General features: G+C 67.2%; 45 protein-coding genes, 2 tRNA genes and 1 pseudogene. 20 read left to right on the top strand and 28 right to left on the bottom strand.

Annotated elements, in window-relative coordinates:
- Window positions 1-81: 81 nt before the first annotated feature.
- The gene (locus E1832_RS03125) at window positions 82-669 is read right to left on the bottom strand and encodes a riboflavin synthase (RefSeq protein WP_133358277.1); all 588 of its coding nucleotides are present in this window, start codon (window positions 667-669) and stop codon (window positions 82-84) included.
- Window positions 670-825: 156 nt separating this feature from the next.
- Here E1832_RS03125 and E1832_RS03120 point away from each other — a divergent pair, with 156 nt between their 5' ends.
- From E1832_RS03120 to E1832_RS03110, 3 genes are all read left to right on the top strand, one after another.
- Window positions 826-2,118, top strand: coding sequence for a capsule biosynthesis protein (locus tag E1832_RS03120; protein WP_133358276.1), 1,293 nt, complete (start codon window positions 826-828; stop codon window positions 2,116-2,118).
- 95 nt (window positions 2,119-2,213) lie between these two features.
- A complete protein-coding gene (locus E1832_RS03115) occupies window positions 2,214-3,347 on the top strand; it encodes a polysaccharide biosynthesis/export family protein (protein ID WP_133358275.1) in 1,134 nt (377 codons plus the stop codon).
- Between the two features lie 4 nt (window positions 3,348-3,351).
- Entirely contained in the window at window positions 3,352-5,364 is a 2,013-nt protein-coding gene (locus E1832_RS03110) for a capsular polysaccharide biosynthesis protein (protein ID WP_133358274.1), read from the top strand.
- Window positions 5,365-5,383: 19 nt separating this feature from the next.
- Here E1832_RS03110 and ribD read toward each other — a convergent pair whose 3' ends face one another.
- On the bottom strand, window positions 5,384-6,466 hold the full coding sequence (gene ribD / locus E1832_RS03105; protein ID WP_133358282.1) for a bifunctional diaminohydroxyphosphoribosylaminopyrimidine deaminase/5-amino-6-(5-phosphoribosylamino)uracil reductase RibD: 1,083 nt from the start codon (window positions 6,464-6,466) through the stop codon (window positions 5,384-5,386).
- 20 nt (window positions 6,467-6,486) lie between these two features.
- Window positions 6,487-6,954 carry a transcriptional regulator NrdR gene (gene nrdR / locus E1832_RS03100; RefSeq protein WP_133358273.1) on the bottom strand — a complete coding sequence of 156 codons (468 nt, stop codon included), beginning with the start codon at window positions 6,952-6,954 and terminating at the stop codon, window positions 6,487-6,489.
- Between the two features lie 224 nt (window positions 6,955-7,178).
- Between nrdR and E1832_RS03095 the strand changes: the two genes are divergently transcribed.
- Window positions 7,179-8,594 carry a TrkH family potassium uptake protein gene (locus E1832_RS03095; protein ID WP_133358272.1) on the top strand — a complete coding sequence of 472 codons (1,416 nt, stop codon included), beginning with the start codon at window positions 7,179-7,181 and terminating at the stop codon, window positions 8,592-8,594.
- A 246-nt stretch (window positions 8,595-8,840) separates the two neighbouring features.
- Here the strand turns inward: E1832_RS03095 and E1832_RS23080 are convergent, their stop codons facing one another.
- Window positions 8,841-8,963, bottom strand: coding sequence for a hypothetical protein (locus E1832_RS23080; protein WP_280960197.1), 123 nt, complete (start codon window positions 8,961-8,963; stop codon window positions 8,841-8,843).
- A gap of 14 nt (window positions 8,964-8,977) precedes the next feature.
- On the opposite strand from E1832_RS23080, the gene E1832_RS03090 reads away from it, so the two are divergent.
- Window positions 8,978-9,163 carry a hypothetical protein gene (locus E1832_RS03090; protein WP_133358271.1) on the top strand — a complete coding sequence of 62 codons (186 nt, stop codon included), beginning with the start codon at window positions 8,978-8,980 and terminating at the stop codon, window positions 9,161-9,163.
- Between the two features lie 27 nt (window positions 9,164-9,190).
- Here the strand turns inward: E1832_RS03090 and E1832_RS03085 are convergent, their stop codons facing one another.
- The 11 genes from E1832_RS03085 to E1832_RS03035 all read right to left on the bottom strand — a co-directional run bounded on the left by E1832_RS03085 (window position 9,191) and on the right by E1832_RS03035 (window position 22,018).
- Window positions 9,191-9,610 (bottom strand): secondary thiamine-phosphate synthase enzyme YjbQ, encoded by a 420-nt coding sequence (locus E1832_RS03085; protein ID WP_133358270.1) that lies wholly within the window; start codon window positions 9,608-9,610, stop codon window positions 9,191-9,193.
- Between the two features lie 86 nt (window positions 9,611-9,696).
- Window positions 9,697-10,119 (bottom strand): hypothetical protein, encoded by a 423-nt coding sequence (locus E1832_RS03080; RefSeq protein WP_133358281.1) that lies wholly within the window; start codon window positions 10,117-10,119, stop codon window positions 9,697-9,699.
- Window positions 10,120-10,124: 5 nt separating this feature from the next.
- Window positions 10,125-10,541, bottom strand: a complete 417-nt coding sequence (locus E1832_RS03075; RefSeq protein WP_165978779.1) for a hypothetical protein — start codon at window positions 10,539-10,541, stop codon at window positions 10,125-10,127.
- Window positions 10,542-10,712: 171 nt separating this feature from the next.
- Complete coding sequence (rpoD, locus tag E1832_RS03070) at window positions 10,713-12,692, bottom strand: RNA polymerase sigma factor RpoD (RefSeq protein ID WP_133358268.1); 1,980 nt, start codon at window positions 12,690-12,692, stop codon at window positions 10,713-10,715.
- A gap of 170 nt (window positions 12,693-12,862) precedes the next feature.
- On the bottom strand, window positions 12,863-14,836 hold the full coding sequence (gene dnaG / locus E1832_RS03065) for a DNA primase (protein WP_133358267.1): 1,974 nt from the start codon (window positions 14,834-14,836) through the stop codon (window positions 12,863-12,865).
- A 140-nt stretch (window positions 14,837-14,976) separates the two neighbouring features.
- Window positions 14,977-15,276, bottom strand: a complete 300-nt coding sequence (locus E1832_RS03060; protein ID WP_425358960.1) for a hypothetical protein — start codon at window positions 15,274-15,276, stop codon at window positions 14,977-14,979.
- Between the two features lie 51 nt (window positions 15,277-15,327).
- Complete coding sequence (locus tag E1832_RS03055) at window positions 15,328-15,873, bottom strand: sarcosine oxidase subunit gamma (protein ID WP_133358266.1); 546 nt, start codon at window positions 15,871-15,873, stop codon at window positions 15,328-15,330.
- On the bottom strand, window positions 15,866-18,796 hold the full coding sequence (locus E1832_RS03050; RefSeq protein ID WP_133358265.1) for a sarcosine oxidase subunit alpha family protein: 2,931 nt from the start codon (window positions 18,794-18,796) through the stop codon (window positions 15,866-15,868). The genes E1832_RS03055 and E1832_RS03050 overlap by 8 nt, the downstream gene beginning before the upstream one ends.
- A complete protein-coding gene (locus E1832_RS03045; RefSeq protein WP_133358264.1) occupies window positions 18,793-19,056 on the bottom strand; it encodes a sarcosine oxidase subunit delta in 264 nt (87 codons plus the stop codon). The genes E1832_RS03050 and E1832_RS03045 overlap by 4 nt, the downstream gene beginning before the upstream one ends.
- Window positions 19,057-19,116: 60 nt before the next feature.
- Window positions 19,117-20,370, bottom strand: coding sequence for a sarcosine oxidase subunit beta family protein (locus E1832_RS03040; RefSeq protein ID WP_133358263.1), 1,254 nt, complete (start codon window positions 20,368-20,370; stop codon window positions 19,117-19,119).
- Between the two features lie 220 nt (window positions 20,371-20,590).
- Window positions 20,591-22,018 (bottom strand): Glu/Leu/Phe/Val family dehydrogenase, encoded by a 1,428-nt coding sequence (locus E1832_RS03035; protein ID WP_133358262.1) that lies wholly within the window; start codon window positions 22,016-22,018, stop codon window positions 20,591-20,593.
- Between the two features lie 347 nt (window positions 22,019-22,365).
- On the opposite strand from E1832_RS03035, the gene E1832_RS03030 reads away from it, so the two are divergent.
- The 3 genes from E1832_RS03030 to E1832_RS03020 are packed head-to-tail and all read left to right on the top strand — an operon-like array spanning window position 22,366 to window position 25,219.
- Window positions 22,366-24,114 carry a pilus assembly protein gene (locus E1832_RS03030; RefSeq protein ID WP_133358261.1) on the top strand — a complete coding sequence of 583 codons (1,749 nt, stop codon included), beginning with the start codon at window positions 22,366-22,368 and terminating at the stop codon, window positions 24,112-24,114.
- The gene (locus tag E1832_RS03025) at window positions 24,111-24,662 is read left to right on the top strand and encodes a TadE/TadG family type IV pilus assembly protein (RefSeq protein WP_133358260.1); all 552 of its coding nucleotides are present in this window, start codon (window positions 24,111-24,113) and stop codon (window positions 24,660-24,662) included. Before E1832_RS03030 ends, E1832_RS03025 begins: the two co-directional genes overlap by 4 nt.
- A 5-nt stretch (window positions 24,663-24,667) precedes the next feature.
- Window positions 24,668-25,219: a TadE/TadG family type IV pilus assembly protein gene (locus tag E1832_RS03020; RefSeq protein ID WP_133358259.1), complete on the top strand. Its 552-nt coding sequence runs from the start codon at window positions 24,668-24,670 to the stop codon at window positions 25,217-25,219.
- On the opposite strand, the gene E1832_RS03015 is transcribed toward E1832_RS03020, so the two are convergent.
- Complete coding sequence (locus E1832_RS03015; protein ID WP_133358258.1) at window positions 25,216-25,686, bottom strand: hypothetical protein; 471 nt, start codon at window positions 25,684-25,686, stop codon at window positions 25,216-25,218. The genes E1832_RS03020 and E1832_RS03015 overlap by 4 nt on opposite strands.
- A gap of 195 nt (window positions 25,687-25,881) precedes the next feature.
- Here E1832_RS03015 and E1832_RS03010 point away from each other — a divergent pair, with 195 nt between their 5' ends.
- Together E1832_RS03010 and E1832_RS03005 are read left to right on the top strand one after the other, a co-directional pair.
- Entirely contained in the window at window positions 25,882-26,793 is a 912-nt protein-coding gene (locus tag E1832_RS03010; protein WP_133358257.1) for a pirin family protein, read from the top strand.
- 184 nt (window positions 26,794-26,977) lie between these two features.
- The gene (locus E1832_RS03005; protein ID WP_133358256.1) at window positions 26,978-27,958 is read left to right on the top strand and encodes a hypothetical protein; all 981 of its coding nucleotides are present in this window, start codon (window positions 26,978-26,980) and stop codon (window positions 27,956-27,958) included.
- A gap of 14 nt (window positions 27,959-27,972) precedes the next feature.
- Here E1832_RS03005 and E1832_RS03000 read toward each other — a convergent pair whose 3' ends face one another.
- Complete coding sequence (locus E1832_RS03000) at window positions 27,973-28,560, bottom strand: TetR/AcrR family transcriptional regulator (RefSeq protein WP_133358255.1); 588 nt, start codon at window positions 28,558-28,560, stop codon at window positions 27,973-27,975.
- 100 nt (window positions 28,561-28,660) lie between these two features.
- Here E1832_RS03000 and E1832_RS02995 point away from each other — a divergent pair, with 100 nt between their 5' ends.
- The 6 genes from E1832_RS02995 to E1832_RS02970 all read left to right on the top strand — a co-directional run bounded on the left by E1832_RS02995 (window position 28,661) and on the right by E1832_RS02970 (window position 33,689).
- The gene (locus E1832_RS02995) at window positions 28,661-28,948 is read left to right on the top strand and encodes a hypothetical protein (protein ID WP_133358254.1); all 288 of its coding nucleotides are present in this window, start codon (window positions 28,661-28,663) and stop codon (window positions 28,946-28,948) included.
- Window positions 28,949-29,032: 84 nt separating this feature from the next.
- Window positions 29,033-30,319, top strand: coding sequence for a homoserine dehydrogenase (locus E1832_RS02990; RefSeq protein ID WP_133358253.1), 1,287 nt, complete (start codon window positions 29,033-29,035; stop codon window positions 30,317-30,319).
- An 85-nt stretch (window positions 30,320-30,404) separates the two neighbouring features.
- Window positions 30,405-31,376, top strand: a complete 972-nt coding sequence (gene glpX / locus E1832_RS02985; protein ID WP_133358279.1) for a class II fructose-bisphosphatase — start codon at window positions 30,405-30,407, stop codon at window positions 31,374-31,376.
- Between the two features lie 125 nt (window positions 31,377-31,501).
- On the top strand, window positions 31,502-33,244 hold the full coding sequence (gene recJ / locus E1832_RS02980) for a single-stranded-DNA-specific exonuclease RecJ (RefSeq protein WP_133358252.1): 1,743 nt from the start codon (window positions 31,502-31,504) through the stop codon (window positions 33,242-33,244).
- Window positions 33,245-33,356: 112 nt separating this feature from the next.
- Window positions 33,357-33,431, top strand: a tRNA-Glu gene (locus E1832_RS02975).
- Window positions 33,432-33,614: 183 nt separating this feature from the next.
- Window positions 33,615-33,689, top strand: a tRNA-Glu gene (locus tag E1832_RS02970).
- 142 nt (window positions 33,690-33,831) lie between these two features.
- Here the strand turns inward: E1832_RS02970 and E1832_RS02965 are convergent.
- The 11 genes from E1832_RS02965 to E1832_RS02915 all read right to left on the bottom strand — a co-directional run bounded on the left by E1832_RS02965 (window position 33,832) and on the right by E1832_RS02915 (window position 45,804).
- The gene (locus E1832_RS02965; RefSeq protein ID WP_133358251.1) at window positions 33,832-34,917 is read right to left on the bottom strand and encodes a DUF1513 domain-containing protein; all 1,086 of its coding nucleotides are present in this window, start codon (window positions 34,915-34,917) and stop codon (window positions 33,832-33,834) included.
- A gap of 14 nt (window positions 34,918-34,931) precedes the next feature.
- Window positions 34,932-35,948: an imelysin family protein gene (locus tag E1832_RS02960; RefSeq protein ID WP_133358250.1), complete on the bottom strand. Its 1,017-nt coding sequence runs from the start codon at window positions 35,946-35,948 to the stop codon at window positions 34,932-34,934.
- Between the two features lie 3 nt (window positions 35,949-35,951).
- The gene (locus E1832_RS02955) at window positions 35,952-37,511 is read right to left on the bottom strand and encodes a di-heme oxidoreductase family protein (RefSeq protein ID WP_425358961.1); all 1,560 of its coding nucleotides are present in this window, start codon (window positions 37,509-37,511) and stop codon (window positions 35,952-35,954) included.
- 118 nt (window positions 37,512-37,629) lie between these two features.
- Complete coding sequence (locus E1832_RS02950; protein ID WP_133358249.1) at window positions 37,630-38,634, bottom strand: porin; 1,005 nt, start codon at window positions 38,632-38,634, stop codon at window positions 37,630-37,632.
- Between the two features lie 66 nt (window positions 38,635-38,700).
- Window positions 38,701-39,963, bottom strand: coding sequence for an imelysin family protein (locus tag E1832_RS02945; protein ID WP_133358248.1), 1,263 nt, complete (start codon window positions 39,961-39,963; stop codon window positions 38,701-38,703).
- Between the two features lies 1 nt (window position 39,964).
- Complete coding sequence (locus E1832_RS02940; RefSeq protein WP_133358247.1) at window positions 39,965-40,168, bottom strand: hypothetical protein; 204 nt, start codon at window positions 40,166-40,168, stop codon at window positions 39,965-39,967.
- A gap of 367 nt (window positions 40,169-40,535) precedes the next feature.
- A complete protein-coding gene (locus tag E1832_RS02935) occupies window positions 40,536-42,080 on the bottom strand; it encodes an acetolactate synthase large subunit (RefSeq protein ID WP_133358246.1) in 1,545 nt (514 codons plus the stop codon).
- Window positions 42,081-42,186: 106 nt separating this feature from the next.
- Window positions 42,187-43,131 carry a Gfo/Idh/MocA family oxidoreductase gene (locus E1832_RS02930; protein WP_133358245.1) on the bottom strand — a complete coding sequence of 315 codons (945 nt, stop codon included), beginning with the start codon at window positions 43,129-43,131 and terminating at the stop codon, window positions 42,187-42,189.
- A gap of 35 nt (window positions 43,132-43,166) precedes the next feature.
- Window positions 43,167-44,018, bottom strand: a complete 852-nt coding sequence (locus E1832_RS02925) for a class III extradiol dioxygenase subunit beta (RefSeq protein WP_133358244.1) — start codon at window positions 44,016-44,018, stop codon at window positions 43,167-43,169.
- On the bottom strand, window positions 44,018-44,419 hold the full coding sequence (gene ligA, locus E1832_RS02920; RefSeq protein WP_133358243.1) for a protocatechuate 4,5-dioxygenase subunit alpha: 402 nt from the start codon (window positions 44,417-44,419) through the stop codon (window positions 44,018-44,020). The genes E1832_RS02925 and ligA overlap by 1 nt, the downstream gene beginning before the upstream one ends.
- Before the next feature lie 173 nt (window positions 44,420-44,592).
- On the bottom strand, window positions 44,593-45,804 hold the full coding sequence (locus tag E1832_RS02915; RefSeq protein ID WP_133358242.1) for a LysR family transcriptional regulator: 1,212 nt from the start codon (window positions 45,802-45,804) through the stop codon (window positions 44,593-44,595).
- Window positions 45,805-45,957: 153 nt separating this feature from the next.
- On the opposite strand from E1832_RS02915, the gene E1832_RS02910 reads away from it, so the two are divergent.
- The 4 genes and pseudogenes from E1832_RS02910 to E1832_RS02895 form a co-directional block, all read left to right on the top strand.
- Window positions 45,958-46,836: an amidohydrolase family protein gene (locus E1832_RS02910; protein WP_133358241.1), complete on the top strand. Its 879-nt coding sequence runs from the start codon at window positions 45,958-45,960 to the stop codon at window positions 46,834-46,836.
- A gap of 14 nt (window positions 46,837-46,850) precedes the next feature.
- Window positions 46,851-47,210: a protocatechuate 4,5-dioxygenase subunit alpha gene (locus tag E1832_RS02905; protein ID WP_133358240.1), complete on the top strand. Its 360-nt coding sequence runs from the start codon at window positions 46,851-46,853 to the stop codon at window positions 47,208-47,210.
- A 2-nt stretch (window positions 47,211-47,212) separates the two neighbouring features.
- Window positions 47,213-48,061, top strand: coding sequence for a class III extradiol dioxygenase family protein (locus E1832_RS02900; RefSeq protein WP_133358239.1), 849 nt, complete (start codon window positions 47,213-47,215; stop codon window positions 48,059-48,061).
- A 299-nt stretch (window positions 48,062-48,360) separates the two neighbouring features.
- Window positions 48,361-48,540 (top strand): annotated as a pseudogene (locus E1832_RS02895) (cobalamin biosynthesis protein CbiX); the annotation flags it as partial.

Genomic DNA, 48,540 nt, shown 5'->3' with positions numbered 1-48,540 from the left:
CGAATACATCTGTAAAATCTGGACATCAGACCCAGATCGTTTCATCCTAAATCCGATCCACCAAATGCCGGGACTGAACACCTAGCCCGCCTCGCTCAGCCGCGCCACGTAGCGCGCCAGCGTATCGATTTCGAGGTTGATCCGGTCGCCCACCTGCACAGCGCCCCAGGTTGTCACCGCCTGGGTGTGCGGGATCACGTTGATGCCAAAGGTGTCGCCGGCGACCTCGTTCACCGTCAGCGAGGTGCCATTCAGCGCCACCGACCCCTTGGGCGCGATGAACCGCGCCAGCTCATGCGGCGCCCGGAAGGAGATGCGGGTGCTGTCGCCCTCGTCGGTCAGGCCGGTCACCTCGGCGACCCCGTCCACATGGCCCGAGACGATATGACCGCCCAGTTCGTCGCCGACCTTCAGCGCGCGTTCCAGATTGACCTTCCGTCCCTCGGTCCAATCGCCCAGGTTGGTCTTCGACAGCGTCTCGGCGCTGATCTCCACATCGTACCAGTCCGGACCCAGATCGATCACCGTCAGGCACACCCCGTCGCTGGCGATCGAGGCGCCGATGTCGATGCTCGAGGTGTCGTAGCGCGTCGCGATCCGCGCCCGCAGATCGCCGCGCCGCTCCAGCTCGGATACGGTGCCGACATCGGTGATGATCCCAGTGAACATGGCGCGCCTCCTGCCTTGCTTCGTCCCGACGGAGGTAAACGCCCCGCCCGTCCCCGGCAAGCCCCCGCTTGCGGCGCCGCCCCGCCCGGGTCATAGTTTGGCCAGATTAAAAAGGTATACGCCGCGCATGTTGCATCAAAACGAGCAGTCGCGCAAATGACACGACCGTCCCAGACACGGCGGGTGTTTCTGTTTCTACAGGGGCCGCACGGACCGTTCTACGATGGGCTGGCCCGTATGCTGCGCGCCACCGGCGCCACGGTCTGGCGGGTGGGGTTCAATGCCGGCGACCGCGCCTTCTGGCGCCACCGGGCCAGCTATATCCCCTATCGCGGCGCACTCTCGGACTGGCCCGACCAGATCGACGGCCTGCTGGACGCGCACCAGATCACCGACATCGTGCTCTACGGCGACACCCGGCCCGTCCACGCCGCTGCGGTGCGCGCGGCGCAGGCCCGCGGCCTCACCGTGCATGTGTTCGAAGAGGGCTATATGCGCCCCTATTGGGTCACCTACGAGCGCGGAGGCTCCAACGGCAATTCGCGCCTGATGGAGATGACCATCGCCGAGATGCAGTCGGCGCTGGCGCTGTCGGATATGGAGGCACCGCTGCCCCCCGCCCATTGGGGCGACATGCGCCAGCACGTGTTCTACGGCGCACTCTATCACTGGTTCGTGATGTTCCGGAACGGTGGCTACCGCAATTTCCGCCCCCACCGCGACCTGCCCGTCACCAGAGAGTTTCAGCTCTATCTCCAGCGGCTGCTGCTGATGCCGGTTCACGCCCTCGACCGCTACCTGGCCACAAGGCGCATCCGCAACGGCGGCTTTCCGTACCACCTGGCGCTGCTGCAACTGGAACATGACAGCTCGTTTCAGATGCACTCGCCCTTCTCGACCATGACCGAGTTCCTGGAGCAGGTGATCGGCGGCTTTGCCAAAGGCGCGCCGCGCCACCATCATCTGGTGATCAAGGCGCACCCGCTCGAGGACGGGCGCGTGCCGGCGCGCGACGCGACCCGGCGCCTGGCCCGGGATTTCGGCATCGCCGACCGGGTCCACTACGTCCGCGGCGGCAAGCTGGCGCAGCTGCTCAACGACGCGCGCAGCGCGGTCACGGTGAATTCCACCGCCGGCCAGCAGGTGCTGTGGCGCGGCATCCCGATCAAGGTGTTCGGCCGCGCCGTCTATGCCAAGCCGGAATTCGTCTCGAGCCAGCCGCTGCGCGATTTCTTCGCCGGTGCCACTCGACCAGACAACCGCGCCTACAAGGATTACCGCCGCTTCCTGCTGGAAACCAGCCAGGTTCCCGGCGGTTTCTATTCCCGCCGCGGCCGCCGCCAGTTGCTGCGCCACGTGGTCGACATGATGCTCTCGCCCGAGGATCCCTATGACGCACTGAAATCGGGCACAGCGGCACCACGGCAACACCTTCGCGCCGTGACCTGAGCCAGCCGCGCCGCGGGACTGGATTTTTGTGTCGGATTCCGATAACTTGGCTGAAAAACCTGAGGCAGAACAAAACAGGTCGAGGAGACCGAGCAGTGAAACCCGTGACTTTCCGGTGGGCAAAGCCCGTCGCGCTGCTGGCCGCGCTTGCGCTGCTGGCGTCCTGTGCGTTGCCGCGCGTCGGCCCCAATAAACGCGAAATCTTTGCCGGATCGGTCCAGCGCGAAGGCGACGCCTTTGTCGTCTCTGTCAACGATCGTGTCACCCGCGCCACTGCCGTGGTGCCCGCACTGGGCTTTTCCGGCGCATTCCAGACCGCCGGGCGGCTGACATCCGACACCATCCGCCCCGGCGACATCCTGGGTCTGACCATCTGGGAAAACGTCGATGACGGGCTGCTGGCCAGCCAGGGCACCAACGCCACCATTCTGGACGAGGTTCAGGTTGACAGCGGCGGGTTCATCTTTGTTCCCTATGCCGGGCGGCTCCGCGCGGCCGGCAGCACCCCCGATCAGCTCCGCGAGATCATCACCGAACGGCTGCAGGACCAGACCCCGGACCCGCAGGTGCAGGTCCGCCGCGTCGCCGGCGACGGCTCGACGGTGTCGCTGGTGGGGGCGGTCGGCGCCCCCGGCGTCTATCCGATCGAACGGCCCACCCGCACACTCGCCACCATGCTGGCCCGCGCCGGCGGCGTGACGGTCCGCCCGGAGGTGGCCCAGATCGTGCTCAACCGCGGCACGGAGCAGGGCAAGATCTGGTTCCAGGATCTTTACGACAATCCCAGCCTCGACATCGCCCTGCGCGGCGGCGACCGCATCCTGGTCGAGGAAGACACCCGCGCCTTTACCGCGCTCGGGGCCACCAGCTCGCAGGCGCGCGTGCAGTTCCAGACCCAGGAGCTGTCCGCGCTCGAGGCGATCGCACAGGTCGGCGGTCTGATCTCGACCTCATCGGACCCCACCGGCGTTTTCGTGTTCCGCAACGAACCGGCCGAGATCGCCGGCCAGGTACTCGGCCGCGACGACCTGACCGGCGCGCAACGCATGGTCTATGTACTGAACCTGACCGAGCCGAACGGCATGTTCGTGGCCCGTGATTTCGTGATCCGCGACGACGACACCCTCTATGTGACCGAAGCGCCCTATGCCCAGTGGACCAAGACCATCTCGCTGATCTCGGGCTCGATCACCCCGGTCTCCAGCATCTCGTCGCTGGCCGGCGGCTGAGATCATGACCGGCCAGTGCGGCACGGCAAAGGCCGGGGGCAATCGCCCCCGGCTTTTCGTTTACAACGGCGGGTTCCTGACGCAGCGCCGGGTGCGGCGCATTCTGGCGCTGTCCGGCCACCGCCTCCGCCTCGGCCTTCCCGGCCCCGGGGATGCGGTCGCCGTCTGGGGCGCCGGCCCCACCGCGCACCGCGGCCGCGCCATCGCCGCCAGACGCGGCGCGCCGCTGCTCCGGGTCGAGGACGCCTTTCTGCGCTCGCTGCATCCCGGTCGCGCGGGCGAGCCCCCGATCGGCCTGACCCTCGACTGGTCGGGCGTGCATTTCGACCCCGCCACGCCCTCGGACCTCGAACAGCTCCTCGCCACCCACCCGCTCGACGACAGCGCGCTGCTGAACCGCGCCCGCGACGCCATCGTGCGGATGCGCGAGGCGGCGCTCAGCAAATACAGCGGCTACGACCCCGACGCCCCGCTGCCCGCGCCGCCCTATGTGCTGGTGGTGGACCAGACCCGCGGCGACGCCTCGGTGACGGCCTCCGGCGCCGATGCCGCCCGCTTCCGCGAGATGCTGGTCTTTGCCCAGCTCGAGCATCCCGGCATGCCGGTGGTGATCAAGACCCACCCGGAAACCCAGGCGGGCTATCGTCCCGGCCATTTCGGCCCGCAGGATGCCAACGACCGGGTGCGGCTTCTGACCGATCCGGCCAACCCCTGGGCGCTGCTCGATGGGGCGGTCGGCGTCTATACCGTCTCCTCGCAGATGGGCTTCGAGGCGATCCTCGCCGGCCACAAGCCCCGGATTTTCGGTAAACCCTTTTATGCTGGCTGGGGCCTGACCCAGGACGAGGATCCGGTGCCGCGCCGCCAACGCTCGCTCACCCGCGCCCAGCTCTTTGCCGCGGCGATGATGCTCTACCCCACCTGGTACGACCCCTGCCGCGACCGGCTGTGCGAGCTTGAGACCGTTCTCGGCACGCTCGAGGCGCTGACCCGCGCCTGGCGCGAGGACCGCCGCGGCTGGACCGCCTCAGGCATGCGACTGTGGAAACGCCGGCCGCTGCAGGCGATGTTCGGGCGCGAGAAACGGATGATCTTCTCGGACGATCCGGCGCAGGCCGAGGCGACCGGCCGCCGCCGCATGGTCTGGGCCTCCCGCGCCACCGACGAGGACAAGGACGCCGTGCGCGTCGAGGACGGCTTTCTGCGATCGCGCGGGCTCGGCGCGGACCTTGTGCCGCCGCTGTCGCTGGTGGCCGACGATCTGGGCATCTACTACGACCCGCGTCGTCCCTCGCGGCTGGAGCATCTGATCGCCGCCCGCGCCACCCTGCGCGCCGATCAGCACGCCCGCGCCGAGCGGCTGATCGCGGCGCTGACCGGGGCGGGGCTGAGCAAGTACAATCTGAGCGGCAAAACCTACGATCTGCCGCCCGGCCGCCGCATCCTCGTCCCCGGCCAGGTCGAGGACGACGCCTCGATCCGCACCGGCGCCGGCACCGTGAACACCAACCTTGCCCTGCTGCGCGCCGCGCGGGCCGCCAACCCGGACGCGGTCATCGTCTACAAACCCCACCCGGACGTCGAGGCAGGTCTGCGCCAGGGCGCGGCGGACCCGGAGGGGTTGGCAGATGTCACCGTCCCCCACGCCGACCCCGCCGCCCTGCTGGCGCAGGTGGACGAGCTTTGGACCATGACATCGCTGATGGGGTTCGAGGCACTGCTGCGCGGGGTGCAGGTCACCACCCTCGGCGCGCCGTTTTATGCCGGCTGGGGCCTGACCCGCGACCTGGGCGAGATCCCCGCCCGCCGCAACGCACGGACGACGCTGGAAGGCCTGGTGCACGCCGCCCTCATCGACTACCCGCGCTACCGCGATCCGGTCACAGGCCTGCCCTGCCCGGTCGAGGTGATCGTCGAGCGGCTCGTGAAGGATGAAATCCCCCGCCCCGCGCTGGCCAACCGGACGCTGTCGAAACTGCAGGGGCTTTTTGCCACCTACGCCCATCTGTGGCGCTAGCCTTGGCGGATCGGCCGGCTCACTCCTCGCGCAGCGCGCGGGTCCAGCGGGTCATCACGTCGGGGCCAAGCGCGCGGGTCTCCAGCAGATCGAACCGCGGCGCCCCGGCCAGACGGCCCAGCCCCAGCGCGCCGATCGCCGGCAGCCCCTCGGCTCCGATCGCCAGCCCGGCGGTAAACCCCACCAGCTCGTCCACCAGATCCTCGGCCAGCAGCGAGGCGGCCAGCGCGCTGCCCCCCTCGCAGAACACCCGGGTCAGTCCTGCCGCGCCAAGCTGGCGCAACACGTCATGCGGATCCAGTTGCACCCCCCTGACCGCGCAGGGCAACAGCCGCGCGCCCAAGCCTTCCCAGGCGCGGATGCGCTCTGCATCCGCACCGGTGCCGTGACAAAGCCAGACCGGCACATCGCCGGCGCCGCGCGCCAGCTGCCCCAAGAGCGGCAGGTCCAGATGGCGCGAGACCACCACCCGCACCGGCTGATGCGTCACCCCCAGATCCCGCACGGTGAGCGAGGGGTCGTCGGCCCGCGCCGTGCCCGCCCCCACCATCACCGCGTCATGGCGCGCGCGCAGCCCGTGCACCGCGCGGCGCGCCTGCGGCCCGGTGATCCACTTGCTCTCGCCGGTGGCGGTGGCGATGCGGCCGTCAAAGCTGCCGGCCAGTTTCAGCGTGACCAGTGGCCGGCCCTGTTCGGTCCTGAGAAAGAAGCCGGCGTGATCGCGCGCCGCCTGATCGGCCAGCACGCCGGTGGTCACCTCGATCCCGTGCATCCGCAACCGCTCGAACCCCTGGCCCGAAACGCGCGGGTCGCTGTCCTGCAGCGGCGCCACCACCCGGGCGATGCCGGCGGCGATCAGCGCGTCGGCGCAGGGCGGCGTCTGGCCGTGATGCGAACAGGGCTCCAGCGTGACATAGGCGGTGGCGCCGCGCGCCAGTTCGCCCGCCTGCTCCAGGGCGATGGGTTCCGCATGCGGCCGCCCGCCCGGTCCGGTCCAGCCGCGACCGACGATGCGGTCATCGCGGACGATCACACAGCCGACCGCCGGATTGGGCCAGCAGCGCCCCTGCCCGCGCCGGCCCAGCGACAGGGCCAGCGCCATGAAGCGCCGGTCGCCCTGGCTCACCCTTCGGGGGCGGCGTCGGGCCGCAGTTCGTGCACAAAACTTTCGAAATCGTCCGCAGCCTGGAAGTTCTTGTAAACGCTGGCAAACCGGACATAGGCGACGGTGTCGATCCGGGCCAGCGCCTCCATCACGATCTCGCCGATCTTCTTCGAGGGGATGTCGGTATCGCCCATGCTCTCCAGCCGCCGCACGATACCCGAGATCATTTGGTCGATGCGCTCGGGGTCGATGGGACGTTTCTGCATCGAGATGCGGATCGAGCGTTCCAGCTTGTCGCGGTCGAAATCCTCCCGCTTGCCGCTCGACTTGATCACCACAAGATCGCGCAGCTGCACCCGCTCATAGGTGGTGAAACGCCCGCCGCAGGCCGGACAGAACCGCCGCCGCCGGATCGCCACGTGATCCTCGGCCGGGCGCGAATCCTTGACCTGCGTGTCTATGTTTCCGCAAAACGGGCAGCGCATCAGCCGTCCCCCTCATTCGTTGATCTGCCTCTTTGTGGGCACTGTGGCACACTTATCCACAACTATAGGCCACCCGCTAGGGTTTGGGTAGAGGGGAAATAGGACCGCAATAGATGGGATGGGCCAAGGCACCTTGCCTTTTACGCCCGACGGTGACCTAGTGCCGGACATCAGTGCCATCAGTTCCGGATCCCGGCGCAGTCGCAAGACGCCCCAACATCGCCATGACCTTCGTCGCCTTCATCAATGGCATCGTCATGATGGCCATGTCGGCCCTCATGGCCCTGACTGCGGTGCTGTTTCCCGGCACCGCGCTGGAATTCACCGAAGGCTTTGTACTGACCGGATTTCTCGGCACCGTGGTGACCATCGCCTCGGCGCATCCGCGGCTCGACCTGCGGCCCCGGCATATCTTTCCTCTGACCGCCTCGGTCTGGCTGCTCGCCGCGCTCTGCGGCGCGCTGCCGCTGTACCTGTGGCAGATGACCGGGCCGGACGCCTTTTTCGAAGCAATGTCGGGGATCACCACCACCGGCTCCACGGTGATGTCGGGGCTCGACCGGACACCGAAAGGCATCCTGTTCTGGCGTGCGCTGCTTCAGGCGCTCGGCGGCATCGGCTTTGTCGTCACCGGGGTGGCGCTGCTGCCGGTGCTGAAGGTGGGCGGGATGCAGCTGTTTCGCACCGAAAGCTCGGAACTGGGCGAGAAGGAGCTGGCCAATGCCGCGCGCTTCGCGCTGGCCACCCTGGTGGTCTACGGGGCGCTGATGGGGGGCTGTTTCCTGGCCTATATCGTGGGGGGCATGTCGGTCTTCGACGCGATCGTGCATGCGATGACGACCCTGTCGACGGGGGGATACTCCAACTATGACGCCTCCTTTGGCCATTTCGACAGCGCATTTTTGCAATATGCGGCCACCCTCTTCATGCTGCTCGGCGGTCTGCCGTTCGCCTGGTATATCCGCGCGATCCTGAAACGCCGCTATTCCAGCGAGCAGATCGGACGCTATCTGCAGTTCCTCGCCGGCGTCATCGCGCTGCTGACGCTCTGGCTGGTCGTCACCTCGCATCTGCCGGTTGAAGTGGCCTTCCGCCAGGTCGCCTTCAACGTGGTCTCGGTTGTGACCACGACCGGGTTCGCCACGGTCGATTACACCGCCTGGGGGTCTTTCGCGGTGGCGGTGTTCTTTGCCATCACCGCCGTCGGGGGCTGTACCGGGTCAACCTCTGGCGGCGCCAAGATGATGCGCTGGGTGGTGTTCTTTCGCACCGCCCGGCAAGAGATCCGGCGGATCCGGCTGCCCCATGTGGTGGGCGTCGCCCGCTATGACGGACGGCCGATCGGGGCGGATGTGGTCGCCGGTGTGACCACCTTTTTCACGCTCTATTTCGGCACCGTTTTCGCCCTGGCCATCGCGCTCAACCTGATCGGGCTGGATTTCCTCACCGCGCTCAGCGGCGCGCTGACGGCGGTGGCCAATGTCGGCCCCGGTGTGGGTGGGATCATCGGGCCGGCGGGCAATTTCGCCCCGCTCGGCGATGGCGCCAAGATGCTGATTTCCGGCGGCATGTACCTGGGACGGCTGGAACTGATGACGGTTCTGGTGATGCTCACCCCGGCCTATTGGCGGGCGTTCTAGGGCATCGTTCATCCGGTCTGAACCAAAACGACAGCTCACCCAACAGAACAAGCCGCGCAAGGGGGCTTGGCTCGCAGGGTCACTTGAGTTCAGGAGATCCAGCCCCGGCCCGCCCTGCCACGGCACCCCAGGAGACGCCGGCCCAAAGCCCAGCAAACTCTTGCTTCAACGCAAATCCGAGAGAAATTTACAGCCGATGCCGCCTCCCGATCCGGGGTGGGGCAGCGTATTTTTTTCGGTTTCCATTCAGGCGGTTCCAGCATGGCGATCTTGCGCGAATTCGTCGATTATCGACAGACTTGGCTCCACATCGGCGGCAGCGAGGACGACGTTTCCGTCGGCTGCGGCGACAGTTTCGAATTCTTCCACCTCGCCCCGGCACCGTGGCGGTCACCGATTTCGCAATCGCCACCGGCTGGATCATGTTGGACGCGGCGGGCTTCAAATCCCTGTCCTTCGCCGACAGCACGGCGGGCGCCGTCGTGACCATGACGGGATCCGACCTGAAGATCGTGCTCGAAGGGCTCTCCACCGCCGATCTGATCGCCTCGGACGTCGTCTTTTTGTGACGCCCTCCAGCGTCCGCGCCCGGCGCCTCAGCCCAGATGCGCCGCGACCCGCCGCTGATGCGGGGCATCGCGGTGTTCGAACAGATAGATCCCCTGCCAGGTGCCCAGCACCGGCCGCCCCCGCGCCACCGGGATCGTCAGGCTGACCGGCAATAGCGCGGCCTTGATATGCGCCGGCATGTCGTCCGGCCCCTCGTAGGTATGGCGCAGATAGGCCATCGACGGATCCGTACTGGGCGGCACCAGCCGGGCAAAGAACGCCTCCAGATCGCCGCGCACCTGCGGATCGGCGTTCTCCTGGATCACCAGCGAGCAGGAGGTATGGCGCACGAACAGCGTCAGCAGCCCCTCGGCCACGCCGGTGCCGCCGACCCAGCGCACAACCTCTGCGGTGACCTCATAAAGGCCGGGGCCGGTGGTGTTCATATGAAATTCGGTCTGCGCCATGACGCCACTAAGGCGCGGCGGGGCGCGCTTTGCAAGGGGGCCGCCCTGTCAGCCTGGTTTGTCGGCGTGACCTGTCGGCCCGCGCCTCAGGGCCAAAGCCGCCAGGGCAATTCGTCGAACCGGTTGCCATAGCAATATTGCCGCGCCATCGCCGTGCTCAGATTGTCGCCCGCGCGCCGCACCGTCAGCGAATACCCTGTCGTGGTATCCGCCCCCGGCGGCGGCGACAGCGCAAAGTGAACCGCCTTGCGCCCCGGCCTCACCGCCGAGGGTCCGACCGGCCGCCAGATATAGATCCGCTGCGCCGCCGGCACCCCCAGAACCGCAGTGGCATAGTCGCCGATGCCGCACCAGTAATCCTGAGCACCCGAACCGACCCGTCCGACCACCTCGTAAACCCCGCCGCCCAGCGCCTGCACCTCGTGACCGTTCACCGCGCGCCAGGCCTGCGCCGCGCCCGGCAGGGCGATCAGCAGCGCCGCCAGCCCCATATGCACCGCCCGGATCATCGGGATCAGGGCCGCACCGGCGGCGGCGCGCAATGCGTCGCGGCCTGCTGCACCGACATGCGATCTCCCGGCCGCAGCCGGTTGAGCACAAAGAACAGCTCGCGCGGTTGCGGCGGCACCGCCTGCGCGTCCAGCGTGAACTGCACCGCCGTGCGGCGGCCCGTGGTCACGCTGGGTCCGCGCCCGCGCAGCACATGGATCTTCGCCGACCAGGGCGCGTTCAGAACCCGCCGGGCATAGTCGGAGGCGCCGCACCAGTACACGTCGGCCGAACCGGCCGTGCGCGCGATCACCTCGAAGGCGACATCGCTGATCGGATAGGCCCGGGTATCGCGCCGCCCGCTGAATGCCTCTGCAGGGATCGGCAAGGCAAGACAGAGGGCGGTCAGCGCCGCCAGTACAGGGGAAATCGGTTTCATCATGTCACAAGGTCTAATGGAAAACACCGGCAGTGTACCGCGAAACGCGGTCGCACGGTAGGGAGGTCGGGTAACGCCTGTGCGAGGGAATGCCGCTGGCCCCGCCCGCTCGGCGGATGCTCGCCCAGCCGAAGCGTTCCGAAAGAAAAAGGCGCCCCGCGGGGCGCCCTCTCGTTACTGATCCAGGAACGACCGCAGCTTCCGCGATCGCGAGGGGTGCTTCAGCTTGCGCAGCGCCTTGGCCTCGATCTGCCGGATCCGTTCGCGGGTCACGCTGAACTGCTGGCCCACTTCCTCCAGCGTGTGGTCGGTGTTCATGCCGATGCCGAAGCGCATCCGCAGAACCCGTTCCTCGCGCGGGGTGAGGCTGGCCAGAACCCGGGTCGTGGTCTCCTTCAGGTTTTCCTGAATGGCGGAATCCAGCGGCAGGACGGCGTTCTTGTCCTCGATGAAATCGCCAAGCTGGCTGTCCTCCTCGTCGCCGATGGGGGTTTCGAGGCTGATCGGTTCCTTGGCGATTTTCATCACCTTGCGAACCTTCTCCAGCGGCATCTGCAGCTTTTCGGCCAGTTCCTCCGGCGTCGGCTCGCGGCCGATCTCATGCAGCATCTGCCGCCCGGTGCGCACCAGCTTGTTGATCGTCTCGATCATATGCACCGGGATACGGATGGTGCGGGCCTGATCCGCGATGGAGCGGGTGATCGCCTGACGGATCCACCAGGTCGCATAGGTGCTGAACTTGTAGCCGCGGCGATACTCGAACTTGTCCACGGCCTTCATCAGGCCGATGTTACCTTCCTGAATGAGATCAAGGAATTGCAGACCGCGGTTGGTGTATTTCTTGGCGATCGAGATCACCAGCCGCAGGTTCGCCTCGACCATTTCCTTCTTGGCCTGACGCGCCTCTTTCTCGCCCTTCTGGACCTGCTGGACGATGCGGCGGAACTCGCTGATGTCGAGGCCGACGTACTGGCCCACCTGGGCCATTTCAGCGCGCAGCTCGCCGACCTTGTCGCTCGAGCGCTCGATGAACATCTTCCAGCCGCGCCCGGCCTTTTGCGCCATGTCCTCCAGCCAGGTCGGGTCCAGCTCGCGGCTGCGATAGGCATCGATGAACTCGCGGCGGTTGATCCGGGCCTGGTCGGCCAGTTTCACCATCGAGCCGTCGATTGCCATCACCCGGCGGTTGATGCCGTAAAGCTGATCGATCAGCGCCTCGATCCGGTTGTTGTGCAAATGCAGCCCGTTGACCAGATGCACGATCTCCGAGCGCAGCTTCTGATAGATGGCCTCATCGGATTTCGAGAAATCACCGGTGTCGCCCAACGTCGCGGCGATACGGCTGTCCTGCATTTCGGACAGCTGAGCATAATCGAGCGAGATCCGCTCCAGCGTGCTCAGCACCTGATCCTTGAGCGCGGCCTCCATCGCGGCCAGCGACATGTTGGCCTGATCCTCTTCCTCGTCATCGTCGTCCTTGGCGATGGGGTTGCCGTCCGCATCCAGCTCCGGACCGCTGTCGGTCTCTGGCTTGCTCGACGCCACCGAGGAGGTGTCGACGATCGGCTCGGCCTCTTCGTCGCCCATCTGATTGCCAAAGGTGGCCTCCAGATCGATCACGTCGCGCAGCAGGATGTCCTCGGACAGCAATTCGTCATGCCAGATGGTGATCGCCTGAAAGGTCAGCGGGCTTTCGCAAAGCCCGGCGATCATCGTGTTGCGGCCGGCCTCGATCCGCTTGGCGATGGCGATCTCGCCCTCGCGGGACAGCAATTCGACGCTGCCCATCTCGCGCAGGTACATGCGCACCGGATCATCGGTGCGGTCCAGCTTTTCGGCCTGCTGGCTGGCCAGCGTGACCTCGCGGGCGCTATCGGTGGTGATGACCTCGGTCGAACCCTTTTGCTCTTCCTCTTCGGCCTCTTCATCCTCGATGATGTTGATGCCCATCTCGGAGAGCATGGACATCACATCTTCGATCTGCTCCGAACTCACCTGATCGGGGGGCAGAACCTGATTGAGCTGATCATAGGTGATGTAGCCTTTCTCGCGGGCCTCGGCGATCATCTTCTTGACCTGGGACTGGCTCATGTCCAGCGTGATTTCCGCGTCCTGGTCCTCGGGTTTCTGGTCCTCGGTGTCCTTGGCTGCCATTCAATGCTCCTGCAGGGGCTTGGGGTGATTCGGTCTGGAACGAATCACTCGAACGATCCGGCGATTCGGTCACCCGTTCACCTGATTGTCCACCTCTATACGTTACAAAAGGCCGCCTCAACGGCCCGAATTCTCAATCTTACTGCGGTTTCGGCGCTGTTAGGCGCGAATCAACCACGCGACCGTCCCCCTCTGGTAAAGTCGATCTTGTCGAACACCTTGTCGCGGTATTCGACATCCGACTTGTCCAGCGCCAGCCCGTTCTCGGCCAGCACCGACTCACTCCCCCCTTCCATCTCGATCCGATAGGATCGCGATCGCGCCTCGGCCGCTTGTCCCAGGCGCCAGGTCATCGCCTCGTCCGCCATCCCGGTCAGCTCCTCCACCGCCTCGGCGACCTCGGCATATAGCCCGCGCCGCGCCTCGAGTTTTGCGAGCTCCTCGGCCAGGGTCATCCGGGCCAGATCGGTTTCGCCGGGTTTGCGCACACAGGGACTGATTGCCACATGGCGCAACCGATAGAGGTTTTCAAGGGCCTCCGGCCCGGCCACGGCAGCGATCGCCGCCTTCAGCTCGCCGGGCGCGGCATCGGCATGGCGCAGGATCACATCGCGCAGCAGGGCGTGATCGCGGTCGGCGCAGGCCATCGCCTCGATCCGGTGCTCGAATTCGCCGATCAGCTCCGGCGCGGCGATCGCCGTGGCCAGGATCACCGCCTCGCGCATATGGGTCTCGGCTTCCTCCCCCGCCGCCACCAGCAGCGAGGATTTGGCGCTGGCCGACGGCGGCAACGGCACCGCCTTGCCGCCCCGCCACGGCTGTGCACGCCATGTTCCGCCGCCCTGGGGCGGCTGTTTCTTCGGGCGGAACAACTCCCAGCGCAGATCCTTGATCGCCTGCCCGTAGTGACTGCGGATCGAGGGGTCGCGGATCGCCTTGATCCGCTCGCGCAGCGTCTTGTCCAGCGCCGCCTTGCGCTCGGGGCTGTCGAAATCCCTGCCTTCAGTTTCGCGCTGCCACAGCAGCCGCACCATCGGCTGCGCCTGATCCAGAACCGCCTGCACCGCCCCGGCCCCCTCTGCGCGCAGCAGATCGTCCGGATCCTGCCCCTCGGGCATCAGCGCAAAGCGCAGCGACTTGCCCGCCTCCAGCAGCGGCAGCGCCAGATCGATCAGCCGCATCGCCGCGCCCAGCCCCGCCTTGTCGCCGTCGAGCGCGATCACCGGCTCGTCCGAGATGCGCCACAGCAGTTGCAGCTGCGTCTCGGTGATGGCGGTGCCCAGCGGCGCCACCGCCGCCTCGAACCCGGCCTCGGCCAGGGCGATCACATCCATATAGCCCTCGGCCACCACCAGCGGCTGGCCCTTGCCCGCCGCCGTCCGCGCCGGCCCGTGGTTGAACAGCGACCGCCCCTTGTCGAACAGCTCGGTCTCCGGGCTGTTGAGATACTTGGCGTTGTCGGTCGGGTCCAGCGCCCGGCCGCCAAAGGCGATCGCCCGTCCACGCGCATCGCGGATCGGGAACATGATCCGGTTGCGGAAGGTGTCATAGGGCTTGCCGCCCTTGTTGGACGGTTTCGCCAGCCCGGCGGCCGCGATCAGCTCGTCCTCCACCCCTTTGTCGCGCAGATGATCCCACAGATTCTGCCAGCCCGGCGGCGCGAGGCCGATCTCCCACCGTTCCAGCGCCGCGGCAGTCAGCCCCCGGCGCGTCAGGTAATCGCGCGCCTCGGCCCCGGCCGCGGTCCTGAGTTGCAGGCGAAAGAATTGCACCGCCTGTTCCATCACCTCGACCAGCTGGCCGCGCCGGTCGGCCTTTTGCTGCGCCCGGGGATCCTGTTTCGGTATCTCCATCCCGGCCTCGCGGGCCAGGATCTCCACCGCCTCGATGAACGAGACATTCTCGGTCTCTTTCACAAAACCGATGGCGTCGCCCTTGGCCTGGCAGCCGAAGCAGTAATAGAATCCCTTGCGATCATCGACGTGAAAGCTGGCGGTCTTTTCATGATGAAACGGGCAAGGCGCCCACATGTCGCCCTTGGCCTGGTTCGATTTACGCGAATCCCAGATCACCTTGCGGCCGACCACCTGCGTAAGCGAGGTGCGGCTGCGCAATTCGTCCAGGAATCCGGGGGGCAGTGACATGGGCGCGATTATCCTCGCATTGGAGAAGCCTGTCCAGAGCGGGCGGCGACACGGACGCCGCCCGGTACATATAGCAGGCGATCAGCGGCGCCTGTGCCCGAGCCTGCCGCGCCAAGGTGCGGGCCGGCGCGACGCGCTGTTCACTGCTTGAGGCAGAGCTCGTTCCAGGCCGCCGAGAGATCCTCGTTTCGGATCACCTTCATCTTCTGCTCATAAACCCAGGGCGCGATCAGCGGGATCGCGTTGTTGTAGTTGTCCGGCCACTCCGGACCGGTCGCCGCGATCGCTTCGGGAACATCGCGTTCCTTGACCCGATCCAGCCGCGCCTGCTGGATCGCCGCCACCACCTGCGCCTGATAGGCACAGCTTTGCTCCTTGCTGTCGGCGGCAAGCGCGGGCGAGGCCAGAAGGGCGGCGACAAGGGTCAGGCGGATCAACATCGGGCAGCTCCTGAATCGGGTCTTTGAATCGGGTCTTTGTCGCCCGCCACCCTAGCCGCGCGCCGCGACCGCTTCCATGGCCGTTTTCAAATCGTGAACCAGTGTCGCAGCCATCGAGCGGAACACCAGGATCAAAAAGGCCCGCTCGCCCACCCGGGTGACCGATCCGGCCATATGCGCCACCTGGCTGCGCACCGTGTGGCCGCGTTTGAAGACAGACCCGCGCAGATCCACCGGCACCAGCCGCGCCAGAACCGCCTCGGCCGCCTCTCCCTCCAGCCGCACGGCGGTCCAGGCATCGCTCTGATCGCTCAGCGCGGCATGGTCTGCCAGCCCCGGATCGGGCGCCGGCCCCAGCAACAGCGCCTGCTCGCGCCCGGCCCAGATCGCCCGCGCGCCGGCCTTGCCGGTGGCGCGGTTCGGGGACGGAAACGCCATGCCATGGGCCGCCTTCAACCGCTCCGACAGCGCCGCGCCCTGCGCCCGATAGGGCAGCAGCGCGGTGATCACGCCCAGATCCTCTTCCCGCGCAGCGACCGATCCGATCTCAAGCGGCAACACCCCGTCACATGGGGATTTCGCAACCAGTTCAGCCACGCACGCGCCCTCCCTTGGGATCGAAGAACACCGGATCGACCACCTCGCACAGCGTCTCGACCCCGCGCAGATGATCGACCATCTTCACCACCTCACCGCGCCGTTCAGGTCCGCGCCGCAGGAACCCCAGCGCCACCATATGCCCCAGCGTCGGCGAATAGGCGGCCGAGGTGACATAACCCTGATCGTTCTCGCGCACCGGCGCCGCGTCCTTCTCGAACAGATGCCCGCCGGCGGTGATCAGCTTTACCGCCCCCACCGGCTTCAGCCCGACCAGCCGCTCCCGCTCGGGGTCCAGCAGCCCGGGCCGCTGGCTCAGCGTCTTGCCGATGCAATCCTTCTTGGCCGAGACCATCCGCCCCATGCCGGCATCGAAGGCGGTGACGCGGCCATGGATCTCGGCATGGGTGATCAGCCCCTTTTCGATGCGCAGAACGTTCAGCGCCTCCATCCCGTAGGCACCGCCGCCCACCCCCTCGGCGCGGGCCACCAGCGCCCGGAACAGGCTGTCGCCAAAGCGCGCCGGCACCGCCAGCTCATAGGCATGTTCGCCCGAGAACGAGATGCGGAACAGCCGCCCTTCCGCCCCCAGCACCTTGACCGGCCCGCAGGCCATGAAGGGCCAGTCCCCGTCCGCCAGCGGATCATCCAGCAGCCCGTTCAGCAAGTCCCGCGATTTCGGCCCGGCGACGGCGAACTGCGCCCATTGCTCGGTGACCGAGGTGAACCGCACATCCAGCTCCGGCCGCAGCCCCTGACTGACAAAATCAAGATGCCGCATCACCTCGCCCGCCGCCGCAGTGGTGGTGGTCATCAGGTAATGCGTATCGCCCAGCCGCGCGGTCGTGCCGTCGTCCATGACCGTGCCGTCCTCGCGCAGCATCAGCCCATAGCGCACCCGTCCCACCTTCAGCGTGCTGAAGGTATTGGAATAGACGAAATCAAGGAATTCCCCCGCGTCCGGCCCCTGTATGTCGATCTTGCCCAGCGTGGAGACGTCACAGACGCCGACCGCCTCGCGCACCATGCTCACCTCGCGGTCGCAGGATTGCCGCCAGGTCTTTTCCCCGGGCGCGGGGAAATAGCCGGGCCGGTACCACAGCCCCGCCTCGATCATCGGCGCGCCGCGTTCGACGCTCGCCCTGTGGCTGGTGGTGAACCGTTCGGGCGCGAACCCCTTGCCCTGCCCGCCGGCGCCCAGCGCCGCGATGGCGATCGGACTATAGGGCGGGCGAAAGGTGGTCGTCCCGGTCTCGGGAATGGCGCGCCCCGTCGCATCCGCCAGAACCGCCAGCGCCGAGACGTTCGAGCTTTTGCCCTGATCGGTGGCCATGCCCTGCGTGGTGTAGCGTTTCATATGCTCGACCGAGCGGTAATTCTCCGCCGCCGCCTGTTTCACATCCTTCACCGTCACGTCGTTCTGGAAATCCAGCCAGGCCCGCCCCTTGCCCGCCACCGCCCAGAGCGGAGCGATGCGACAGGCCTCTTCCTCCGCCGCCGGCAAATCCACCTTGGGCGCGGTCATCCCCAGCGCCTCCAATGCGCCGCGCGCCGCCCCGGCCCCCTCGCGCAGACAGGCCAGGGTCGCAAAGGTGCCGTTGCAGGCGCCCGCCGCGATCATCCCCGGCACCGCGCCGGGCGTGGGCACGAAGGCGGCGATGTCGTCCCGCCAGACCGGCCGCGCGTTCATGTGACAGCTCAGATGGACGCTCGGGTTCCAGCCCCCCGACATCGCCAGGCAATCGGTGTCCACCCGTGCCTCACCGGCGGGCGAGCGCAGGGTGATCGCCTCCAGCGCCAGACGCCCCACGCTGCCGACCACCTGCGCGCCGCGATGCACCTCGAACAGGTCCGATCCCGGCGCATCCTCGCGGCTGTCGATCACCGCGACCACATCCACCCCGGCCCGGACCAGATCCCGCGCCGTCCGGTGGGCGTCGTCGTTGTTGGCAAAGACACTCACCGCGCGCCCCGGGCTCACCCCCCAGCGGTTGAGATAGGCGCGCACCGCGCCGGCGGTCATGATCCCCGGCCGGTCGTTGTCGGGAAAGGCGACCGGCCGCTCCAAAGCGCCCGCCGCCAGCACGGAGCGTTTCGCCACGATGCGCCAGAAACACTCCAGCGGCAGCCCCTCGGCCCGCGCCCGGTGGTGCCCCACCCGCTCCAGCGCCGCAAAGGTGCCCTGATCATAGGCCCCGGCGACGGTGGTGCGCGCCATCAGCCGCACGTTCTCCATCGCCGCCAGCTCGTCCAGCACCTCGGCGGCCCATTCGTGACCCGGACGCCCCTCGATCGTGTGGGTCTCGGCCAGCAGCCGGCCGCCCATTCGGGCCTCCTCGTCGGCCAGGATCACATCCGCCCCGGCCCGGCCCGCGACCAGCGCGGCCATCAGCCCGGCGGGCCCCGCCCCGATCACCAGAAGATCGCAGAACGCATAGGCGCGCTCGTAGCGATCCGCATCCGGCACCCCCGACAGCGCCCCCAGACCGGCGGCGCGCCGGATCGCCGGTTCATAGAGCTTTTCCCAGAACGCCTTCGGCCACATGAAGGTCTTGTAGTAGAACCCCGCGCCAAGGAACGGCGCCGCCAGATCGTTCAGGCCCAGCAGGTCGTATTTCAGCGACGGCCAGGCGTTCTGGCTGCGCGCCTCCAGCCCCTCATAGATCTCCTGCACCGTGGCGCGCGTATTGGGCGCCCGCCGCCCGCCCCGGCCGATGGTGACCAGCGCGTTGGGCTCCTCGCTTCCCGCCGTCAGGATGCCGCGCGGGCGGTGGTACTTGAACGACCGCCCCACCAGCTTCACCCCGTTGGCCAGCAGCGCCGAGGCCAGCGTATCGCCCTCCAGCCCCGCGTACCGCACCCCGTCGAACCGGAACGGGACCGAGCGCGAGCGGTCCAGCAGCCCCTTGCCCGCCACCCTCATCGCGCCGCCTCCGCGGCCAGCCGCGCCTCCAGCACCGCATGGGTGACCGTATCGCGCCGCACCTCCAGCCAGGCGCCGCAACCGTCGGCGTGATACCACAGATCCCGCGTCTCGCCCGCCGGGTTGTCGCGCAGGAACACGTACTCGTCCCAGGCCTCCGCGCCCGCATCTGGCTCCGGCCGGTCCAGCGCCACCGCGGCGCCCTTGTAATAGAATTCCCGGCGATCCCGGTCGCCGCAGAGCGGACAGGTGATCCTCATCGCGCGCGCCCCTGCTTCTTCTTTGCGGACATACTCAAATCCGGCGCCGACACCCGCGCCTCAGTGCAGATTATGCTGCGCACCGGTCCCCTCCTCGTCCATGATCCCAAACCCGGTTCGGAACCGGTCCAGCCGGAACCCCGCCGCCGCCTCATGTGGCCGCCCGGTCGCCATCAGATGGGCGAAACAATGGCCCGAGCCGGGCACCGCCTTGAACCCGCCATAGCACCAGCCGCAATTGAGATAGAGCCCCTCGATCCCGGTCTTGTCGATGATCGGCGAGCCGTCGGGCGACATGTCCATGATGCCGCCCCAGCTGCGCAGCACCCGCGCCTTGCCGATCATCGGCATCAGCGCCATGCCCGCCTCCATCACATGTTCCACCGCCGGCAGGTTCCCCCGCGCAGCATAGGAGGCATACATGTCGATGTCGCCGCCGAACACCAGTCCGCCCTTGTCGGACTGGCTGATATAGAAATGCCCCATGCCGAAGGTCACCACCGTGTCGATCACCGGCTTCAGCCCCTCGGTGACAAAGGCCTGCAAGACATGGCTCTCGATCGGCAGGCGCATCCCCGCCATCGCCGCCACCTGGCTGGAGCGGCCAGCAACCACGATGCCCACCTTCTTTGCCCGGATCGCGCCCCGGCTGGTCTGCACCCCGGTGACCGCACCGTTCTTCACCTCGATCCCGGTGACCTCGCAGTTCTGGATCAGATCGACGCCGCGCATATCCGCGCCGCGGGCATAGCCCCAGGCCACCGCGTCATGCCGTGCCGTGCCGCCGCGCGGATGGTAGAGCCCGCCCCGGACAGGAAAGCGCCCGTTGTCGAAGTCGAGATAGGGCAGCATCTTGCGCACCCCGCCCCGGTCCAGCAGGATCGCGTCGTCGCCCTGGTTCAGCATCGCGTTGCCGCGCCGCGCATAGGCATCGCGCTGGCCGTCGGAATGGAACAGGTTGATGACCCCGCGCTGCGAATGCATCACGTTGAAATTCAGATCCTGTTCGAGCCCCTCCCACAGCTTGAGGGAATGCGAATAAAACTCCGAATTGCCCGGCAACCCGTAATTCGCCCTCACGATGGTGGTGTTGCGCCCGATATTGCCGCCGCCGAGATAGCCCTTTTCCAGCACCGCGATGTTTCTCAGCCCATGTTCGCGGGCCAGGTAATAGGCGGTGGCCAACCCATGCCCGCCGCCGCCGATGATGACGATGTCGTACTCGGGTTTCGGCGCCGGGTCGCGCCAATGGGCTTTCCACCCCTTGTTGCCGGTCAGCCCCTCCCTGAGGACCCGCAGCCCGGAAAATCGCATCTCAGCCTCCTGACAGTTCGGCACGCGGCGGCGCGCCGGGCCATGCCGACACTAACATCACCGCAAGGCGGCACCAGCCCCAGATTTTCGACAAAGCCGTGTTCACCAGCGACACCGGGCGGGTCTTTTGGCGACCCGCCGGGGATGGGCGGAACGGATTGTACGAAATGCCGCCGAAACACCCTGGTTCCGGCGCCGCATCCCCCTCATGCCAGGCGGATCAAAGGCCCTTGGCGCGATAGCTTGCCGCCACCTTGCCGATCGAGACGATATAGGCGGCGGTGCGCAGATCCTCGACGTCGGCGCGATCGTGCCAGACCTCGCGCATGGACTGATAGGCGATCCGCATGGTGTCATCGAGCCCCGAGCGCACCAGCTCCAGCTCATCGGCACCGCGCAGGTATTTCTGTTTGAAATCCGGGCTCGGCGACCAGGTCTTGCCCAGCGCGTCGCTCAGGGATTCCAGCTGCTCCACCACCAGCTGGTGCCGGGCCTCCTCCTGACGGCGCTGCATCCGGCCAAAGCGGATGTGGCTGAGGTTCTTGACCCACTCGAAATAGGACACCGTGACGCCGCCGGCGTTGGCATACATGTCGGGAATGATCACCACCCCCTTGTCCCGCAGAATCTCGTCCGCACCGGCGGTCACCGGCCCGTTGGCCGCCTCGATGATCAGCGGCGCCTTGATTTTATGGGCGTTGGTCAGGTTGATCACCCCTTCGAGCGCGGCCGGGATCAGAATATCGCACTCATGCTCAAGCACCGCCGCCCCTTCGGCGGTATGGGTGGCGTCCGGGTATCCGGTGACACCGCCGTGGCGCGCGATCCAGTGATGTACCGCCTCAACGTCCAGACCGCTGTCGTCGTAAAGCGCGCCGTCGTGTTCGATGATCCCGGTGATCCGCGCGCCATCCTCCTGCCCCAGGAACTTGGCGGCGTGATAGCCCACGTTGCCCAGCCCCTGCACGATCACCCGCTTGCCGTCGAGCCCGCCCGAGAGCCCGGCCTTCTCCGCATCGCGCGGATGGCGGAAAAATTCGCGCAGCGCATATTGCACCCCGCGGCCCGTCGCCTCGACCCGCCCGGCGATGCCACCCGCGTTCAGTGGCTTGCCGGTGACGCAGGCGCGCGCGTTGATGTCGGTCGTGTTCATCCGCGCGTACTGGTCCGCGATCCAGGCCATCTCGCGCTCGCCTGTGCCCATGTCAGGGGCCGGCACGTTCTGGCTGGGGTTGATCAGATCCCGCTTTGCCAGCTCATAGGCGAAACGCCGGGTGACCAGCTCCAGCTCGTGCTCGTCATACTGGCGCGGGTCGATGCACAGCCCCCCCTTGGAGCCGCCGAAGGGCGCCTCGACCAAAGCGCATTTATAGGTCATCAGCGCCGCCAGCGCCTCGACCTCGTCCTGGTTCACCGCCATCGCGTAACGGATGCCGCCCTTGACCGGCTCCATATGTTCCGAATGCACCGAGCGATAACCGGTAAAGGTCTGGATCTGGCCGCGCAGGCGCACGCCGAAACGTACCGTGTAGGTCGCGTTGCACACGCGGATCTTTTCCTCCAGACCCGGCGGCAGATCCATGATCGCCGCCGCCCTGTTGAACATCAGATCCACGCTTTCGCGAAAACTCGGTTCCTGCCGAACCATGGTACGCCTCCTTGCCGCCTGAGCATTTGACCCGCGACTCGCCAAACGGGCCCGTTCCCGAAGCAGACTAGGCACTTCGTTCGCAGGCTGCGACCTTTTTAAGCATTCAGGTATTTAAAGACATCTTCCCAACCGCTTCGGCCGCCATGGGCGACCGCTTCGGGGGCCGTGAGCGACCGCTTCGAGGACCGCAAAACCCTCCTCCACGGCGCGCCCGGACGCTGGCCGCGCATCCCCTGAAAAACCCCGCCTTCGCCCAACTTAAGCCATGATTTCGGGCGAAAACCGCCTTGGTGACCTGTGTTCCGGGACCACCCGGCCCGTGCAACAGTCCGAGCGAGGAGCCCATGCGTTTCAAATTGCCGAAACAGCGCCTTGGTGGCAACGAACCGGTCCGGCAGGCGCGCTGGCTGGGCCGCCATGCGCGGCACTTTGCCCGCAGCGAGGATGGCTCGCTGATCGTGTTCGCGGTCTATGTCTTTCTGATCATCCTGATGTTCGGCGGCATCGGCATCGACCTGATGCGGTTCGAACGCGACCGCGCCAACCTGCAATATACCATGGACCGCGCCGTTCTGGCCGCCGCCGACCTCGACCAGACCCTCGATCCCGAAACGGTGGTGCGCGACTATCTCGCCAAAGCCGGGATGAGCGATTTTCTGACCAGCGTCACCGTCGACGAGGGACTGAGCTATCGCACCGTCTCGGCCTCGGCGTCCTCCACCATCGCGACGCAGTTCATGCACATGACCGGCGTCGACACCCTGACCGCGCCGGCGGCGAGCACCGCCGAGGAGCGCATCGACGGGGTCGAGATCTCGCTGGTTCTGGACGTGTCCGGCTCGATGAACAGCAACAGCCGGCTGACCAACCTCAAGGCCGCGGCAAGGGACTTCGTCGACACGATGGCCGACAACACCAAGGACGGCGACATGTCGATTTCGATCGTCCCTTATGCCACCCAGGTCTCGACCCCGGCGGCGTTCCTGAGCAAATTCAACGTGACGCAGGAGCAGACCTATTCCAACTGCGTGAATTTCGAGTCCTCCGATTTCGACACCACCGCGATCGACACCTCCGCCGAGCTGAAGCGGACGATGCATTTCGACCCCTGGCACACCTACGACGGGCGCAGCTACGATCCCAAACGGCTGGTGTCCCGGCCGGTCTGCGAAGACGCTGAAGCGCGCGAGATGGTGGTGCTGCAAAAGGATCGCGAAACGCTGAAGACTTTCATCTCCAACCTCTCGGCACAGGGCAACACCTCGATCGACATTGGCATGAAATGGGGCGCCGCGCTGCTGGACCCCAGCCTGAATCCGGTGGTGACCGGCCTGATCGGCGAGGGCACGGTCTCGCCGGATTTCTCGGCCCGGCCGGAAGCCTTTGCCTCCGGCGCGACGCTGAAGGTAATCGTGCTGATGACCGACGGCCAGAACACCAGCCAGTACTATGTCGAGGATGAATTCCGTGCCGGCGATTCCACCGTCTGGTGGAACGATCAGGAGGAGAAATACTCGGTCTATTTCGGTCTCGACAGTTTTGACGAGGACCGCGACGGCATCACCGACGAACCCCGCTTCTTCTGGCCGTGGAACGACAGCTGGAACGACCACGCCTATGGCAACGGCACCTATGAGGAAACGCACTATGAAAAAGAATGCGAATCCTACAAGCGGAACGGACGCTGCCGGCGCTACACCACCGTGGAAACCACCATCACGGTGAGCGAGCCCGGCTCCGCCGAGATTCTGACCTATGGCGAGCTCTGGGCCCGCACAAGCCTGGCCTGGAATGCCAAGAACAACTACCCCTGGTCGATGGCCAGTCAGGCCTGGAACGACTGGTACTACGGCGCCTTCAATGACGTGAACAGCACCACCAAGGACACAAGGACCAAGGCGATCTGCGACGCCGCCAAGGCCGAAGGCATCATCGTCTTCACCATCGGCTTCGAAGCCCCCTGGAGCGGGTTGGAGGTGCTCAAGGATTGCGCCAGTTCCTCCAGCCATTTCTTTGACGTGGAGGGGCTGGAGATCTCCGACGCCTTCGCTTCGATCGCCTCGTCGATCCGCAAGCTGAGGCTGACGCAATGATCGGGCGGCTGGGGATCGGACGGCTGGGCAGATCGCTGCGCCGGTTCTGGCGGGACGAGGACGGCAACGCCACGATCGAGTTTGCCATCACATTTCCGGCGATCATCACCATCCTGCTGTCCGGGCTCGAGTTGGGGTTCGTCACGCTGCAGCATTCCATGCTGGAACGGGCGATGGATCTGACCGTGCGGGACATCCGCCTGGGCACCGGCACCGCGCCGCAGCATGACGACATCAAGGCCATGATCTGCGGTCGCGTCGGTTTCATCAGCGATTGCAGCAGCAGCCTGCGACTGGAGATGATCCAGGTCGATCCGCGGGCCTGGTCCGGGATCAGTGCCGATCCCGACTGTACCGACAAATCCGAAGATGTGTCGCCGGTGCGTAATTTCGAGAACGGGCAGGAGAACGACCTGATGATCCTGCGGGCCTGCGCCAAGATCGACCCGGTCTTTCCCACCACCGGGCTGGGAAAGAACATGGTCAAGGATGCCTCCGGCCAATACGCGCTGACCTCGACCACCGTTTTCGTGCAGGAGCCGAGGTGACCCAGATGCGCACGCGCCTTCTTGCCCTGCTCCGCCGGTTCCGGGATGAAACACGCGGCAGCGTGTCGGTGGAATTCGTGATCGTGATGCCGTTCCTGTTCTGGGCCTTCATGGCCACCTACGTCTATTTCGACGGCTACCGGCAGAGCGCGCAGAACCTCAAGGCCGCCTATGCGATCGGCGACATGATCTCGCGCGAGACCGAGGACATTAACAGCACCTATATCGACAGCATGCAGAAGGTGCTGGGGCTGATGACCCGGTCGTCCGAGACGGTGAAGCTGCGGGTCACGGTGGTCCGCTGGGACGAGGGCGACAATCGCTATTATGTCGTCTGGTCCGAGCCCCGGGGCTATACCAGCGCGCGCGCCGATTCAGACATGGCCGAGATCGCCGGTCTCCTGCCGGTCATGCCGGACGGTGAACGCGTCATCCTGATCGAGACACGCTCGGTCTATGAACCGGTCTTCGATATCGGCATGAGCGACAAGATTCTGGACAATTTCGTCTTTACCCGGCCCCGCTTCGGGCCACAGATCAAGTGGGCGGCCGGTTAATCGCGTTCCGCCAGCAGCGCCGACAGAACCTCCGACATCGCCTTGGTCTGCGCTGCCGCGGTCACCCCGCCGATCCCCACGCGCCGGCCCAGCCGCCACCACAGGCCCGGCCGCCAGGTGCGCACGCCGGGCGCGCGCGTACGGATCAGGAACCCGTTGGACGGTTTGAAGGCAAAGACGCCGCGCTCCAGCCCCTCGATCTCGTCGATCGCGGCGATGCGGGTGCCATCACTGCTGCGCAGTTCGGTCCGGGTCAGCTCGATCCGCGCGCTGGTGCCGCGCCGCATCATCTCCGCCAGCCACAGCGCGCCCGCCCCGATCGCCAGCAGGAACCCCTGCCAGGCCAGCGCCGGCGGCGTGGCAAAGGCGACATAGACCAGCAGCCCGCCGAACCCCAGCAGCACACCGACGCCCAGCCAGCGGCGCATCGCCGAGACCTTAACCGTCATCAGAATGTCGTCCTCCATGGGCCCCTCCGGCTGCCTGCGTCGGCGGGCTTATCCGAATTCTCGGGGCGCGAACAGCCAAATCCGCCGGGCCCGCCGGTTCCTGCCCTTCCGCCCGAACCGTGCATGACCGCACAGGCCCCGTGCCGCCCCGGATGGTTGCCCGTCTCTTCGTCCCGCCTATGTTCATTCCCGAACACAAGTGTGGAGACCCCCATGTCCCTCAGACCCACCATCGAGACCCGCCGCGCGATACCCGCGTTGGAGGGCGCCGGCGTCAAGCTGCATCGCGCCTTCGGTTTTCAGGATCCGTCCGAACTGGACCCCTTTTTGCTGTTCGACGATTTCCGCAACGAGCGCCCCGAGGATTTCATCCGCGGCTTTCCCTGGCACCCGCATCGCGGGATCGAGACCATCACCTATGTGCTCTCGGGCACGGTCGAGCATGGCGACAGCCTCGGGAACAGCGGCACGCTGGGCGCGGGCGACGTGCAATGGATGACCGCCGGTCGCGGCATCCTGCATCAGGAGATGCCCAAGGGGAACGCGCGCGGGCAGATGCACGGGTTCCAGCTCTGGGGCAACCTGCCGGCCGCGCAGAAGATGACCGCGCCGCGCTATCAGGACGTGCAGGGCACCGAGATCCCCGAGGTGATCGACGATGACGGCACACGGGTGAAGGTGATCGTGGGCGAGTTCTGGGGCAAGCGCGGCCCGGTCGACGGCATCGCCGCCGATCCGCAATACCTGGACGTCTTCGTGCCCGCAGGGGTGAAAAAGACCTTCCGCATCGATACTTACCGCCGCGCCTTCGCCTATATTTTCGACGGCACGGCCGCCTTTGCCGATGCCTCCGCGCCCGGCGGCGTCCTGCTGGAAAAGGAGGTCGCGGGGCAAGAGGTGAACATCCGTGATCTGTCGGGCGACCGCACCCTCGTGCGCTTCGGCAGCGGCGACGAGATCACCGTTCAGGCCGGCCCCGAGGGCGTGCGGTTTCTACTGATCTCGGGTGCGCCGATCGCCGAGCCGGTAGCCTGGCACGGACCCATCGTGATGAACACCCAGGAAGAGCTGATGCAGGCGATGCGCGACCTGCGCAACGGCACCTTCATCAGCCCGGCGCACTAGAACGGCGCCATCGGCCGTCCCCGCCGCCGCCCTCCGCCCCAAACCCGGTCGCGCCCCAGGCGCGGCCGGGCTTTTTTATGGCGGGCCAGGTCCGTTTTCGGTGTATACTCCCCCTGCCTCGGCGCATTTCACCGGGGAACGCGAATTTCAAAGGAAAACATTTTTGCATTGAAAGGGATCGGCCATGGCCGCCAAAACCGCTCAGGATCTCGTCAACAGTTCCGTCGTCCAGAAATATATCGAGGCGATCGACAAGGATGCCCTGGAGGCGCTGAAGACCGCCAAGACGGTACTCTCCTCCTCGACCGTGAAACTCTACTCCTCCACCACGCTCGGCGCCTACAAGGCCGATCGCGATCGCCTCGACAAGTGCCTTGGCGATTTCAACGCGGCCTGGAACAAGGTCGTCTTCGGCAAGGCCGGGGATTCCAAGGAGCTGATCAAGACATACACGAAATACGTGCTTGCCCTGACCGTTCTTGAAGAGGCCAACGCCAAGCATGGGGCGATGATGACCGCCGGCTTCGCGGCGCTGGCCGCGACCCTGCTGAACCTGCTGGCCAGTTGGATCGCCGAGATGCACAAGCGCTGCAAGGCGCTGGAGAAAGAGCTCAAGGAGTTGGAAAAACTCCTGAAAAAGGCCAAGCGCGAGGTGACCGAGGCGAAATGGCAGACCGGGCTGAACATCGCGGTGACCGCGGTGTCCTTCTGCCTCGGCCCGGTCGGCTGGGGGGCCCGGATCGGGGTGGCCCTGGGGGGTGTCGCGGTGCATTCGGTGATCGACGGCGCCCTTGGGCCCAGTTCAGGCAGCCCGCTGGGCGCCGCCAATACCGTGGCGGGCGAATCCGTGGAGCTTGCCGACAAGCTGTCCAAGGGGTCAAAGAAGCTGACCGGCGCGGCCTCTGCGGTGCTCACGCTCAAGATGGACACCGACGAGATCGGGCAGGCCGAAAAGATCGTCAAGGAGGTTCGCAAGAAGCTGAACGCGGTGGCCTCCGAATACGACCGGCTGGCGCGCGCCACAGTGAACTGGAAAACCGACATCGCCAAGGTCGAGAAACAGGCCGACGCGGCGCTGAAAACGTACAGATCCGAGGTCAAAAAGTTCAAATCGCACGAGAAGGAGCGCCAGGGCCTGCTCAAGGAGTTCAAGCAGTGGAAATAGTCCCCGTCGCGGACTTACAGGCCCACCGCCTTGCGCACCATGTCCCAATAGATCGTCTCGACCTGCTCCAGTGACAGCCGCCCGCCGGCGCGATACCAGGTGTTGACCCCGTTCAGCATGGCGATCACCGCCAGCGTGGCGATCTTGGTATCGGCCACGTCAAAGACGCCCGCCGCGACCCCGCGTTTCAGGATCGATTCCAGCGCATCCTCGTAGCGCCCGCGCAGATCGCTGATCGCGGCGTGGTTCTCGGGCGTCAGGTTGCGCAGCTCCATATAGGCGATGAACACCTCGTCCGGGCGTTCCAGATGAAACCGGATGTGAAACCGCGTGAAGGTCTCCAGGGCTGCGCCCGGGTCCGGCACCTGCGACCGGGCGGCCCAGGTCGCCAGCAACTCGCGCATGTGATCCTGCATCAACCCGAACAGCAGGCTTTGCTTGTCCGGAGTGTAGTTATAGAGCGCGCCGGCCTGCACCCCGACCTCGCGCGCGATCTGGCGCATCGAGACGGCGGCATAGCCGTGCCGCGCGAACAGCCGCAGCGCCGCGTCCTGAATGCGCGGGCCGGTGATGTCGGAATGGGAACCTGCTGTGCGTGCCATCAAGGAAACGCTATCTGAACGTTTGTTCAGAAAAAACCCCCCGCTTGCGCCTTTTGCCCGCAACGGGCATGAAAGAGCGCACCCTGTCCCCGGATCGCCCATGTTTCAGCCGCGCCTCTTCGCCCTCTCCGCTCCGATCGCCCTGTTCGGTCTGGCCCTGACGCTCGTCGCCGCCGCCGGCTGCACCCGCACCGTGCCCGAGCTGGACCAGACCCGCACCGACGCCCTGCGCGACGCCCCCTATCCGGCGCTGGTCCCACTGGGGCCGCTGCTGGCCACCGGCGCGGCCGAGCCGGACAGCGCCGAACGTCTGGAACGCGAGATGGCCTGGCGCAGCGCCCGGCTCAAATCGCGGGCAGATCGTCTGCGGGCGGCGCAGCCCGAGTAAGCCGCGGCGCGCCCGCCGTTGCACCGCCAACCCGAACCGGATAAGGCACGCAGCAACAAAAGACAGCACGAGGGACACGCGACGATGACTGAAGCTCTGCGCCTTGGAATCGCCGGTCTGGGCACGGTCGGTGTGGGTGTCGTCCGCATCCTGCGCAAACAGGCCAGGCTGCTGGAGGTCCGCACCGGACGCCGGATCGAGATCGTCGCGGTCAGCGCCCGCGACGCCGGCAAGGACCGCGGCGTGACCCTGTCGGGCTATGCCTGGGAAACCGACCCGGTGGCGCTGGCCCGGCGCGACGATATCGATGTCTTCGTCGAGCTGATGGGCGGCTCCGACGGCGCCGCCAAGGCGGCGACCGAGGCGGCGCTGGCCAGCGGCAAACATGTGGTCACCGCCAACAAGGCGCTGCTGGCGCTGCACGGCCAGGCGCTGGCGGAACAGGCCGAGGCGGCGGGCCTCTCGATCCGCTACGAGGCGGCGGTCGCCGGTGGTATTCCGGTGGTCAAGGCGCTGACCGAGGGGCTGGCCGGCAACGAGATCACCCGGGTGATGGGGGTGATGAACGGCACCTGCAACTATATCCTGACCCGCATGCAGGCCACCGAACAGGGCTACAATGCCCTCTTCGAGGAGGCCAGCAAACTGGGTTATCTGGAGGCCGACCCGAACCTCGACGTCGGCGGCATCGATGCCAGCCACAAGCTGGCGATCCTGGCCTCGATCGCCTTTGGCACCAAGGTGAACTTCGACGGGGTCGAGATCGAGGGCATCCAGCGGGTGACGCTGGAGGATATCCGCCAGGCCGCCGACATGGGCTATCGCATCAAGCTGCTGGGCGTGGCGCAGCGCAGCCCGCGCGGGCTGGTGCAGCGCATGCAGCCCTGCCTGGTGCCGGCGAATTCGCCGCTGGGCCAGCTCGAGGGCGGCACCAACATGGTGGTGATCGAGGGCGACGCGGTCGAGCAGATCGTACTGCGCGGTCCCGGCGCGGGCGAGGGTCCGACCGCCAGTGCGGTGCTGGGCGACATCTGCGATCTGGCGCGCGGCTGCCGCTTGCCGGTCTTTGGCCAGCCCGCCACCACGCTGGAAGAGGCGCGGCCGGCACAGACCGGCCTGCCCGCGCCCTATTACCTGCGCATGTCGCTGCTGGACAAACCCGGCGCGCTGGCCAAGGTGGCCGCGATTCTGGGCGAGGCCGGCGTGTCGATCGACCGGATGCGGCAGTACAGCCATTCCGAGGCCGCCGCCCCGGTGCTGATCGTGACCCACAAGACCACCCGCGCCGCGCTCAACCAGGCGCTCGAGGCGATGGGCAAGACCGACGTGGTGGCCTCCGAGCCGGTGGCACTGCGCATCGAACACCTCTGAGCCGCCCCGGCCCGGGCCGCGGGCCTTGCGGCCCCTGCCCCGGGCGGGGTATCGACACATTAATATTATGACACAGGATATTCTCATGACCGCCAAGGACACCCAAGCCATCTTCGAGGACCGGATGCTGTCACTGGGTCTGGCCCGGGTCGCCGAACAGGCGGCGCTGGCTTCGGCGCCGCTGATCGGGCGCGGCGATGAAAAGGCCGCCGATCAGGCCGCCGTCAACGCCATGCGCGAACAGCTCAACCTTTTGGACATCGCCGGCGTCGTGGTCATCGGCGAGGGCGAGCGTGACGAGGCGCCGATGCTCTTCATCGGCGAAGAGGTGGGCACCGGCAACGGCCCCGGCGTCGATATCGCGCTGGACCCGCTGGAGGGCACCACGCTGACCGCCAAGGATATGCCCAACGCGCTGACCGTGATCGCCATGGGGCCGCGCGGCTCGATGCTGCACGCACCGGACACCTATATGGACAAGCTCGCCGTCGGCCCCGGCCTGCCCGAGGGCGTGGTCACCCTGGACATGAACCCGTCGCAACGAGTCGAGGCGCTGGCGACCGCCAAGGGCTGCAAGCCCTCCGACATCACCGTCTGCATTCTCGAGCGTCCGCGCCACGAGACGATGATCGCCGAGGTGCGCGGCACCGGCGCGGCGATCCGCCTGATCACCGATGGCGATGTCGCCGGCGTCATGCACTGCGCCGAGAGCGAGATCACCGGCATCGACATGTACATGGGCTCCGGCGGCGCGCCCGAGGGCGTGCTGGCGGCCTCGGCGCTGAAATGCATGGGCGGGCAGATCTATGGCCGGCTGCTGTTCCGCAACGACGATGAAAAGGCGCGCGCGGCCAAGGCCGGGATCACCGACCTCGACCGCATCTATTCGCGCGACGAGATGGTGACGCAGGACGTGATCTTTGCCGCCACCGGGGTCACCGGCGGCACCCTGCTGCCGGGGATCAAACGGACGCCCGGCTGGGTCGAGACCACGACGCTTCTGATGCGCTCGAAAACCGGGTCGGTGCGGCGGATGCAGTATCGTACGCCGGTCTGAACAAGGCCGGTCCGGGATCGCCCCGGGCAAACCGGCTTGCGCCGGGGCCTTCGGCGGGGATATTTTCAGTCAGTAAACGAGGCCGGTCCGGGATGGTCCGGCCTTGATAATTTGGAGGTGAGCAAGTGGCATTCCTAGGCGTGAAGTCTTCGCTGACCGGGCGGCGCTGGACCGGGCCGTCGGTCGAGATGGACCGCGCCGCCGAGGCGATGGCGCAGGCCACCGGCCTGCCGCGCCCGCTGTGCCAGGTGCTGGCCCGCCGCGGTGTGCCGGTGCAGGAGGCCGAGCCATTCCTGGCGCCGCAGTTGCGCGACCTGCTGCCCGATCCGCGGGCGCTGAGGGATATGGAGGCCGCCGCCGCACGCTTGGTCGACGCGGTGAAGCGCGGCCAGCGCATCGCGGTCTTTGCCGATTACGACGTTGACGGCGGCAGTTCCGCCGCGCTGCTGTTGAGCTGGCTGCGGGCGATGGGGCACGATGCGACGCTTTATATCCCCGACCGGATCGACGAGGGCTATGGCCCGAATGAGCCGGCGATGCGCGATCTTGCCGCAAGGCACGACCTGATCGTCTGCGTTGATTGCGGCACCCTCAGCCACGGACCGATCGCCGCCGCGAAAGGCGCCGATGTGATCGTCCTGGACCACCACCTGGGCGGCGAGACGCTGCCCGAGTGCGTCGCCGTGGTGAACCCGAACCGGCAGGACGAAAGCGGCGATCTGGGTTATCTCTGCGCCGCCGGCGTGGTGTTCCTGATGCTGGTCGAGGCGCGGCGCCAGCTGCGCGAGGGTGGCGCAGCCACCGGCCCCGACCTGATGGCGATGCTTGATCTGGTGGCGCTGGCGACGGTGGCCGACGTGGCGCCGTTGATCGGGGCCAACCGGGCGCTGGTCCGGCAAGGCCTGCGGGTGATGGCGCAGCGCCAGCGCCCCGGACTGGTGGCGCTGGCGGACGTGGCCCGGATGGATTCGGCGCCAAACAGCTATCACCTGGGGTTCCTTCTGGGGCCGCGGGTCAACGCCGGCGGGCGCATCGGCAAGGCCGATCTGGGCGCGCGGCTGCTGGCCACGCAGGACCCGGCCGAGGCCCGGTCGCTGGCCGAACGCCTGGACCAGCTCAACACCGAGCGGCGCGAGATCGAGGAGGCGGTGCGCGCCGCCGCCATGGAACAGGCCGAGGAACGCGGCTTTGACGCGCCGCTGGTCTGGGCCGCAGGCGAGGGCTGGCATCCCGGCGTGGTGGGCATCGTCGCCTCGCGCCTGAAGGAGGCCGCCAATCGCCCGGCCGTGGTGATCGGGCTGGACGGCGGCGAGGGCAAGGGCTCCGGCCGCTCCGTCTCCGGCATCGACCTCGGCGCCGCGATCCAGCGGCTGGCGGGCGAAGGGCTGCTGCTGAAGGGCGGCGGGCACAAGATGGCCGCCGGTCTGACCGTGGCGCGCGACCGGCTGGAGGAGGCGATGGAACGCCTCTCCGAGCTGCTGGCGCGGCAGGGCGCGGGCCAGGCGGGCCCGGCCGATCTAAAGCTCGACGGCACGCTGATGCCCGGCGCGGCGACGGTGGAGCTGATCGAGCGGATCGAACAGGCCGGCCCCTTCGGCGCCGGCGCCCCGGCCCCGCGCTTTGCCCTGCCCGATCTGCAGATCCGCTTTGCCAAACGGGTCGGCGCGGCGCATCTGAAACTCTCGCTCAGCGATGGGATGCAGGGCAAGCTGGAGGCCATCGCCTTCGGCGCCTTCGACAGCGATCTCGGCCCGCGCCTGGAGGGGCATGGCGGCGCCCGCTTCCACCTGGCCGGGCGGCTGGAGATCAACAGCTGGGGCGGCCGCCAGAGCGTACAGCTGCGCCTCGACGACGCTGCCGAGGCCTAGGGCGCACCAGCGCGACACCCGGTCTGCCCGGGCGCGAAAAATCTGCCGCCCGTCGCGGATTTTGTCTTGCGGGGTGCGGCGCGATTGCCTAAAGAACCGCTCACCACAGCGTGGCCCGTTCGTCTATCGGTTAGGACGCCAGGTTTTCAACCTGGAAAGAGGGGTTCGATTCCCCTACGGGCTGCCACTTTCCCCGCCCACCCGGAAATCGCATTCAATCGCAGCGCTTTAGCGCCCGCAGCCCATGGTTTCGAATGCCTGGGACATGGCGCGCGCCCGGCCCCGCCCCGCCGCATCGCCCGCGAAATTCTTCCCGCCCCCCTCTTGCGTCCCGCCGCGCAATTGCATAGTCAGGCGCACACCACGATGTGGCCCGTTCGTCTATCGGTTAGGACGCCAGGTTTTCAACCTGGAAAGAGGGGTTCGACTCCCCTACGGGCTGCCATTTCTCCCCGATCCGAACGACGCACCGCCCCCGGGTTTCGCCCGTGCGTCACGCAGGCCCAAAACGCGGCAATCCTTTGGGAACCGCCGCGTGAGTTGGGGAGTTTTCACCCTGAATTGTACGCATTGCGCACCGGGGTCCGCTACGCCCCGGTCAGCCGCACCAGATGGTTGTCCCAGCGCACCGGCGCGCGGTCGATGGGGATGATGCCGCCCGCCTCAAGCCGCACCAGCGTGCCGGTGCCGGATGAGGCGATGAAGCCGCCGGGCGCCGCCCCCAGGCCGCAGACATCCTCCATCGTCAGGTTCTGGGCCAGTTCGCCGGTTTCCACGTCATAGGCCTGCACCCTGCCGCCGCGCGGCGAGGAGACGGCGAGAAGGGTTCCGTCGCCGGAAAACGCGACGCTGCCGCCATAGCCGTTCATCTGATCGGCGATCCCGGCCGCCGCCCCGAGCAGATGCGGAGCGCCGCCGCGGCGATGGGTGCCCAGCACCGGCGGCAGATCGCCCTGCCCGCCCTGCCATTGCATCGCAAAGCCCACCAGCCCGTCGCCGCGCAGGTCGAGATGGCGGATCGAGTTCATGTGCAGCGCCGGCTCAAGCGCGACCGCCTCCAGCACCTCCCCCTCGAGGGTAAGATAGACCAGGCTCGGCTGCATCAGCGGAATGTTCAGCTTGGCCCGGCCGCTGTCGGGATGGGTTTCGATGCCGCCATTGGCCACCACCAGCGTCACGCCGTCGGGCATCAGGCGGATGTCATGCGGGCCGACCCCGGCGGAGGCGAACTCGCCCAGCCGCCTGTAGCCCGCCGCCGCGTCCCAGACCCCGATCACCCCGGCGGCGTTGTCATAGTCGTTCTCAGGCGTGTAGAGCCGCGCGCCGTCACGGGACAACACGCCGTGCCCGTAGAAATGCCGCCCCGGCGGCGCGGTGAACTCGGCCACGGTCTGGCCGGTCACGCAGTCGAGGACAAAGGCAAAGGTGCCCGGGCGGCGGGCAAAGCCGACCGCCTGCGCCCGGTGTGGGTGGGCGGCGGCGGCATGACCGCGACCTGGGAGCGGATGACGAAAGCGGATCGCGCCGTCCCCGCTCAGCCCAAAGAGGGCATGTGACCCGTCCGCCCCCTGCCCGGCCGAGAGATAGTCGGGCGCGCCCGCGTCGGCCCAGGTGGCCGACGGCGCCAGCCCGGTGGCCAGAATGCCCGCAAGAAATCCGCGCCGTGATGTCATGATCGGTCTCCGTATCAGTCGCCGTCCAGCGAGTTGAACCCGGCCGCGACGCCCAGCGCCGGCCCCATATATTCATTGGCCTCGGTGCGGATGGCCCCGATCGCCTGTTGCAGCACCTCGGCCCGCAGCCGCCCCTGCGGCGTGGCGACCCCGGCAAAGACCGGATCGTCCAGCCGGTCGGCGCGGTCCAGCGCGGTGGCAAAGGCATGGTCCATCCGGCCCGAGAGATCTGTGTCGTCGCCGGCCAGAAGCCCGGCCAATTGTCGCAGCGAGACCAGCGAGACCACCACATGGCGCAGCGACCGGCCGGAGCGGCGCGCCTCGGCCCGCAGCGGACGCGGCTTGCCGATCTGGCCCATGGGGCGGCCCAGCCGCAGGTCGGCGTTGATCTCCAGCCCGGTGGTCAGCACCTTGAAAAACTCCTGCAGCACCTCTTCGTCGGTCTGATAGGGGCCGCCGGCGCCGGGGTTGCGCATGAGGGCCGCGTAATGCTCCTGCCAGTCGGCGGCCAGATCGGCGGCGGTGGCGGCGACATCGGCGGCGATGGCACGGGTCAGCGCGCAGCGATAGGCCTCGCTGCCCGGCGCGGCGATCTCGGGATCGTAAAGCAGCAGCTCCAGCGCATAGAAACCGCGCCCGGCGACCGAGACGGTGGCGAACCCCTCGGGCGTCTGCACCACCGGATCCTCGGCCGCGATCAGACTGCGCAGGGTTTTCGGGGTCATGCCGCGCGTATCCGGCCAGAAGGCCAGCGCGAAACCGCGCGCCTCAGTCTCGGCGGGACCAAAGCGCAGGTGGCTGACCGCGATCCATGCGTCGAGGGCAGCGCCAAAGGCGCGGCGCAGCGCCGCCGAGTCCGCTGCGCAGTCGGCGCGGGCGGCGCGGCCCAGCGCGGTGCTGGTTTCGGCCAGCATCCGCATCCCCGGCAGCACGTGACGGTCCAGGATCGCGCCGGTCCTCTCGCCCGCCTGCGCGGAGAGCGCGATCAGCGAGAGGACTGCGGCGACAAGGACGGAAATCAGGTATCGCATGGTCTACAAACTCTCCAAGAACCGGATCAGGGCGGCGCGGTCGGCGGGGGGCAGGACGATCACCCGGTCGCTGTGCGGCTGCGCCTCGCCGCCATGCCAGAGGATCGCCTCGAGCAGGCTGCGGGCGCGGCCGTCATGCAGGTAGCTGGCGCGGCCGCTCACCGTTTCGGTCAGACCGATCCCCCAAAGCGGCGCGGTGCGCCATTCCCGCCCGGTGGCGCGGCCCTCGGGGCGGCCATCGGCCAGGCCCGGCCCCATGTCGTGCAGCAGCATATCGGAATAGGGCCAGATCAGCTGAAAGCTCTGCGCCGGCTGCCCGGGCAGGACGCGGGTGACGAATTTCGGTCGGTGGCAGGCCGCGCATCCGGTGTCATAGAACACCTGTTTGCCCTGCAGCACCTGTGGATCGTCCGGCGCCCTTCGGGCCGGTACCGAAAGGTCGCGGACGTAGTGCGTCACCAGGTCGAGCCCGGTGTCGTCCACCTCGAACACCCGGGCGTCGCCGTCGCCATGGGGGGCGGCGCGGCAGGCGGCCTGCGCCGCGGTGCAATCGCCCCAGCCGTCGGGCACCAGCGGGGTGGACAGGCCCAGATCGTCGGCAAAGGCCCGCGCGCTCTGATCGCGCAGGGTGGGTTGCGCGGCCTTGTGCCCGAAGCGGCCCAGCATCGGGCGCTGATGATCCATCGACCAGGTGATATTGGCCCGGCCCGAGATGCCGTCGCCATCCGCATCCTCCGGGTCGGCCCCGGCTAGGATCGCGGCGGCGGGGATCGCCTCGATCAGCCCCAGCCCGATCATCTGCGGCGCGGTGCGGGCGCTGATCCGGGTTGCTGGGTCGAGCGGGCCGTGGGCGAGGTCGTTGAGGGCATAGCGCGGGGCGTGGAGCGTCACGCTCTCGCCACCCGAGAGCGGGATCTCAATCGCGTCATCCGCGATCGAAAGACGGTATTCCGGCGCGAGACCGCGCAGCGCGCGGGTCTGCAACTGGCGGCCATAGACTGGATCGGGCGCGGCCGGGTGAGAGCCGGGGATCGCGGCCATCGGCCCCGCCGCTGGTCCCGGTTGCGACAGGTGCAGCACCAGCCCGGCTGGCATCTCGCCCGGGGCCGGCGGGTGGCCGCGGCCGTCGCGGATATGACAGCTTTCGCAGGCGCGCGCGTTATAGAGCGGGCCGAGCCCGTCGGAGGCCAGCGTCGAGGACGGGGCCGAAACCCAAAGTTTCTCGAACAGCGCCTTGCCGGTACGGAAATCGAGCTCTGTCTCGAAATCGAGATTGGCGGCGGGCTGGGCAAAGGCCTGCCGGTCGCCTCGCTGCACGGTGGCGGCGCCGGCGGGTTGCGCCTCGAACGGCTCGGGCGCGGAGAAGTCCCGCACAGGGCGCAGGGCGCGGGCGGCGCGCACCGCCTGCGCCGCGCCGGGGGGGACGGGCGCCAGATGCGGGTCGTCATCTGCGCCGGTCAGACCGGGGGCCGAGGCCGCCAACCCGATCAGCGACAGCCCGGCCAGCCCCCAAAGGCGGCGCGCGGTCGGCGGGCGTTTGTATCTCCACATGATCTTCAGCATTGCCGTCACTTTCAGCACCAGGCGATGACCGCCGCCCGGTTCGTTTTCGGTGCGAGGGTGCACCCGCGACGGGCCCGGATCAAAGGGAAATCCCCGCGCCAGGCCCGCCCCCGTTGTCCTATCCGCCGAAGGGGATCACCAGGTTGACGCCCAGGAGCGTGTCCTTGGTGCCCGCGTCGTCGATCCGGGCCAGCGCGCCGCCCAGGGTCATGCCGTTGGCCAGCTCGTACTCGGCGGCCGCCGAGACCAGATCGGTGCGCCCGGCGCTGGTGACGTCGCGCATGGAGTAGGTGCCCGAAAGGGTCACCTCGCCGATGGCATAGGCCGCGTTGAGCGTGGCATAGGTGGCGTCATCCGCTGTGCCGCCGTACCCGTCGAAGGCGGCCACCTCGCCGAAGAGGTCGAGCCCGTTGCCCAGCGAATGACCCAGACCGGCGACAAAGCCGGTCTCGTCGCCGACATCGCCGACACCCGCCGACAGGAACCGGACCCCGGCATAGGCAAAGGTGGCGTCCCACTCCCCTGACCATTGCAGGGCGGCATTGTTCAGCTTGCCGGTATTGCCGGCGCCGCCGGCGGCAGAGGAGTTGCGGCCCCGGTTGAAGCCGAGGGAGTCGCTCAGCCCGGTGTCGTCGGCATAGAACAGGCCCAGCGCCAGCGTTCCCGCCGCGCCCAGATCGGCCTCGGCCAGCACACCGATCTGTTCGGTCAGTTCGTAATCCTCGGCCAGCGCCGCGCCATAGAAACCGGCCGCCGAAACCCAGGCGGTGCCGAACGCCGGAGAAACCTTGCCGAGTTGGAAGGTGGCCGCGCCGGTCTCGAATTGCAGGCCCAATTCATGCAGGTAAAAGCCATATCCGGTGGTGCCGGATGCGTCCTCAAGCTCTTCGAAGGTCAGCCCGCCAAAGACGGTCACCCTGTCCGAAAGGGCAAAGGCGGTGTTGAATTCGCCGGTTGCATAGGCGGCGTCGCCCTCATTTGCCGGAACAGTCGAGTCGATGATCGATTCATAACCGATTTCGATCTCACCGTCCCAGCTGAAGCGCTCCTGCGCCAGCGCGCCGGAGGCACAGATTACGAACGGCGCGCCGAGGGCCAGCGCCGCAGTCAGGGTCTTACTCATGCTTAGGTCTTTCTTTTTGAGTAAGGCCGGGCTTGCACGGGCGCTGGCTGGGCCGAGGGTGGGGGGTTACTGGAATACCGCCGAGGGGTTGTCGAGACTGTCGGAGCCCTCGAATCCCCTCTGCTCCAGATCCAGCGCCGAGACGATCCGCTCGATGGTCTTGGTCTGGTCGATCAGCGCGTCGACACCGCCCATGATCAGCGCCTCGCCCGCCGCATTGCCGCGCGCCAGCATCTGGTCATAGGCCAGCCCCGCCTCGGCGGCGATCTTGATACGGCCGAGCGCATCCATCGTCGCGGTCAGCTTGCCGCGCATCTCGGCGTCCAGCGCCGGGTTCGCCTCGGCCACCAGGTCCGACAGCGACGGCCCCGTGACCAGCGCGCCGTCGGCGCGGACGTACTGGCCCAGATAGACGTTCTGGATGCCCTGCCCGTCGTAATAATGACTGTTGTAGGTGTTGTCCGAGAAACAGTCGTGCTCTTCCTCCGGGTCGTTCAGCATCAGACCCAGCCGCATCCGCTCGCCCGCCTGCTCGCCGTAGGAGAGGCTGCCCATGCCGGTCAGCATGGCGGCGATACCGGCGGTTTCGTGCTGCATCAGGTTGGCGCGGGCGTCGCCGCCCTCGGCCCATTGCGCCGCCATCCACTCCAGATCGCTGACCAGCAGGTCGGTCGCGGCGCTGAGGTACTGGCCGCGGCGGTCGCAGTTGCCGTGGGTGCAGGCCTCGCCGCTGGCGTAATCGGTCCAGGGCCGGTTGCCGGCACCGGCGCCGGTGCCGTTCAGGTCCTGCCCCCAGAGCATGAACTCGATGGCGTGATAGCCGCTGGCCACATTGGCCTCGATCCCGTCGGCCTCGTGCAGGGTGGTTTCGATCAGCGCGGGGGTGATCCGGGCCGCGTCCACCTCGGCCCCCGCGATCGAGAGCTTCGGTTGCGCCACCACGTTCAGCACCGCCAGCGGGTTTTCGTCCGATGCGCCGCCATAGGCGGCGTCGACATAGTCGATCAGCCCCTCGTCCAGCGGCCAGCCGTTCACCTTGCCCTCCCACGCATCGACAATGGGGTTGCCGAAGCGGAACGCCTCGGTCTGCTGATAGGGCACGCGGGCGGCCAACCATGCGGCGCGGGCGGCCTGCAGGTTTTCCGCCGATGGCTCGGCGATCAGCGCCTCGACGGCGCTCTGCAACCGGCGGGCGGTCCGGGCGCTGTCACCATAGGCGGCCTCGGCGATGTCGGCGTAGGTGTCGATCACCGCCGCCTTTTCAGTGGCAAGGGCGGCGGAGCCGGCAAGGCCGGCAAGCAGCGTCGCGCACAGCAGTTTCGATGTCATGTCACATGTCCTCTCGGTCGGTTTTCCGGGGCCGGGCCTGTGTCGGTGCCACGTGTCGCGGCAGCGCGCTGCGGTGCAGATCGTCCAGCCAGTCGAGCTGAAAACACGCCGTCTCGCCGCAGGTTTCGATCAGCGCGCAGCGCTCTGCGCAGCAGAGCGCCGGCAGCGGCGACGACCAGACGGAACGTTCTGATTTACACGGCATCCCTGCCCCCTGAGTTGTCTTGCGGGCTGGCCCGCCGGGGGCGGGTTGGCTGTGCGCGCTATAACTGAGTGATTAAGTCAGGTTTGTCAACGGGTGCGTTTTTCCAAGGCGGGATGTCCTTTTCGGAAACCCGGGTGCGGGCGAAGCAATGATAAGACAACCGCGTCTTTCCACACTCCCCAACAGCGCAACAGAAGGCAGCGCCCGACCGCAGGTGGGCGCTGTTGGCCTGTAGAAGCGTCGCTTTTAGGCCGCCAGATCATCGGACGTCGGTTCTGTGCGCCCCGGTTGCAGGAGCGCCCGCCACGCCAGCGGCGGGCGCTGCCCGGCGGCGCGTCGCGCCCCGGTCCGGGCAAAGGCGCGCGCGTTACATCACCGCTTCGATCAGCACCGGGCCTTGCGCGGCAAGTCCCGCCTCCAGCGCGAGCGCAAAGGCGGCGGTGTCCTCGACCCGGCTGGCCTCCACCCCCATGCCGCGGGCCATGTCGACCCAGCCCAGCGTCGGCCGGTCCAGCGACAGCATGTCGATGGCGCGGGGGCCCGGGTTCTGCACACCGACATTGGTCAGCTCGCCGCGCAGGATGTTGTAGGACCGGTTGGCGAAGATCACGATGGTCACATCCAGCCCCTCGCGCGCCAGCGTCCAGAGCGCCTGAACGGTATACATGCCGCTGCCGTCGCTGATCAGCGCCAGAACCTTGCGGTCCGGGCGGGCGATGGCGGCGCCGATGGAGACCGGCAGGCCGTAGCCGATGGAGCCGCCGCAGTTGTTCAGCCAACTATGGGGCGCGGCGCCCGTGGTGGCCGGGCCGAAGGCGCGCCCGGTGGTGACCGATTCGTCCACCACCACGGCACCTTCCGGGATCGCGCGGGCGATCAGCGGCGCGATGCTGTCGGGCGTGAGCGGGCCGAGGGGCGGCAGATCGGGCAGCGATGCCTTGGCGAGCGGCGCGGCTGTGCCCCCTGCACCGGTCGCCTGCACCAGCGCGTCGAGCGTGGCGGGCAGATCGGCGCCCGCGGTTGCCAGTTCAAGGATCTCGGCATCGGGGCGGGTCAGCCGGGCAGGTTTGCCCGGATAGGCGAAAAAGCCGATGGGCGCGCGCGCGCCGAGCAAAACGATCCGCCGGTAGGGCGCCAGCGCCTCCAGCGCCAGGTCGATGGGATAAGGCACCTTGGGCAGGGCCACCCGCCCCGCGCCGCGCTCGGCCCGGGCGCTGGCCCATTCGGCCATCAGGGCGCACCCGGTTTTCGCGGCGATCCGGCCGGCCATCTCCAGCCCCTGCGCATCCATCGCGCCGCCGCCCAGCAACAGCAGGCTGTCGGGTCCGGCCAGCGCCTGCGCCGCCTGCTCGACCAGCGCATCGCCGGGCCGGGGCGGCGCCGGCGGGGTCAGCCGGTCAGCCACCACCCCGCCCATCGTCCAGGCGGTATCGCCGGGCAGGATCAGGCTGGCCACCTGGCCCGGCGCGGTGCAGGCCGCGCGCACTGCGCGGGCGGCGTCGAACCCCACATCGGCAGCCGAAGAGGAACTGCGCACCCAGTGCGACACCGGGCGGGCGATCCCCTCGATATCCGAGGTCAGCGGCGCGTCCAGCGCGATATGGCTCGAGGCATGCTCGCCGACGATATTGACCACGCCGGAGCCGGCCTTTTTCGCGTTGTGCAGATTGGCCAGCCCGTTGGCGAGGCCGGGACCGAGGTGCAGCAGCGTCGAGGCGGGCTTGCGCGCCATCCGCCAGTAGCCGTCGGCGGCGCCGGTCGCCACCCCCTCGAACAGCGCCAGAACCGAGCGCATGCCGGGCACGTGATCGAGGGCGGCGACGAAATGCATCTCGGACGTGCCGGGATTGGTGAAACAAACCTCCACATCGCTGGCCAGCAGGCTGCGCACCAGGCTTTCGGCACCGTTCATCGGGTCTCTCCGGATCTATGGGCATGAAAAGGGCGGCCGCCGGATGGCAGCCGCCCCGTATCATTCCACGCCGCAGGGCGCGGCACCAGATAAGAATCGGTTTCGGTTACTTCAGGCCGCGCTCGATCCGGTCCAGCGTCGCCATCGCGGGCAGGGTCTGGGCGACCGAGGCGTTGGGCTCGCGCCCCTCGCGGATGGCGGCGACAAACTCGCGGTCGATCAGCTCGATGCCGTTGTTCGACACCGCCACCCCGCTCAGGTCGATCGGGGTCTCGTTGCCGTCATAGAGGTCGTCGTAGCGCGCCAGATAGGTGCCGTTGTCGCAGATATAGCGGAAGAAGGTGCCAAAGGGCCCGTCGTTGTTGAAGCTGAGCGACAGGGTGCAGATCGCGCCCGAGGGGGTCTTCAGCCCGATCGACATGTCCATGGCGATGTTCAGATCGGGGTGCAGCGGCCCCTGCAGACCGAACGCCTCGGAACAGGTCTCGCCGGTCTGGTACTGGAACAGATCGACGGTGTGGCAGGCGTGATGCCACAGCAGGTGATCGGTCCAGCTGCGCGGCTCGCCCTTGGCGTTGGTGTTGGAGCGGCGGAAGAAATAGGTCTGAACGTCCATCTGCTGGACCTTCAGCTCGCCCGCGACGACCTTGTTGTGAATCCACTGGTGGCTGGGGTTGAAGCGGCGCACCTGCCCGGCCATGGCGACCAGCCCGGTTTCCTTCTGCTTGTCCACCACCGCCTGGCTGTCGGCCAGGCTGTCGGCCATCGGGATCTCGACCAGCACGTGTTTGCCGGCTTCCATGCACTGGATCGCCTGTTCGGCATGCACCTGGGTCGGGGTGGCCAGGATCACCGCATCGACATCCTCGCGCGCCAGGCAGTCGGCCAGATTGTCGGCGGCATGGCCGATGCCGCGCTCGGCGGCAAAAGCCTCGATCTTGGCCTTGGTCGGCCCCATCACCGAGGTCACCTCGACCTCGTCGATATTGGCCAGTGCGTCCAGATGTTTGATGCCAAAGGCGCCATAGGCGCCGGCCACGCAAATTCTCATCTCAATCCCTCCGTTCGCCGTGATTCACTCGTGGTTCAGTCGTGGTTTTCCAGAATGATATGCCCGACCGCCGTGTTCGAGGCGGGCACATGGTAATGGCGGTGCACCTCGGTCACCTTTTCGTCGAGCGCGCCGCGCATCACCAGCCACATCACCATCTCGATGCCCTCCGAGCCGGTCTCGCGCAGGTATTCGACATGTTTGATCTGGCTGGCCGCGACCGGATCGTTGGCCATCATGTCGAGGAACCGGTTGTCCCAGTCGGCGTTGATCAGACCGGCGCGCTTGTACTGCAACTGGTGGCTCATGCCGCCGGTGCCGAAGATCATCACGTTGAGATCCTCGTCATAGGCGTCAATCGCCCGGCGGATCGCCTTGCCCAGGTTGTAGCAGCGGTTGCCGGTGGGCGCGGGGTATTGCACCACGTTGACCGCCAGCGGGATCACCAGCGCCGGCCATTCGCCGTCCTGCGGAACCTCGCCATACATCACCGAGAGCGGCACGGTCAGGCCGTGATCGACCTCCATCTCGTTCATGATGGTAATGTCGAACTCGTCCAGCACCAGCGACTGGGCGATATGACTTGCCAGTTTCTGGTGGTTCTTCACCACCGGCACGGGGCGCGGGCCCCAGCCCTCGTCGGCGGGGGTGAACTCGGCCGCACAGCCCAGTGCGAAGGTCGGAATGCAGGAGGCGTCGAAGGCGGTGCAATGGTCATTGTAGACCAGAAAGATCACATCCGGGTTCTGCTGCTTCATCCATTCGCGGGATTTCTTGAAGCCGTCGAACACCGGCTGCCAATACGGCTCGTCTGTGATGCCGGTGTCCATCGCCACGCCGATGGCCGGTACATGCGAACAGCCCACACCTGCGGTGATCCGTGCCATTACTCTTCCTCCCATTCCGATTTCGAGCGGTTGCCCTCGATGGGCCGGCCGCCATGCAGCATCATGTCGCGATAGGCCTCGACGCCCATGCCGGTCATCAGCCCGGCGAGGTTCTGGAAATTGATCCCGTCGTTGGCGGCAAGCTTGGACGTGTAATAGATGTTGCCGCCCAGTTCGAGCAGGCGGTTCCAGTCGCGTTTCAGCACCGCCTCGCGCTGCTCGGCGGTCATCGGGTATTTGTCCAGATAGGCCTCTTCACCGGCGTTGAAGGCCTCGCGGTTCTTCTGCAGCCGCAGCGAGATGCAGAACTGGTTCAGGTGATAGCCCTCGCGCGAGCGGTCGGCGTCGAACACGAAGGTGCCGGGAATGTCCTCATAGGGTTTGTCTGATCGGTCGGCCATCTGCGTCTCCCTCCGGCACGCGGGCGGCGCGCCCGCCTCGCGGTTCATTCTGGCACGACGGGTTCGGAGAGTCCCCTGCCCTGCCGCAGCCTGTCGCCCTCCCCTAGCAGCCGTGGCCGCGAGACAGAAATTGATTGCCCCGGGTTCCCTTTCGTTTCTGTTATAGATGCAGGTCAGGCCACCTGTTTTCGCAGCAGATCGAGGAACCGCGCCTGGGTCGGCGTCGGACGCCAGTTGGCGCGGTATGTCAGGCCGATCGGCCGGGCGCTGCCCGAGAGGTCGATGGGCAGCGGCGCCATGATGCCGTATTTCTCTTCGACCTCGATCTGCTTGTCCGACATGATGGTGATGTAATCGCCCCGCATCATCAGCCCGCGCACCAGCACCAGCGAGTTGGCCACCACCCGCACCGGCGTGTCGGGGCGCTGAGGGATCTTCAGGCTTTCATAAAGATAGGTGCCGGTGGGCGTCGGCAGCGGCGGCGCGATCCAGGGATAGGCCAGCGTGTCCTCCAGCGTCAGCCCCGGCTTGTCCACCAGCGGGTGGCCGCGCGCGGCGACCACCGAGAGCGTGTCCTCGAACAGCGGCTCCTGCACCACGTCGTCGGCGGGCGGCGGATCGCGCAGCGCGCCGATCAGCACGTCCAGCTCGCCAAAGCGCAGATCGCGCAGCAGCACGCCATAGGGGCCGTCGACGCATTGCAGCTGCAATCGCCCCTCGCTCTCTCTCAGCAGCTGGTCGATGGCGCCGGGCAGGATCGCGGTGCGCGACAGCGGCATGGCGCCGACCGCGATGCGGGTGGAATCGCGGCCCAGATACTCGCCCACCTCGTAATAGCCCTGCCGGATCTCGGCCTTGGCCAGCCGCACGTTATGGGCAAAGGACTCGGCCGCCGGGGTCAGCATGACGCCGCGCCGCACCGGCTCGAAGAACACCAACCCCGAGAGCCGCTCCAGATCCCGCGCGGCGCGGTGCACGGCGGGCTGCGAGACGCCAAGCTGTTGCGCGGCATGGCTGAAATTTCCGGTCTGGGCCACCGCCGTCAGCGCCCGCAACTGCACCGCCGTGGTCAGCCGGTGAAAATCGCGCCGCCCGGCGGGGCCGGGGCGCGGCGCCTTCTTGCGTGCCTGCCGCTCGCCCTCTTTCAGCAGGTCCAGCGCCCGGTCCACCCGGCGCAGGAAAATCTCGCCCACCTCGGTCGGAAACATCCCCTCGGGCCGGCGGTCGAACAGGCGCGCCGACAGGGCCGTCTCCAGCTTGGCCACCGCCTGGGTCACCGCCAGCTGCGACAGGTGCACCGCCTCGGCGGCGAGGTTGATGCGGTGCTGCGCCGCGACCTCGCGCACCGCAAGCAGGTGCCGCACGTTGGGAAACACGAAATCCACAGGGGCCTCCGCCAGGAACTCACGACATCTATAACATAATCCAATCAACCGGTCCAAGCTTCCAACTGGCGCTGTCGCGCCGCGCGGACCTAATGTCGCGCCAAGCCCGGACGCCCCTGTCCCCGGGAGAGAAAGACCAAGGAGACCGCCCGAATGGATCCCGATTACCTGCCCTTCCACCCCAGCCCGAAGGTGCCCGATTTCAAGGTTCCCGCCGGTGCGGTGGATGCCCATTGCCACGTCTTCGGCCCCGCCGATACATTTCCCTATTCGCCGAAACGCAAATACACCCCCTGCGACGCGCCCAAGGGCAAGCTGTTCGCGCTGCGCGATTATCTGGGCTTTTCCCGCAACGTGATCGTGCAGGCGTCGTGCCATGGCACCGACAACGCGGCGCTGGTCGACGCGCTGCAGGCGGCCGGTGATCTGGCCCGCGGCGTCGCCGTGGTCTCGCCCGATGTGAGCGACGAGGAATTGCGCGCGATGGATGCCGCCGGGGTGCGCGCAGTGCGCTTCAACTTCGTCAAGCGGCTCGTCGACGCCACCCCCAAGGAGGTGTTCACCGGCATCGCCGAGCGCATCGCCAAGCTGGGCTGGCATATCGTTGTCTATTTCGAGGCGCCGGATCTGGAGGCTCTGATCCCCTTCCTGGAAAGCCTGCCAACCGTGATCGTGGTCGATCACATGGGGCGGCCGGACGTGACCAAGGGCACCGACCACCCGGATTTCCAGCGCTTCGTCGATCTGCTGGCCCGCAATGACAACATCTGGACCAAGGTGAGCTGCCCGGAGCGGCTGACCGTCGCCGGCCCGCCCTACACGGACGTGGTCCCCTTTGCCCGGCACCTGGTCGAGACGTTTCCGACCCGCGTGCTCTGGGGCACCGACTGGCCGCATCCGAACATGAAATCGCATGTGCCCGACGACGGGCAGCTGGTGGATGTGATCCCGCAGATCGCCCCAACATCCGCGCTGCAACAGGCACTGCTGATCGACAACCCGATGCGGCTTTACTGGCCGGATCAGGCCTGAGCGGAGGACAGACGATGGATATTACCGAGTTCGACCATCACAGCCCGATCCCGGGCACCACGATTTTTGATGGCAAGATGGCGATGAAGGGCTATGCGCTGAACAAGATGTGCTATTCCTTCAACGGCGCCGCGGCGCGGGCGCAATACCTCGCCGACCCCGAGGCCTATATGGAAAAATTCGGCCTCAACGACGAACAGAAACAGGCCTGCCGCGACAAGGACGTGCTGGCGATGATCGCCGCCGGCGGCAACATCTATTACCTGGCCAAATTCGCCGGCATCTACCGGCTGGACGTGCAGGACATCGGCGCCCAGCAGACCGGTATGACCAAGGAAGAGTTCAAGGAAAAACTCAGGAAAGCGGGAGACTGACCATGGCCAAGATTCTGGGCGGGCTGACCACCTCGCATATCCCCGCGGTCGGCAACGCGATCCACAACGGGCTGTTCGACGATCCCTATTGGAAGCCGTTCTTCGACGGCTATCCGCCGATCCGCGCCTGGCTGGACGAACACAAGCCCGACCTTGCGATCAACATCTACAACGATCACGGGCTGGGCTTTTTCCTCGACAGGATGCCGACCTTCGCCATCGGCGCCGCGCATGAGTACCGCAACGAGGACGAGGGCTGGGGCATTCCGCAGCTGCCCCCCTTTCCCGGCGCGCCGGAGGTGAGCTGGCACATCATCGAAAGCATGGTCGAGCAGGAGTTCGACATCACCTCCTGCCAGGAACTTCCCGTCGATCACGGCTTCGTCGTGCCGATGCAGCTGTTCTGGCCCGGTGCGCCGAACAACCCCGACATGCCGCGCACCATCCCGATCAGCGCCAATACGGTGCAGCACCCGATCCCGACGCTGAAACGGGCGCTGGACTTCGGCAAGGCGCTGCGCCGCGCGATCCAGAGCTATCCCGAGGATCTCAAGGTGGTGGTGCTGGGCACCGGCGGGCTGAGCCATCAGCTCGACGGCGAGCGGGCCGGCTTCATCAACAAGGAGTTCGACCAGTACTGCATGGAGAAGATCGTCGACGACCCCGAGGCGCTGACCAAGATCAGCCGCATGGAACTGGTCGAAAAGGCCGGCGCGCAGGGCACCGAGTTCCTGATGTGGATGATGATGCGCGGGGCGCTGGGGGACAAGGTGGTGCGGCGGCATTCGAACTACCACATCCCGATCTCGAACACCGGGGCGGGCACCATGCTGCTGGAGTGCGTGGAGTGATCTGAGGGCGCAAGGGGCTCCGCCCCCGTCGCGGCGATGCCGCCACTCCGCCGGAGTATTTGGGCCGAGAAGAAGGGGCGCGGTCGCCGGACAAGAACCGCGCCCCCTGTCTTTTTCTGGCCTCAGGACCCTCTTTTTCCGGCCTCAGGGCTGCGCCCGTTCTGTGCCTGAAACGCTCCCCCGGTGCGTTTCCGGGACGGCTTGAACGCCCCGCCGGAGGCGCGTGCCCACAGGCGCGATCCCTGGCCCCTTGGCTGCGGCGAAAGGTTGCGCCAGAAAGGCAGGCAGGAGGCCCGCCCATGTCCGAACCCCTTGATGCCCTGATCGTGGCCCATGGCCAGCCGTCCGATCCCGCTCCTGCCGAGGCGGCGCTGGCAACGCTGGCCGCACGGGTGCAGGCGCATATGCCGGGCCGCGCGCTGGGCGCGGCGACGCTGGCCGCGCCGGGCGCGCTGGCGGCGGCGCTGGCCCGGCTGGCG

The sequence above is a fragment of the Antarcticimicrobium luteum genome, assembly GCF_004358185.1.
GTDB classification, from domain to species: domain Bacteria; phylum Pseudomonadota; class Alphaproteobacteria; order Rhodobacterales; family Rhodobacteraceae; genus Antarcticimicrobium; species Antarcticimicrobium luteum.
Note: the sequence above shows the minus strand (reverse complement) of the source record. Positions and strands in the feature narration are given on the sequence as shown.

Coding starts and splice junctions, on each gene's coding strand:
- ribD (WP_133358282.1), bottom strand. CDS start 6,466: ATGGCGCTGGCCCTGTCGCTGGGCCGGCGCGGGCAGGGGCGCTGCTGG.
- E1832_RS03005 (WP_133358256.1), top strand. CDS start 26,978: ATGGCCGCCAAAACCGCTCAGGATCTCGTCAACAGTTCCGTCGTCCAG.
- E1832_RS02940 (WP_133358247.1), bottom strand. CDS start 40,168: ATGCCGTGTAAATCAGAACGTTCCGTCTGGTCGTCGCCGCTGCCGGCG.
- E1832_RS03110 (WP_133358274.1), top strand. CDS start 3,352: ATGACCGGCCAGTGCGGCACGGCAAAGGCCGGGGGCAATCGCCCCCGG.
- nrdR (WP_133358273.1), bottom strand. CDS start 6,954: ATGCGCTGCCCGTTTTGCGGAAACATAGACACGCAGGTCAAGGATTCG.
- glpX (WP_133358279.1), top strand. CDS start 30,405: ATGACCGCCAAGGACACCCAAGCCATCTTCGAGGACCGGATGCTGTCA.
- E1832_RS03030 (WP_133358261.1), top strand. CDS start 22,366: ATGCGTTTCAAATTGCCGAAACAGCGCCTTGGTGGCAACGAACCGGTC.
- E1832_RS03120 (WP_133358276.1), top strand. CDS start 826: ATGACACGACCGTCCCAGACACGGCGGGTGTTTCTGTTTCTACAGGGG.
- E1832_RS03025 (WP_133358260.1), top strand. CDS start 24,111: ATGATCGGGCGGCTGGGGATCGGACGGCTGGGCAGATCGCTGCGCCGG.
- E1832_RS03040 (WP_133358263.1), bottom strand. CDS start 20,370: ATGCGATTTTCCGGGCTGCGGGTCCTCAGGGAGGGGCTGACCGGCAAC.
- E1832_RS03060 (WP_425358960.1), bottom strand. CDS start 15,276: ATGTTGATCCGCCTGACCCTTGTCGCCGCCCTTCTGGCCTCGCCCGCG.
- ligA (WP_133358243.1), bottom strand. CDS start 44,419: ATGGCCGACCGATCAGACAAACCCTATGAGGACATTCCCGGCACCTTC.
- E1832_RS03035 (WP_133358262.1), bottom strand. CDS start 22,018: ATGGTTCGGCAGGAACCGAGTTTTCGCGAAAGCGTGGATCTGATGTTC.
- E1832_RS02935 (WP_133358246.1), bottom strand. CDS start 42,080: ATGAACGGTGCCGAAAGCCTGGTGCGCAGCCTGCTGGCCAGCGATGTG.
- E1832_RS03010 (WP_133358257.1), top strand. CDS start 25,882: ATGTCCCTCAGACCCACCATCGAGACCCGCCGCGCGATACCCGCGTTG.
- E1832_RS02930 (WP_133358245.1), bottom strand. CDS start 43,131: ATGAGAATTTGCGTGGCCGGCGCCTATGGCGCCTTTGGCATCAAACAT.
- E1832_RS02950 (WP_133358249.1), bottom strand. CDS start 38,634: ATGAGTAAGACCCTGACTGCGGCGCTGGCCCTCGGCGCGCCGTTCGTA.
- E1832_RS03045 (WP_133358264.1), bottom strand. CDS start 19,056: ATGAGGATCACCTGTCCGCTCTGCGGCGACCGGGATCGCCGGGAATTC.
- E1832_RS02905 (WP_133358240.1), top strand. CDS start 46,851: ATGGATATTACCGAGTTCGACCATCACAGCCCGATCCCGGGCACCACG.
- E1832_RS03085 (WP_133358270.1), bottom strand. CDS start 9,610: ATGGCGCAGACCGAATTTCATATGAACACCACCGGCCCCGGCCTTTAT.
- E1832_RS02925 (WP_133358244.1), bottom strand. CDS start 44,018: ATGGCACGGATCACCGCAGGTGTGGGCTGTTCGCATGTACCGGCCATC.
- E1832_RS02995 (WP_133358254.1), top strand. CDS start 28,661: ATGTTTCAGCCGCGCCTCTTCGCCCTCTCCGCTCCGATCGCCCTGTTC.
- dnaG (WP_133358267.1), bottom strand. CDS start 14,836: ATGTCACTGCCCCCCGGATTCCTGGACGAATTGCGCAGCCGCACCTCG.
- E1832_RS02990 (WP_133358253.1), top strand. CDS start 29,033: ATGACTGAAGCTCTGCGCCTTGGAATCGCCGGTCTGGGCACGGTCGGT.
- E1832_RS03080 (WP_133358281.1), bottom strand. CDS start 10,119: ATGATCCGGGCGGTGCATATGGGGCTGGCGGCGCTGCTGATCGCCCTG.
- E1832_RS02955 (WP_425358961.1), bottom strand. CDS start 37,511: ATGCTGAAGATCATGTGGAGATACAAACGCCCGCCGACCGCGCGCCGC.
- E1832_RS02900 (WP_133358239.1), top strand. CDS start 47,213: ATGGCCAAGATTCTGGGCGGGCTGACCACCTCGCATATCCCCGCGGTC.
- E1832_RS03015 (WP_133358258.1), bottom strand. CDS start 25,686: ATGGAGGACGACATTCTGATGACGGTTAAGGTCTCGGCGATGCGCCGC.
- E1832_RS03125 (WP_133358277.1), bottom strand. CDS start 669: ATGTTCACTGGGATCATCACCGATGTCGGCACCGTATCCGAGCTGGAG.
- E1832_RS02945 (WP_133358248.1), bottom strand. CDS start 39,963: ATGACATCGAAACTGCTGTGCGCGACGCTGCTTGCCGGCCTTGCCGGC.
- E1832_RS03050 (WP_133358265.1), bottom strand. CDS start 18,796: ATGAGGGTGGCGGGCAAGGGGCTGCTGGACCGCTCGCGCTCGGTCCCG.
- E1832_RS03075 (WP_165978779.1), bottom strand. CDS start 10,541: ATGATGAAACCGATTTCCCCTGTACTGGCGGCGCTGACCGCCCTCTGT.
- E1832_RS02960 (WP_133358250.1), bottom strand. CDS start 35,948: ATGCGATACCTGATTTCCGTCCTTGTCGCCGCAGTCCTCTCGCTGATC.
- E1832_RS02910 (WP_133358241.1), top strand. CDS start 45,958: ATGGATCCCGATTACCTGCCCTTCCACCCCAGCCCGAAGGTGCCCGAT.
- E1832_RS03020 (WP_133358259.1), top strand. CDS start 24,668: ATGCGCACGCGCCTTCTTGCCCTGCTCCGCCGGTTCCGGGATGAAACA.
- rpoD (WP_133358268.1), bottom strand. CDS start 12,692: ATGGCAGCCAAGGACACCGAGGACCAGAAACCCGAGGACCAGGACGCG.
- E1832_RS03000 (WP_133358255.1), bottom strand. CDS start 28,560: ATGGCACGCACAGCAGGTTCCCATTCCGACATCACCGGCCCGCGCATT.
- E1832_RS03095 (WP_133358272.1), top strand. CDS start 7,179: ATGACCTTCGTCGCCTTCATCAATGGCATCGTCATGATGGCCATGTCG.
- E1832_RS02965 (WP_133358251.1), bottom strand. CDS start 34,917: ATGACATCACGGCGCGGATTTCTTGCGGGCATTCTGGCCACCGGGCTG.